Source organism: Cohnella sp. OV330 (assembly GCF_900112065.1).
Taxonomy (GTDB): domain Bacteria; phylum Bacillota; class Bacilli; order Paenibacillales; family Paenibacillaceae; genus Cohnella.
Genome location: NZ_FOKE01000009.1, coordinates 40,672 through 98,342, shown reverse-complemented (window position 1 = coordinate 98,342; position 57,671 = coordinate 40,672). Strand labels below are relative to the sequence as shown.

General features: G+C 60.9%; 50 protein-coding genes, 1 pseudogene and 1 riboswitch (1 of these 52 running past the window's edge). Of the genes and pseudogenes, 22 read left to right on the top strand and 29 right to left on the bottom strand.

Translation table 11 applies throughout. The features are described 5' to 3' along the window. Together BM235_RS20690 and BM235_RS20685 are read right to left on the bottom strand one after the other, a co-directional pair. Positions 1-845: the 5' portion of an MFS transporter gene (locus BM235_RS20690; protein WP_090116140.1), read on the bottom strand. 400 nt of this gene lie to the left of the window's left edge; only the first 845 of its 1,245 coding nucleotides appear in the window; its start codon is at positions 843-845; its stop codon lies off the left edge, out of view. Between the two features lie 50 nt (positions 846-895). After that, positions 896-1,351 (bottom strand): CBS domain-containing protein, encoded by a 456-nt coding sequence (locus BM235_RS20685; RefSeq protein ID WP_090116139.1) that lies wholly within the window; start codon positions 1,349-1,351, stop codon positions 896-898. A gap of 158 nt (positions 1,352-1,509) precedes the next feature. Here BM235_RS20685 and BM235_RS20680 point away from each other — a divergent pair, with 158 nt between their 5' ends. Then, positions 1,510-1,938, top strand: a complete 429-nt coding sequence (locus BM235_RS20680) for a MarR family winged helix-turn-helix transcriptional regulator (protein WP_090116138.1) — start codon at positions 1,510-1,512, stop codon at positions 1,936-1,938. Positions 1,939-2,276: 338 nt separating this feature from the next. On the opposite strand, the gene ychF is transcribed toward BM235_RS20680, so the two are convergent. Next, entirely contained in the window at positions 2,277-3,377 is a 1,101-nt protein-coding gene (gene ychF, locus BM235_RS20675; RefSeq protein ID WP_090116137.1) for a redox-regulated ATPase YchF, read from the bottom strand. Positions 3,378-3,532: 155 nt separating this feature from the next. Then, positions 3,533-4,510, bottom strand: a complete 978-nt coding sequence (locus tag BM235_RS20670) for a DUF6612 family protein (RefSeq protein WP_090116136.1) — start codon at positions 4,508-4,510, stop codon at positions 3,533-3,535. A 113-nt stretch (positions 4,511-4,623) separates the two neighbouring features. Between BM235_RS20670 and BM235_RS32135 the strand changes: the two genes are divergently transcribed. The 4 genes from BM235_RS32135 to BM235_RS20655 all read left to right on the top strand — a co-directional run bounded on the left by BM235_RS32135 (position 4,624) and on the right by BM235_RS20655 (position 8,613). Further along, a complete protein-coding gene (locus tag BM235_RS32135) occupies positions 4,624-4,767 on the top strand; it encodes a hypothetical protein (protein ID WP_177244262.1) in 144 nt (47 codons plus the stop codon). A gap of 317 nt (positions 4,768-5,084) precedes the next feature. Further along, positions 5,085-5,651 carry an RNA polymerase sigma factor gene (locus BM235_RS20665; RefSeq protein WP_090116135.1) on the top strand — a complete coding sequence of 189 codons (567 nt, stop codon included), beginning with the start codon at positions 5,085-5,087 and terminating at the stop codon, positions 5,649-5,651. Further along, positions 5,648-7,207 (top strand): ABC transporter substrate-binding protein, encoded by a 1,560-nt coding sequence (locus tag BM235_RS20660; RefSeq protein ID WP_090116134.1) that lies wholly within the window; start codon positions 5,648-5,650, stop codon positions 7,205-7,207. The genes BM235_RS20665 and BM235_RS20660 overlap by 4 nt, the downstream gene beginning before the upstream one ends. After that, positions 7,204-8,613 carry an ABC transporter substrate-binding protein gene (locus BM235_RS20655; protein WP_090116133.1) on the top strand — a complete coding sequence of 470 codons (1,410 nt, stop codon included), beginning with the start codon at positions 7,204-7,206 and terminating at the stop codon, positions 8,611-8,613. Before BM235_RS20660 ends, BM235_RS20655 begins: the two co-directional genes overlap by 4 nt. A gap of 29 nt (positions 8,614-8,642) precedes the next feature. Here BM235_RS20655 and BM235_RS20650 read toward each other — a convergent pair whose 3' ends face one another. The 4 genes and pseudogenes from BM235_RS20650 to BM235_RS20635 all read right to left on the bottom strand — a co-directional run bounded on the left by BM235_RS20650 (position 8,643) and on the right by BM235_RS20635 (position 12,199). Then, the gene (locus tag BM235_RS20650) at positions 8,643-9,914 is read right to left on the bottom strand and encodes a molybdopterin-dependent oxidoreductase (protein ID WP_090116132.1); all 1,272 of its coding nucleotides are present in this window, start codon (positions 9,912-9,914) and stop codon (positions 8,643-8,645) included. Then, positions 9,901-11,004 carry a sensor histidine kinase gene (locus BM235_RS20645; protein ID WP_090116131.1) on the bottom strand — a complete coding sequence of 368 codons (1,104 nt, stop codon included), beginning with the start codon at positions 11,002-11,004 and terminating at the stop codon, positions 9,901-9,903. The genes BM235_RS20650 and BM235_RS20645 overlap by 14 nt, the downstream gene beginning before the upstream one ends. Then, positions 11,001-11,722, bottom strand: a pseudogene (locus BM235_RS20640) (response regulator transcription factor). The gene BM235_RS20645 and the pseudogene BM235_RS20640 overlap by 4 nt, the downstream one beginning before the upstream one ends. 63 nt (positions 11,723-11,785) lie before the next feature. After that, on the bottom strand, positions 11,786-12,199 hold the full coding sequence (locus BM235_RS20635; RefSeq protein ID WP_090116130.1) for a hypothetical protein: 414 nt from the start codon (positions 12,197-12,199) through the stop codon (positions 11,786-11,788). Positions 12,200-12,470: 271 nt separating this feature from the next. Here BM235_RS20635 and BM235_RS20630 point away from each other — a divergent pair, with 271 nt between their 5' ends. Continuing rightward, on the top strand, positions 12,471-13,172 hold the full coding sequence (locus BM235_RS20630; RefSeq protein WP_090116129.1) for a hypothetical protein: 702 nt from the start codon (positions 12,471-12,473) through the stop codon (positions 13,170-13,172). Positions 13,173-13,525: 353 nt separating this feature from the next. On the opposite strand, the gene trxA is transcribed toward BM235_RS20630, so the two are convergent. The 3 genes from trxA to BM235_RS20615 all read right to left on the bottom strand — a co-directional run bounded on the left by trxA (position 13,526) and on the right by BM235_RS20615 (position 15,371). Continuing rightward, entirely contained in the window at positions 13,526-13,837 is a 312-nt protein-coding gene (gene trxA, locus BM235_RS20625; RefSeq protein WP_090116128.1) for a thioredoxin, read from the bottom strand. A 146-nt stretch (positions 13,838-13,983) separates the two neighbouring features. After that, positions 13,984-14,409 carry an RrF2 family transcriptional regulator gene (locus BM235_RS20620; RefSeq protein ID WP_090116127.1) on the bottom strand — a complete coding sequence of 142 codons (426 nt, stop codon included), beginning with the start codon at positions 14,407-14,409 and terminating at the stop codon, positions 13,984-13,986. Between the two features lie 131 nt (positions 14,410-14,540). Then, on the bottom strand, positions 14,541-15,371 hold the full coding sequence (locus BM235_RS20615) for an aldo/keto reductase (RefSeq protein WP_090116126.1): 831 nt from the start codon (positions 15,369-15,371) through the stop codon (positions 14,541-14,543). Positions 15,372-15,527: 156 nt separating this feature from the next. Here BM235_RS20615 and BM235_RS20610 point away from each other — a divergent pair, with 156 nt between their 5' ends. Continuing rightward, positions 15,528-16,169, top strand: coding sequence for a DsbA family oxidoreductase (locus BM235_RS20610; protein ID WP_090116125.1), 642 nt, complete (start codon positions 15,528-15,530; stop codon positions 16,167-16,169). Between the two features lie 86 nt (positions 16,170-16,255). On the opposite strand, the gene BM235_RS20605 is transcribed toward BM235_RS20610, so the two are convergent. The 4 genes from BM235_RS20605 to BM235_RS20590 form a co-directional block, all read right to left on the bottom strand. Then, positions 16,256-17,740: an NAD(P)/FAD-dependent oxidoreductase gene (locus tag BM235_RS20605; RefSeq protein ID WP_090116124.1), complete on the bottom strand. Its 1,485-nt coding sequence runs from the start codon at positions 17,738-17,740 to the stop codon at positions 16,256-16,258. A 50-nt stretch (positions 17,741-17,790) separates the two neighbouring features. Further along, positions 17,791-17,890: riboswitch (purine riboswitch) on the bottom strand. 646 nt (positions 17,891-18,536) lie between these two features. Further along, entirely contained in the window at positions 18,537-19,403 is an 867-nt protein-coding gene (locus BM235_RS20600; protein ID WP_090116123.1) for a transglutaminase family protein, read from the bottom strand. After that, positions 19,400-20,353, bottom strand: a complete 954-nt coding sequence (locus BM235_RS20595) for an alpha-E domain-containing protein (RefSeq protein WP_090116122.1) — start codon at positions 20,351-20,353, stop codon at positions 19,400-19,402. The genes BM235_RS20600 and BM235_RS20595 overlap by 4 nt, the downstream gene beginning before the upstream one ends. Positions 20,354-20,374: 21 nt before the next feature. Beyond that, positions 20,375-21,829, bottom strand: coding sequence for a circularly permuted type 2 ATP-grasp protein (locus BM235_RS20590; protein WP_090116121.1), 1,455 nt, complete (start codon positions 21,827-21,829; stop codon positions 20,375-20,377). Between the two features lie 397 nt (positions 21,830-22,226). Between BM235_RS20590 and BM235_RS20585 the strand changes: the two genes are divergently transcribed. Continuing rightward, positions 22,227-23,120: a cation diffusion facilitator family transporter gene (locus BM235_RS20585; protein ID WP_255374498.1), complete on the top strand. Its 894-nt coding sequence runs from the start codon at positions 22,227-22,229 to the stop codon at positions 23,118-23,120. A gap of 128 nt (positions 23,121-23,248) precedes the next feature. Here the strand turns inward: BM235_RS20585 and cyoD are convergent, their stop codons facing one another. The 5 genes from cyoD to BM235_RS20560 form a co-directional block, all read right to left on the bottom strand. Next, complete coding sequence (gene cyoD / locus BM235_RS20580; RefSeq protein ID WP_090116119.1) at positions 23,249-23,590, bottom strand: cytochrome o ubiquinol oxidase subunit IV; 342 nt, start codon at positions 23,588-23,590, stop codon at positions 23,249-23,251. 1 nt (position 23,591) lies between these two features. Next, positions 23,592-24,212, bottom strand: coding sequence for a cytochrome o ubiquinol oxidase subunit III (cyoC, locus tag BM235_RS20575; protein WP_090116118.1), 621 nt, complete (start codon positions 24,210-24,212; stop codon positions 23,592-23,594). Next, positions 24,212-26,170 carry a cbb3-type cytochrome c oxidase subunit I gene (locus tag BM235_RS20570; protein WP_177244261.1) on the bottom strand — a complete coding sequence of 653 codons (1,959 nt, stop codon included), beginning with the start codon at positions 26,168-26,170 and terminating at the stop codon, positions 24,212-24,214. Before BM235_RS20570 ends, cyoC begins: the two co-directional genes overlap by 1 nt. A 13-nt stretch (positions 26,171-26,183) precedes the next feature. Beyond that, positions 26,184-27,191 carry a ubiquinol oxidase subunit II gene (gene cyoA, locus BM235_RS20565; RefSeq protein ID WP_090116117.1) on the bottom strand — a complete coding sequence of 336 codons (1,008 nt, stop codon included), beginning with the start codon at positions 27,189-27,191 and terminating at the stop codon, positions 26,184-26,186. Positions 27,192-27,456: 265 nt separating this feature from the next. Next, a complete protein-coding gene (locus BM235_RS20560) occupies positions 27,457-27,696 on the bottom strand; it encodes a hypothetical protein (protein WP_090116116.1) in 240 nt (79 codons plus the stop codon). A 342-nt stretch (positions 27,697-28,038) separates the two neighbouring features. Here BM235_RS20560 and BM235_RS20555 point away from each other — a divergent pair, with 342 nt between their 5' ends. After that, positions 28,039-28,368 (top strand): hypothetical protein, encoded by a 330-nt coding sequence (locus BM235_RS20555; protein ID WP_090116115.1) that lies wholly within the window; start codon positions 28,039-28,041, stop codon positions 28,366-28,368. After that, entirely contained in the window at positions 28,368-29,279 is a 912-nt protein-coding gene (locus tag BM235_RS20550) for a DUF4097 family beta strand repeat-containing protein (protein WP_090116114.1), read from the top strand. Before BM235_RS20555 ends, BM235_RS20550 begins: the two co-directional genes overlap by 1 nt. Positions 29,280-29,394: 115 nt before the next feature. Here the strand turns inward: BM235_RS20550 and BM235_RS20545 are convergent, their stop codons facing one another. Together BM235_RS20545 and BM235_RS20540 are read right to left on the bottom strand one after the other, a co-directional pair. Continuing rightward, a complete protein-coding gene (locus BM235_RS20545) occupies positions 29,395-30,048 on the bottom strand; it encodes a YfbR-like 5'-deoxynucleotidase (protein ID WP_090116113.1) in 654 nt (217 codons plus the stop codon). A 253-nt stretch (positions 30,049-30,301) separates the two neighbouring features. Continuing rightward, complete coding sequence (locus tag BM235_RS20540) at positions 30,302-30,643, bottom strand: winged helix-turn-helix transcriptional regulator (RefSeq protein WP_090116112.1); 342 nt, start codon at positions 30,641-30,643, stop codon at positions 30,302-30,304. A gap of 153 nt (positions 30,644-30,796) precedes the next feature. On the opposite strand from BM235_RS20540, the gene BM235_RS20535 reads away from it, so the two are divergent. The 4 genes from BM235_RS20535 to BM235_RS20525 are packed head-to-tail and all read left to right on the top strand — an operon-like array spanning position 30,797 to position 34,934. Further along, positions 30,797-32,359 (top strand): spore germination protein, encoded by a 1,563-nt coding sequence (locus BM235_RS20535; RefSeq protein WP_090116111.1) that lies wholly within the window; start codon positions 30,797-30,799, stop codon positions 32,357-32,359. Beyond that, positions 32,352-33,542, top strand: a complete 1,191-nt coding sequence (locus tag BM235_RS20530) for a Ger(x)C family spore germination protein (protein WP_090116110.1) — start codon at positions 32,352-32,354, stop codon at positions 33,540-33,542. Before BM235_RS20535 ends, BM235_RS20530 begins: the two co-directional genes overlap by 8 nt. Beyond that, positions 33,539-33,748, top strand: coding sequence for a hypothetical protein (locus BM235_RS32130; protein ID WP_146242240.1), 210 nt, complete (start codon positions 33,539-33,541; stop codon positions 33,746-33,748). Before BM235_RS20530 ends, BM235_RS32130 begins: the two co-directional genes overlap by 4 nt. A 28-nt stretch (positions 33,749-33,776) precedes the next feature. Next, positions 33,777-34,934, top strand: coding sequence for a GerAB/ArcD/ProY family transporter (locus tag BM235_RS20525; RefSeq protein WP_158543777.1), 1,158 nt, complete (start codon positions 33,777-33,779; stop codon positions 34,932-34,934). 81 nt (positions 34,935-35,015) lie between these two features. Here BM235_RS20525 and purT read toward each other — a convergent pair whose 3' ends face one another. Both purT and fabF read right to left on the bottom strand, forming a co-directional pair. After that, the gene (gene purT, locus BM235_RS20520; protein WP_090116337.1) at positions 35,016-36,176 is read right to left on the bottom strand and encodes a formate-dependent phosphoribosylglycinamide formyltransferase; all 1,161 of its coding nucleotides are present in this window, start codon (positions 36,174-36,176) and stop codon (positions 35,016-35,018) included. Between the two features lie 185 nt (positions 36,177-36,361). Beyond that, positions 36,362-37,606: a beta-ketoacyl-ACP synthase II gene (fabF, locus tag BM235_RS20515; RefSeq protein WP_090116336.1), complete on the bottom strand. Its 1,245-nt coding sequence runs from the start codon at positions 37,604-37,606 to the stop codon at positions 36,362-36,364. A gap of 132 nt (positions 37,607-37,738) precedes the next feature. Between fabF and BM235_RS20510 the strand changes: the two genes are divergently transcribed. Continuing rightward, positions 37,739-38,581 carry a helix-turn-helix transcriptional regulator gene (locus BM235_RS20510; RefSeq protein WP_090116108.1) on the top strand — a complete coding sequence of 281 codons (843 nt, stop codon included), beginning with the start codon at positions 37,739-37,741 and terminating at the stop codon, positions 38,579-38,581. 453 nt (positions 38,582-39,034) lie between these two features. Here BM235_RS20510 and BM235_RS20505 read toward each other — a convergent pair whose 3' ends face one another. Both BM235_RS20505 and BM235_RS20500 read right to left on the bottom strand, forming a co-directional pair. Further along, on the bottom strand, positions 39,035-40,048 hold the full coding sequence (locus BM235_RS20505; RefSeq protein ID WP_090116107.1) for an aldose 1-epimerase: 1,014 nt from the start codon (positions 40,046-40,048) through the stop codon (positions 39,035-39,037). Positions 40,049-40,284: 236 nt separating this feature from the next. Continuing rightward, positions 40,285-41,403: a glycosyltransferase gene (locus tag BM235_RS20500; RefSeq protein WP_090116106.1), complete on the bottom strand. Its 1,119-nt coding sequence runs from the start codon at positions 41,401-41,403 to the stop codon at positions 40,285-40,287. 302 nt (positions 41,404-41,705) lie between these two features. Here BM235_RS20500 and fumC point away from each other — a divergent pair, with 302 nt between their 5' ends. Beyond that, positions 41,706-43,097 (top strand): class II fumarate hydratase, encoded by a 1,392-nt coding sequence (gene fumC / locus BM235_RS20495; RefSeq protein WP_090116105.1) that lies wholly within the window; start codon positions 41,706-41,708, stop codon positions 43,095-43,097. A 556-nt stretch (positions 43,098-43,653) separates the two neighbouring features. On the opposite strand, the gene BM235_RS20490 is transcribed toward fumC, so the two are convergent. Both BM235_RS20490 and BM235_RS20485 read right to left on the bottom strand, forming a co-directional pair. Then, positions 43,654-46,854 (bottom strand): MMPL family transporter, encoded by a 3,201-nt coding sequence (locus BM235_RS20490; protein WP_090116104.1) that lies wholly within the window; start codon positions 46,852-46,854, stop codon positions 43,654-43,656. After that, positions 46,851-47,342 carry a MarR family winged helix-turn-helix transcriptional regulator gene (locus BM235_RS20485; RefSeq protein ID WP_369803533.1) on the bottom strand — a complete coding sequence of 164 codons (492 nt, stop codon included), beginning with the start codon at positions 47,340-47,342 and terminating at the stop codon, positions 46,851-46,853. Before BM235_RS20485 ends, BM235_RS20490 begins: the two co-directional genes overlap by 4 nt. 405 nt (positions 47,343-47,747) lie before the next feature. On the opposite strand from BM235_RS20485, the gene BM235_RS20480 reads away from it, so the two are divergent. From BM235_RS20480 to BM235_RS20455, 6 genes are read left to right on the top strand one after another with little or no spacing between them, the layout of a single operon-like run. Next, entirely contained in the window at positions 47,748-48,872 is a 1,125-nt protein-coding gene (locus tag BM235_RS20480; protein ID WP_090116103.1) for a hypothetical protein, read from the top strand. 32 nt (positions 48,873-48,904) lie between these two features. Further along, the gene (locus BM235_RS20475) at positions 48,905-50,443 is read left to right on the top strand and encodes a glycan biosynthesis hexose transferase WsfD (RefSeq protein WP_090116102.1); all 1,539 of its coding nucleotides are present in this window, start codon (positions 48,905-48,907) and stop codon (positions 50,441-50,443) included. 29 nt (positions 50,444-50,472) lie between these two features. Continuing rightward, positions 50,473-52,065: a hypothetical protein gene (locus BM235_RS20470; RefSeq protein WP_090116101.1), complete on the top strand. Its 1,593-nt coding sequence runs from the start codon at positions 50,473-50,475 to the stop codon at positions 52,063-52,065. Next, positions 52,062-53,312 (top strand): glycosyltransferase family 2 protein, encoded by a 1,251-nt coding sequence (locus tag BM235_RS20465; RefSeq protein ID WP_090116100.1) that lies wholly within the window; start codon positions 52,062-52,064, stop codon positions 53,310-53,312. The genes BM235_RS20470 and BM235_RS20465 overlap by 4 nt, the downstream gene beginning before the upstream one ends. Positions 53,313-53,328: 16 nt before the next feature. Then, a complete protein-coding gene (locus tag BM235_RS20460) occupies positions 53,329-55,425 on the top strand; it encodes a cellulose biosynthesis cyclic di-GMP-binding regulatory protein BcsB (RefSeq protein WP_090116099.1) in 2,097 nt (698 codons plus the stop codon). Then, the gene (locus BM235_RS20455; RefSeq protein ID WP_090116098.1) at positions 55,422-56,276 is read left to right on the top strand and encodes a diguanylate cyclase domain-containing protein; all 855 of its coding nucleotides are present in this window, start codon (positions 55,422-55,424) and stop codon (positions 56,274-56,276) included. Before BM235_RS20460 ends, BM235_RS20455 begins: the two co-directional genes overlap by 4 nt. Here BM235_RS20455 and BM235_RS20450 read toward each other — a convergent pair. Beyond that, the gene (locus BM235_RS20450) at positions 56,273-57,250 is read right to left on the bottom strand and encodes an alpha/beta hydrolase (protein ID WP_090116097.1); all 978 of its coding nucleotides are present in this window, start codon (positions 57,248-57,250) and stop codon (positions 56,273-56,275) included. The two genes, BM235_RS20455 and BM235_RS20450, sit on opposite strands and share 4 nt — an antisense overlap. Positions 57,251-57,671: the final 421 nt, after the last annotated feature.

The following is a 57,671-nucleotide window of genomic DNA, read 5'->3' as shown; positions in this document are numbered from 1 at the left end:
GCCATGAATACCGAAGTAACGGCAAGCAGGACGCCCCAGCCGAGGAAGATATAACCGAGACCGTGCGCGTCATAGCCGAAGTAGTGATCCAGCACGAGCGGCGCATAGGCCAGCAAGGTGAAGAAGCCGAAGTTGTAGAGACATGCGCCCAGGCCGAACACGAGCAGCGAGCGATGCTTCAGCGCGCGAAACGGATCGGCTAGGGACGCCTTGGGACGACCAGCCGCAGCCGCAGGCTTCTTCGCCTTAGGCATCGTAAGCGCAAGCGAGACGAAGGCGACGACCATGAGCACGGCGACTCCGAAGAACGGGCCCCGCCAGGAGATCGATCCGAGCTCGCCGCCGATGAGCGGCCCGACCGAGATGCCGAGGCCGATGGCCGCTTCGTACAGAATGATCGCCCGGGCGACGCTGCCCGTCGACAGCGTGACGATGGCGGTCAACGAGGTCGCGACGAACAGCGAGTTGCCGAGACCCCAGCCGCCGCGCAAACCGATCAGCGCCCAGATTCCGTTGGAAGCGCCGCCCAAAGCGGCGAATATCGCGATAATGACGATACCGGCCAACAGCGTCCCTTTCATGCCGAGACGGGATTGAATGACGCCGGTGATGAGCATCATGACGGCCATGACGGCATTATAGCTGGTGAACAGCAACGAAACCTCGCTCGGCGAAGCTTCCAGTTGTTTGGCGATGGCGGGCAGGATCGGGTCGACGAGACCGATGCCCATGAACGCGATAACGCAGGCGAAGCCGACCGCCCATACGGCGCGCGGCTGCTTGAGCAAGCTTCCCTCCGGCGCCAACGGGGACGCGGCAGGGGCAGCTTTTGATGTGGATGACATGAGGCGATAGCTCCTTTAGATATGAAGTGTGAACAGTGCGGCGATTCGTCTTACAGCAAGTTCTCGAACGCATGGCGAACGACGTTGCCGCGGCTGATGATGCCGACCAGCACGCCGTCCCGTTCCACCGGCACCTTTTTGATCTGTTTTTTGCCCAGCATGGCCGCGATATTCTCGACCTCGTCGTCCCACATGGCCTTGACCACCTTGGTCTTGGCGATGGACATGACGTTCAGGTCCAGCAGCCTGCGAGCGCGTTCTTCGAACTGCTCGTTATCCCCTTGGATCAGGATGGATGCGTAAAAAAAGTCGACGTACCGGTCCTCGTGCTTGCCGATGTACCGCATGACGTCGCCGTCGCTGACATAGCCGACGATCTCGTTGCGATCGTTGACGACGGGCAGCCCGCTGATCCCGTGCTCGATGAACCTTTCGATCACGCGGCGTACGGTGTCGCTCTCTTTGACCTTGTACACTTGCTTGATCATAATGTCTTGAGCTAGCATGCGAAGCCCCTCCATTTAGTTGTATTGCAAAACTAAACATTTAAGTGTATTATACAACTACTTTGCGAAAAGTCAATCCCTATGCCACGGCTCGAGCTTGAAATGCGCGCGGCTTATGGTACGATGAGGAACAGAAAAGCAGCAAGGTGGTGAGATCCGTGAGTCACGAAACGAATACCAGCATCGAGCTAGAGATCGCCCTTCTGATTCGCCGTCTCACTTCGATCTCGACCAGCCGTAAGTTCGGAACGCTCGATCGTTCCGCCTATTTGCTGCTCGGCCAGATCGAATCGCACGGCTCCGCCGGCGTCAAGGCGCTCGCGGAGGAATTCCGCCTCGACATCTCCACCGTCAGCAGGCAGACGTCCGCGCTCGAGCAAAAAGGCTACGTCTACAAAATGCCCGATCCGGAAGACGGCAGGGCCTACTTTTACCAGCTCACGGACGAAGGACGCCGCATGCTGGAGGAGACGCGCCAGCAGCGCACCGAGCGAATCGACGAGCTGCTGAAGGACTGGTCCGAGGACGAGCGAACCCGCTTCGGCGAGCTGCTCGCCAAGTTCAATCGGACCTATCTGGACGATTAGCGCTGCTCCTATTGTATTCAAAAGCTTCGCAAGTTATTGGGCGGCATGCCCGATACGGGGCGGCGTAGCCGAGAGGATGCTCGGTTGGCGAGTTTGCGAGGCTTAGTTGTGCGGTAAAACCGCGTAACTCGCGGCGGTTGCCGATCCTGAGGGGGAGTTGCGCGGCAAAACCGTGTAACTCTCAGCGGTTGCCGGTCCAAGGGCGCAGTTGCGCGGCAAAACCGCGTAACTCGCTTTCCCTCCCGCACTGCCTGCAGCATCAACCGCCCCATCCTCTTTACGCGAAAAAGCCCGGGCATCCCGCCCGGGCTTCTTCATGCGCTGTGCAGCGCCAACTACTATACGTTAAACCGGAAATGCATGACGTCGCCGTCGGCGACGACGTATTCCTTGCCTTCGAGGCGAAGCTGGCCCTTTTCCTTGGCGGCGTTCATGGAGCCCGCGCCTACCAGGTCTTCGTACGACACGACCTCGGCGCGGATGAAGCCGCGTTCGAAGTCGGTGTGTATAACGGCGGCCGCCTGCGGCGCCTTGGTGCCCTTGCGGATCGTCCAGGCGCGCACTTCCTGCACGCCGGCCGTGAAGTACGTGTACAGGCCGAGCAGCTTGTAGGCCGCCCGAATGAGACGATCGAGGCCGGACTCGCTCAAGCCGAGCTCCTCGAGGAACATCTCGCGGTCCTCGCCCTCGAGCTCGGCGATCTCGGACTCGACGCGCGCGCTGATCGGCACGACCTCGGAGCCCTCGGCCGCCGCGAATTCGCGTACGCGCTGCACGTACTCGTTGCCGTCGGCGTTCGCCGCTTCTCCCTCGCTCACGTTGGCCGCGTACAGTACCGGCTTGATCGTCAACAAGTGCAGGTCGCGCACGAGCAGGCGCTCTTCGTCCGACAGCTCGACGCTGCGGACGGGCTTCTCTTCGAGCAGCGCGGCGTGGATGCGCTCGAGCACCTCGACCTCTTGGGCGTACTTCTTGTCGCCGCCCTTCATGTTCTTGCGGGAGCGATCCATGCGCTTCTCGACGGAGTCGATGTCCGCCAGGATCAGCTCCAGGTTGATGACCTCGATATCGTTGATCGGATCGATCTTGCCCGATACGTGGGTGATATTCTCGTCGACGAAGCAGCGCACGACGTGCACGATGGCGTCGACTTCGCGGATGTTGGCCAAGAACTTGTTGCCAAGGCCCTCGCCGCGGCTCGCGCCCTTGACCAGGCCGGCGATATCGACGAATTCGAACGCGGTCGGCACGATCCGGTTAGGCGTAACGATATCGGCGAGCTTCTGCAGGCGCTCGTCCGGAACTTCGACGACGCCGACGTTCGGGTCGATCGTACAGAACGGATAGTTGGCCATCTCGGCACCCGCTTGGGTGATGGCATTGAATAAAGTCGACTTGCCGACGTTGGGCAGGCCGACGATACCACAGGACAGTGGCATTCGCTATACACTCCTGACTTCGCGCGGCCCTCGCGGAGTAGCGCCGGACGGCCGTTCACGGTTCAATTATACTTCAGACATTATAACGGAAGGCCGGGACCTGCGTCCACCTAACCGGCAACCTCGGCCTTCAAACCAACGTCCTCCGCCGATTCTCAATACGAGTCCAGTCCCTCCAGCCCGTCCAAATCGTCCAGCGTCCCCAGATCCCCCTCCGTTGCCGCCGGATCGTCGATCGGCGGATCGAGCTCCGGCGCCTCGAGCGCCGCCTTCGGCACCGCGATCGCCTCGGTCGCCCCGTGTTTCGCATAGGTGCCTTCAAATAATTGGCTCAGCTCGGACGGCAAGCCCGGCTCGTATTCGATCGTCATCTCCGATTCGACGCGGTAGGCGAGCGGCAAGTGCGTGGCGGCGTCTAACGTAAAACTGGCGGACAGCGACTTCAGCCGAATGCTGCGCTGCACCTCTTCGTCCAAACTGTCCAGGTCGAGCGTCCCCTCCAAAATGTGCTTGAGAAACGCCAGCGCCTCCGGCCCTTTCCCTTCATATCGGACAACGTCGCGCCCCGCCTCGCTAACGGAAGAAAGACCGGCGCCGAGCGAAGAGGCGGAAGCTAACGCCGCCGCGGGATCGGACTGATAATCGGACAGCGTCCGCGCGATATCCGCGGCCTGCTCGCTGGACAGCTTGCCCCATTCTTCCAAAGAAGGGTCGTACACATAGTAGGCGTTCGGCACGAGGATCGCGCGCAGCGTGGACTTATCCCCGTCCTGGACGCTGTCGATCGTCTGGTCGAGCTTGAGCGGGGAACGCTCGACCTTGCCCGCATTGGTCACCTCGAACACCGAGTCGGCCGCGGCTCCTCCGCCCAGCTTTTGAACGAGATGAAGCGTAAATGCATAGCGCCCGACGTCCGACATAGCCGCGCGGGCTTGCTCGATCAAAGCCGCAGCGTCGCCGGCGACAGTCGTGCCCGATAATGGCGCATCTCCGTTTTCCCTTTGCTCCGCGACCCCAGATGGAGCGGCGACCGGCTCGGCGGGCCCCGCGCCGCCGCAGGCAGTCAGCGCGAGCGCCGCCGCGAAGACGATGATAACTACGACGAACGACAGTCGCTTGGATCGGCGTGACATGATGGATAACAGCCCCTTTAATTCGGTTAACCTATGCTGCGCGAGGCGCTGCGGCCTTTGCCGGCGGTCGCCGCTTCGCCTACATTTTCGAACGAGCCCAAGGAGGGATTCGCATGGAGAACGACAGCCATAAAGGCAATTACAAGGGAACGAAGGCGATGGCGGCCAAAAATCAAGACATGGCGTTCGTAAACGACACGCTGGAGAACACGAAGTCCGTGGCCCCGACGCCGCAGAAGAAGAAAAAGACCGACTGACGCTGCCCGGTCCATTCGATACGAATCCCGCAGAGCGGCTTCTATGCCGCTCTGTTTGCCGTTCCCGCCAAAAGTCTCTCTACCCTACCATACCCCCGCCTCCTCCACAACGATCAAACCGACAAAAAAATTCGACAAGTCGAATAGGGAACTTTTACCGGCGCCCGTCGTTCCTTAGATGTGCCGGCCGCACGATCATCGGGCAAAGGAGAATGCGAAGCGGTCTTCCCCGGACGGCGCCGGAAGGCTACTATGAAAAATAGAATGCACAGGGGCTCCGGAACGGCTGCGGCCGTCGAGGAGAAGAGGTGGATGCGTTGGATCACGATTATTTGAAGCATATGACCGGAGGCGTCGACCGCGACGCCGTGCTGGAGGAGCTCATGCTCACTTACGGCCGCGACGTGTGGAATTACGCCTTTTTCATGACCGGCAAACGGGAGACGGCCGAAGATATCGCGCAGGACGTATTTATCAAGGCGTATCAGAGCTTGCATACGCTACGCGGCGAATCGGGCGCCCGCGCCTGGCTGCTGAAGATCACGCGCAACACGGCGCTGGATCACTTCAAGTCGGCCTGGTATCGCCGCATTCGCCTGCCGGCGGTCATGCCGGTGCGCGAGTCGCAGATGTCCGCGGAGAACGAATGGCTCGGCTCCTATCGACAGCGGGAAATCTGGCGAACGGTCATGGAGTTGCCGCGCAAGCTGCGGGAGAGCCTGCTGCTCCAGGCGCACCACGGCCTGAGCATGGCCGAGATCGCCGAGCTGCTCCAGGTGTCGGAAGGAACGGTCAAGTCGCGCATTCACAGGGCGCGGGCCGCGATGAACAAGAAGTTCGAACACGGGCGCGAAGACGACGAAGAAGGGAGCGGGCGAGCATGAAGGACGATCGCGACCGCTGGGAACGCACGCTGTCGGACCTGCCGCTCGGCTCCGGGGGCTTCGGCACCCCGACGATAAAAAAAGTGAAGGAGCGCATCAAGATGCTGGAACGACGCGCCAGGCGTAGACGACGCGCCGCCGCGGCCTCCGTCGTCGCGCTGCTGATCGCGGGAGCCGTAGTCTTCCGGGGCGAGCTGACAGAGCTATTTACGCACGAAGAAGCGGCAAAGCCGGTCATCAGCGACGCGGAGACGACGACGCTGAACATTATGTATTGGGACAACGGCGGCTTCATGTCTTTGTACGGTCAGCCCTTTATTATCCGGCATCCGTCGGTCAGATTCGAATATTCCGAATACCCGGGCAAGAGCGCCAATCTGCTCAACCTGACGCCGGGCATCGACACATTCAAGGCGCAGCTGCAAAAGAGCCAGGCCGACCTGGTGCAGGTCCCGCTCGCCTACTTGCCGGAGTTGTCGGCCGCGGGTCTGCTGAAGCCGCTGGATACATGGATGAAGCGGGATAACGTATCGGATGACAGCTGGCAGACTGCCGTCAAGAATACCGTGCGCGAAGCCGGCGGCGGCGGACTGTACGGGTTCGCCCCCGAATTCACGGGATTCGCGCTGTACTACAACCGCAAGCTGTTCCGGGAAAACGGCGTACCCGAGCCGACGGACGGCATGACGTGGGCAGAAGTCATGAACTTGGCGGCGAGGTTCGAGGGCTTGAAAAAAAACGAGAAGCCGGTCTACGGCGTCAGCTTCGGCTACAATTCGGCGATCTGGTTCGAAGCCAATCTGATCGGAAGCAGCCAGGGGCTGCGCCTCGCCGACGCCAAACTCAAGGAGGCAACGGTCGACACGCCCGCGTGGACGACGCTGTGGACGAAGCTGGCGGCGGGCCATCGGGAGGGCTGGATCAGCAACGAGCCGGCGCTCAAGTGGGAGGGCAGCGTCGAGATGAAGGAGCTGTACGCGCACGATCCGTTTCTGAACGGCCGTTCGGCGATGACCTACGCCTCGAGTTCCTATCTCAACAACATCTCCCAAGCCGGATCCGCTATGGGCCTCGGCGAGCAAGACTGGGGCGTCTTGTCCCCGCCCACTGACGAAGGGGCGCGCGGAACGGACGGCGCTTTCGAGGTCCCGTTCGTGTTCGCCATTCCAGAAAAATCCCCGCATGCGGACGCCGCTTGGGAGCTGCTGAAATATATCATGAGTCCGTCGCAGGCGAACCGGTTGGTTCGGTTCCCGCACGGGGACTCCCTGCCGACCGTAGCGGCGGACGCGGCGGCAGACGACGCGCGGTCCTCCGTATTCTACCGCGCCGCCGTCGATCCTTCGCGCGCGCTTGACGCCGCCGCGCGGAATTCGGATCCGGCATACAAAAGCGTTGCCGGCGTCGTCTGGACCGAGGCCAACGACAGGACGCAGAACCTGGACGACGGCGAGCTCGACGTGCCCGCGCTGCTCAAGGCGCTGCAGGCCAAAGCCGAGCAGGCGATCCGCGCCGCCTCCGCGGGCGGTCAAGCCAAGACGGAGGCAACGCCATGAGGCGGCTTGCCGCGCTGATGGCGCTCTCCGTCCTGCTTGCAATCGCCGCAGGGTGCACGAAGAGCGCGCAAACCCAAGACCTGCCGAAGACGCTCACCGTCGCCTGCTGCCAGAACTACACGTACGACATGCAATTCAGGGACTTTATCGAAGCCGGCTTCCCCGACTGGGACGTCCGCTTCGTACCGATGCAGGCGGACAACGATTATAAAGCCTACGACGAAAAGACGCTGGCCGCCTTTATGGACAAAGAAAAGCCGGACCTGCTCATTTTGAACGTCCCGGACTACAGCCTGATGCGCAAAGCGGATAAACTCCAGAACCTGGAGGAATGGGCCGCGCAGAAGAAAACGAAGCTGAACGATGCCGTGACGCCGGGCGTGCTGGATTTCCTTCGCGGCGAGGAAGGCGGCCCGCTCTACGGGATCGGCCCGGGCTTCCACGCCAGCGCGATGTATTACAACAAGAATATATTCGATCGCCTCGGCATTCCCTACCCGACGGACGGCATGAACTGGGAGCAGACGATCGCGCTGGCCGACCGCGTCATGCAGGACAAGCGGCTTGAAAAAGGCGAGGTCGGACTGCATATCCCTTGGCTCCGCGGCCCGTTCGACCTGCTGCAGCGTATCGCCGGCAACGAAGGGTTGACCTACGCGAACGCCAAGACCGGCGCGGTCACCTTTGATTCGCAGGGCTGGGAGCGTCTGTTCAAGCAGGTCGCCGCCGCCTACAAGCGCGGCACGTTCGTCGCCACTTGGCCCGAGGCGAGGGAGTCGGACGGCCGGACCTACTATGATCAGGCGGCGATGGAGGCGGTCGATCTCTTCAAGCAAGGCAAAGCGGCGATTACGATCGACGACGACAATCTGATGACGAATCTCAAGTCAGGCAAGCCGAAGTTCGATTGGGGCGTCGTCACGGCGCCCGCCCGCAGCTCCGACCCCGCCTTCGGCGGAGAGCTGCAGATGTACGAGGTGTTCGCCATCCCCGTCTCCGCGTCGCACGCCGAGGAAGCTTGGGAGGTACTCTCCTATTTCATGTCGGCGCACGTCGGTCAAGCCAAAGCCGCGCTCGGCGGCACGCTCGGCGGCATGGACTTGTCCGTTCAGGCAGACTATCCCGAGTGGAAGCAAGACCCGGACTACAAGCCGTTCTACGCGCTGCGGCCGACGAATACGATCGATCGTTATTATTATGGCGAGCCGCAAGGGCCCGGCAGCTTCGACACCTCGTTCGCCGAGCTCGTGAACGGGCATATCCGAAACGTGGTGGAGAACAAGGAAACGGAAGACAAGGCGTTCGGGGCGATCCAGTCCGGGGCGGAGGCGCTCATGAAAAAAGCGCTGTCGGAGGTTCAAGCCGACGGCGCGGACGAGACGGACAAGGCAGGCAAATCCGAATAAACGGAGCGGGAGCGAAAGGGTGAAGGCGATTAGGCCTTCACCCATGCGTCGTTGTCGTAGCCCCGTTCTTCCCAATATCCGATATGGGGCCGGTCGATCAGCTCGATGCGGTCCAGCCACTTCACCGATTTGTACGCGTACATGCCCGGCACGATAAGGCGGACGGGACCGCCGTAATCCCGGTGAATCGGCTTGCCGTCGTGGAGCACGGCGACCAGGACGTCCTTCATTCGCGCTTGCTCGAGGGAAAGGGCGTCCGTATATTCGCCGTCTCCGGAGTAGAACTTCACGTACTGCGCGCTCGCTTGCACGCCTGCCGCGTCCAGGATCTGCGAGAGCGGGATGCCTTCCCAAGTATTGCCGTACACCGACCAGCCGGTGACGCAGTGAAAGTCGCTGACCTGTACCTTGCGCTTGATCGCAAGAAATTGTTCCCATGTCCACGTCGCGGGCTTGTCGACCAGGCCGTCGACCGTGAAGCGCCAAGTATCCGAGTCGAAATGCGGGAGCGGCGTCACCGTGTAGAGGCGGAAGCTGCCCTTCGCGCCGCCGCCGATGACGTTCGCCGAGTCCGGCAGCGGCTGCGGCGCAGGAAGCATACGGTTCGCATCCGTCTCGTCCGCGGCGATGCTGCCCGAGCCGGAGGTCAGACTCAGGCTGCCGCCCATCCAGCGGAAAAAGGACGGCAGCACCGCGGCGGCCAGCGCCACGCCGACCGCGCTCCGGATGAACTGGCGGCGCGTCATCCACGGCTGCGGGCTCGCGGCCGGATGCAGACCGCCGGCATACGGACGCTTCGTGTCCGAGCCTGCCGCTGCCGCAGCCCCCTCATCCGTTCGAACGGCGCGCCGCTGCGGCTTTTTCGCCCAACGCATTCGGGTGATCGAGTGATACGCCGCGTACGGCAAGCCCACCCACGTCAACAGATCGTGGACGACAAGCGCGTTCGTCGCCCAGCGGGGCGGCAGGTGGCGCAGCTGCCAGAGCACGATGCCCGACGCCAGCCAGCCGAGCAGCAGGAAGACGACGAACGCCAGATTGCCTCGCTGCCCTTGCCTGCCCCGAAGCTGCTTCAGATGTCGCTTGAGCAGCGGCGCGTAAAGGACGAGCACGATGCCCGTGATGAGACCGATGTAGATGTGGAGCTGCTTGATCCAGACGCGCCCCTCGCCCAGCCATCCCCTCGCCGCGCCCCACGACAGGATCAATCCGCTGATCGCCAGCACGACGACCAGCCATGCATTCCAGCGGTGCAGCTCCGCCAGCTGCTTGCCGAAGCCCGCCCGTTTACGCTCCTTCATCTTCGTCCCTCCTCCGTCCGAGGGCCGCACCGCTTCCGGCGTCGGCCAGCTTCAGCGTAAATCGAAATTCGCTTCCTCCGTCGCCCGCAGGCGCCACGCCGATCTCGCCGCCGTGCCGCTCCGTCAGCGACCTGGCGATCGAGAGACCGAGACCGGCGCCCCCGCTCTCGCGTCGCCTGCTTCGATCCGAACGGTAAAAGCGCTCGAAGATTCGCTCCCGCTCCTCCTCCGGCACGCCGTCCCCTTCGTCCCTGAGTGCGACCGCGACCATGCCGCTGTCCCCGATCGTCGCCCGCCATTCGATGCATCCTCCGTTCGGGGAATGCCGAATCGCGTTGTCGAGCAGATTGGCCGCGATCCGACGCAGCTCGCTCTCGACGCCCCACACGACCGGAGACGGTTCGGGGAGCCTTACGACGACCTCCAGATTTTTCTCCTCCAGCTTGGGCCTGTAGACGTTCAACGTATCGATCAGCACGTCTTCGAGCGCCGCGGGCCGAGGCTCAAAAGGGTCTGCGCCGGCGTCCAGCTTCGACAGATCGAACAGATCCTGGACGAGACGCCCGAGCCGTACCGATTCTTTTCGGATCACCTGAAGGTAATCGCCACGCGCGTCCTCGTCGTCGACGACGCCGTCCAGCAGCGCCTCGGAGTGGGACTGCAGCAGCGCGAGCGGCGTGCGCAGATCGTGCGCGACGTTCGCCACGAGCTCCCTGCGCGATGCCTCGGACTTAGTCAGCCGGTCGAAGCTGGCTTTAAGCTGCCGGCTCATCGCGTTGAACCGTTCCGCCAGCAGTCGGAATTCGGCTGGTCCTACGATCGGCACCTCCGTGCCGAGCTCGCCGGAAGCGATTCTGCCGGACGCTTCGCCGATCCGGTTCGCCGCGCGGGCAAGCGGCATGACCAGCACGAAGTGGAGGATGAACGACAAGCCTCCGGCCAGCAGCGTGGCCCCGCCCAGCCAGATGAACGTCGGCGCGCTGAGCAGCATGCGGCTGTAGCAATAGAACAATACGGCTAAAATAGCGCCCAAACTGACGGCATTGGATATCAGAAGATAGGTGCGCAGCCTTACCGTCCGGCCCTTCATTCGGCGGGCTGCCCTTCGAACCGGTAGCCGATGCCCCATACCGTTTTCAGCCATGCCGGCTTGGACGGGTTCGGCTCGATCTTCTCCCTCAGCCTGCGCATGTGCACGGTGACCGTGGTCGAATCGCCTTCGAACGCGATGTCCCACACCCGGCTCAGCAGCTGACTTCTTGAAAAGACCTGTCCCGGATGGCGCGCGAACCATTCGAGGAGATCGAACTCGATAGCCGTGAGCTCCACGACCCGGTCGCCCGCCTTCACCTTGCGCTGTGCCGGATAAAGGGAAAGGCCTTCGAAGTGAAGGCCTTCTTCCCTTGGCGCCGGCTTGTCGGCGGGTTCCGCGGGAGGCGCCGCGCGGCGCAAAATGTTGCGTACGCGCAGCACAAGCTCCCGTGGACTGAACGGCTTGGTCAAGTAATCGTCCGCGCCAAGCGTCAAGCCGAGCAGCCGAGCAGCCGATCGCTCTCCTCTCCCCTTGCGGTCAGCATGATGATCGGCACGTCCTCTTCGTCGCGAACGGCGGTGCAGACGTCCCAACCAGACATGCCCGGCATCATGAGGTCGAGCACGAGCAGATCCGGGCGTCTCGACCGCCAGAGCCGCAGCGCCTGATCGCCGTCGTCCGCGACGAGCACCTCGAACCCTTCGCGTTCCAGATATCTGCGGCAGACGTCGGTAATATCCCGCTCGTCGTCCGCGACCAGCACCGTTGCTGCCATCCAGATCTCTCCTTCATTCGATTAACCAGATTATAGCACAGCCGCCAGCGCGAATTGTTACGCTTACTTTTCGCCCATGCCGCCTTCTTTCATGCTCGCCTGCGGCGACATCATGCCGTCGTCCTTCATGCTCGCCTCCAGCGACATCATGCCGTCACTCTTCTTGCTCGCCTCCGGCGACATCATGCCGTCACTCTTCTTGCTCGCCTCCGGCGACATCATGCCGTCGTCCTTCATGCTCGCTTCCGGCGACATCATGCCGTCGTCCTTCATGCTCGCTTCCGGCGACATCATGCCGTCGTCCTTCATGCTCGCTTCCGGCGACATCATGCCGTCATTCTTCATGCTTGCCGACGGCATCGGCGGATTGTCATTCGCCTTGTCCGTTCCGCATCCCGCCAGCGCAGCCGCCAGCGCAGCGGTCGCCAGCAGCAGGCAGAGCGGCTTGCCCGATTTTTCCACCCTTGTTCTGTTCATGATGATGCTCCTCCCCGATCCGTTATGATCTCAGGGTACCGCTTAGGCCTAACGAACCGCTAACCGATTTTCAACGAAAGGCTTAAAAGAATCTTACGAAAGCATTACGACCGGAAAAGCCGTGGTTACCTAGGATTCCCAACGCCTCGCGCGCTTTATTTATCCCAATATTCGTGCCCCCGCACCGGAACATCCGGCGACATTTTGCGTCTAAGATATACGAATTTAAAAAAGAGCTAAATTCCGTATCTCTTCTAGGAGGTTATACATCATGAAACCCAGGATGCTCCCATACTTCGCCATGCTGCTCGCCGTGGCGCTGCTGGCCGGATGCGGCGGAGGCAACGACGATCGCAATGCCGCTCCGTCGGCGACTTCGGGCACTCCCGTCGCTTCGCAAACCGATTCAACGCCATCCGAAGGCTCCGCCGCGACGGCCTCATCCTCATCCTCGGCTTCCGCCGCTCCGTCCGATTCCCAAAAGGCGCTGTCCGCCGCGGCCAAGGATGTCGTGGAGGCGCTCCGCGACCGCGATTTGAAGCGCCTTTCCTCGTGGATCGATCCGAAGCTCGGGCTTCGCTTTTCGCCCTACGCCGCGATGACGGAGACGGATCGAATATTCAAGCCCGAAGCGCTGCCTTCCTTCAAGAGCCAGGACAAGATCAAATGGGGCACGGCGGACGGCAGCGGCGATCCGATCGAGCTGTCCTTCCGCGATTACTTCGACAAGTTCGTGTACGACAAGGACTTCGATACCGCCCCGTCGATCTCCGCGAACAAGCTCGTCGGCAAAGGCAATTCCGTCTACAACGGACAAGATACGTATCCCGGCTCGGCCTTCGTGGAATTCCACTTCCCGGGCTTCGACGACTCCGCCGACGGCATGGATTGGGAGAGCTTGATCCTTACGTTCGTGCAGAACGGCAGCGATTGGCGGCTGGTCGCCCTGACGCATGCGCAGTGGACAATTTAGTACGGCAGCATGGGCGTATTCTTATGCCTCGCCCCCGTTGATCCTTCGCCGTAATAAATGCAAAAATGCACCTAATTTAACCGAACTCGACCCTTTTAGAAGGGATAGATGCAAAAACGCATCTAAATCCCCAATTAAGCCTGATTATCGTGCATTCTTTGAATTTAACTGCACTTTTGCATTTATTTCATAAAGCGTCGCTATACGGTAAAAAAATAAGTGTAAAAACGCAGTTATTCGACCCGCAACATCATCCGGGAAGCTCCAGCCCTTCTAACGCATATGCTCTGATCCGCTCAAAAAAACAAGCACCGCGTCCTTGGACGGGGTGCTTGTTCGCGTAGCAGGCTCGATTAGAGCTGGTTTTGAATCTTGGCCTTCAGGGAATCCTTGCTTTGCAGACCGACCAGCTTGTCGACCGGTTGGCCATCCTTGAACAGGATCAGCGTCGGGATGCTCATGACGCCGAATTGGGAAGCCAGCTCAGGCTGCTCGTCGACGTTCACCTTGGCGATCGTCGCCGTGCCTTGAAGCTCGGACGACAGTTCTTCGACGATCGGGAGCTGCATTTTGCAAGGTCCGCACCACGGCGCCCAGAAATCAAGCAGAGACACGCCTTCGCTAACGGTCTCGTTAAAGTTGTCCTTCGTTACGACTACGGCCATCGTAATCCACTCCTTCAGAGGTTTAATGAATTCTGTATATCGTTCCTATATGATGATCGGACGACGAAGCGCCATGGCTCCGGTCCGCTCCATCCTGCGACTGCTGCCATCCCGCGCGCGGAGCGCACAACGAACCTTACCCGCGGCTAAGTCTTCTGACACGCTTTGATGCGCGACAGCATCTGACCGATCGTAATCCCCTGGAAATAGCTCTCGAGCTGCTTCTCGGCGCCGCAGAACACGGAATTCATCACTTCCTGCATATTGGAACCGACCATGCAGTCCATATCCGGATTGCCGCTGCACCAGTTCGGCGTGATCGCGCCGGCCGCCATCGTCCGGTAAATATCCGCCAGCGTCATGTCCGAAGGATCGATGCAGAGCCTGTATCCGCCGCCCGAGCCTTCGCGCGTCGTCACGTAGCCGTTTTTTCGCAAGAAACCGAGTACCTTCCGCACCCGCGCCGGATGCGTGCAGACATTGGCCGCGATCTCTTCGCTCGACGCCATGCCGTCCGGCTTGTGCGCGAGCAGGACCAGACTGTGTACGGCAATAATAAATTCGCTGTTCATATGCGGCGCCCCCTTTCCCGGCGGGTTACTGTAATATTAACAGTTACAGTTGCAGCTGTCAAGGGGAGATACGACACGGTTAAAGCTTAGCATGCCGCCCGCGCTCCCGCCCTATTCCAAGGCGCGCACGCTCAATCGCCCCGGACCAGATCCGGATCCATGCCGAAGCGGCGATCCTCGTTCAGCCCGTCGATCCGGGCCATGTCCGCATCGGAGAGCGCGAAGTCGAACACGTCCGCGTTCTCCTCGATGCGCCGCGCTTGCACTGATTTGGGAATGACGACGATCTCCTGTTGCAGATGCCAACGGAGCACGACCTGCGCCGGCGTCTTGCCGTATTTGTCCGCCAGCTCGGCCAGCAGCGGCAGGTCCAGCCGTCCCTGCATGAGCGGGCGCCACGCCTCCGGCTGGATGCCTTCGCGCCGCAGGAATTCAAGCAAGGGCTTCTGCGTCAGCAGCGGATGCAGCTCCACCTGATTGACCATCGGCTTGATTCGGCAGACGCCCATCAAGTCCTCCAAGTGATGGATCTTGAAGTTGCTGACGCCGATGGCGCGCACTTCGCCTTCGTCGTACAGGCGTTCCAGCGCCCGGTATGTATCCTTGTACTTGCCCGGCACGGGCCAGTGCACCAAATAAAGATCGACCGCGCCGATGCCGAGCCGCTCCTTGCTCCTGTAAAAGGCGCGCAGCGTCTCGTCGTAGCCCTGCTCGTCGTTCCATACCTTGGACGTGACGAACAGCTTGTCTCTCGCGATGCCGGAATCGCGGATCGCCCGGCCTACGTCCGCTTCGTTGCCGTACAGCGACGCGGTATCGATCGCGCGGTAACCCGCCGCCAGCGCGGCCCTCACCGCATTCTCCGTTTCCGCGCCCGACTTGGCCCGCCATACGCCCAGCCCTAGCCGGGGCATCCATTCGCCGTTCAGCAGTTCCACGGCCGATGCCTTCGTCCACCGCATCCCGTCCACTCCTTTTCGCGACGATCTTAGGCCATGTTACCACGGATACGCAAGGTCCGCACGTTGATCGCGACCGCTCGTTCTGGCATACTCAAGGTGTCGGCGAAGCCTAGCGCCCCGCCGCCCCAACTTCAAAAAGACGAGGAGCTAACGCTCATGCATATCGACATTTACTCCGACATGGTCTGCCCTTGGTGCAGAATCGGCAAAAAGAACGTGATCGACGCGATCGAACAATGGGTTTCGGAATCCGGAGAGGACGTCACCGTGAGCTATCATGCCTTTCTGCTGGATCATTCGCTGCCCCCCGAAGGGTTGCCCTTCCGCGCTTCGATGGCGCACAAAATGGGCGGCGAACACCGCATCGAGGAGATGCTGCAGCGCGTGACCGATGCCGGCGCGGCCGTCGGCGTGCCGTTCCGGTTCGACCGCGTGACGCGGATGCCGAATACGGTGCTGGCGCATCGCCTGACCGCGATCCTGCCCGCAGATCGGCAGGAGGCTTGGATCGACGCCGTCATGATGGCATATTTTGAGTACGGCAGAGATATCGCGAAGCGCGACGTGCTGCTCGAGATCGCGGCGGACCTTGGCCTTGAGACCTTCCCGCTCGAGACGGCGCTGGACGAAGGCCGCGGAGCCGAGGAGGTGCAGGAGGATCTGGAGCGCGCTTCGGCCATGGGCATCTCGGGCGTTCCCTTTTTCGTGCTGAACGGCAAGTACGGCTTGTCCGGCGCCTATCCGGCCGCCGAATTCGTCAAGGCGTTCGGGAAGATCGCGGAGCAGGGCGGCGCATAAAAATAAAGGGAGGCAGCGCGATACGCTGCCTCCCCTTATTTTTATAGCTTCGAGAAGCGCCGGACAGACAAACTGTTGACCGTGGTTTATACGGAGACGATATCCGATGATGCCGCGCCCAAGCTGTCGGTCTTCCCCTTCATGCGCTCTGCGACGGCGCGCGCGATCCATACCCCTGCCGCGCCGGCTTGCGCGAGTCCCCGCGTGATGCCCGCGCCGTCGCCGCCGCAGTACAATCCGGCGATCTCGGTCTCAAGCCGGTCCGTCAGCTGCGGACGCGCGGAGTAGAACTTCGCCTCGACGCCGTAAAACAGCGTATGCTCGGACGCAAGGCCTGGCGTTACCTTGTCCAGCGCTTCGACCATCTCGATCAGGCTCTTCATCGTGTTGTACGGCAGGACCAGGCCCAGATCTCCAGGCACGGCTTCTTTTAACGTCGGCTCCAGGAAACCTTCCTTGATCCGCGCTGCGGTCGAACGGCGTCCCCGCAGGATATCGCCGTACTTCTGCACGATGACGCCGCCGCCGGACAGGTCGTTCGCGCGCTCGCAAATTTCCCGCGCGTATTCGTTCGGCTTGTCGAACGGCTCGGTGAACTTGTGCGACACGAGCAGCGCGAAGTTCGTATTGGACGAGCCGAGCGCCGGATCCTTGAACGCATGGCCGTTCGCGGCCATGACGCCGCTGTGGTTTTCGACGACCACGTGTCCGGACGGATTGCTGCAAAACGTGCGGACGCGCGTGCCCACCGACGTGTTGAACACGAACTTTCCCTCGTATAAATGCTCGTTGATCTCGCGCATGACCACATCCGACGTCTCGACCCGTACGCCGATATCGACCTGGTTGCTGTGCATTTTGATGCGGCGCTTCTTCAGCACCTCCGTCAGCCAAGCCGATCCGTCCCGTCCCGGCGCGACCACGACCGTGTCCGCGAACAGCTCCTCGCCGCCCTTCAGGACGACGCCCGTCGCCCGGTGCCCGCCGCCTTCCTTTACGGTCAGCAGGTCCGCGACCTCCGTCTTGAACCGCATCTCGATCTTGTCCGCCAGGTAGGCGGCGATCGACTTCAGAATCTCCAGGTTCTGCTCCGTGCCGAGGTGCCGCACCTGCGCGCGCAGCAGCTTCAGACCGGCGGCATAAGCACGCTGTTCGATGCTCTTGACGACGTCGGTCGTCGGGTCGGTAATGGTATGCGTCGCGCCGTGGGAGAGGTTGACCTCGTCTACGTACTTAATGAGGCCCAGCACCTGCGAGGCCGGCAGATAATCCGTCAGCCAACCGCCGAACTCGGTCGTAATGTTGAACTTCCCGTCGCTGTACGCGCCCGCCCCGCCGAAGCCCGCCGTGATCGAGCAGGCCGGCAGGCAGCCGGCGAATTCTTTTTTCCCGGCAGCCGGGGGACAGAGCTGAATCTTCTCTTCGAGGATCGGGCACCGGCGGCGGTGGATCTCATGGCCCTTGTCCAGCAGCAGCACCTTAAGACGCGGGGACTTGCGATAGAGCTCGTAGCACGCGAAAATACCCGCCGGCCCGGCGCCGACGACGATGACGTCATAAGCATTCGTCATTTTGTTCTGCCTCCCGAAAATGAAAAATTCCCGACCGCCAAAAGATACGGAGATGCCCTCCGCTCCTTCGTAGTCGGGAATTCACGGTTCCCGGTAGAGACCACCGGCCCTTATCGCCGGAGATATACGAATGCGCGTATAGTCGATGCCTGATGGCGGTTAGGTAAATTGTTGTCTTGCGATACGGTAAAGCAGCTGCAGCTGGGTTAGCCGCTCAAATGTTGTGTTCACTGCTTCCCGACAGTTAGTTTACGCGCGTCAGGCGTACGTGTCAATGATAATTGCGCGAATCGTACGTAAAAGGCGACGATTTTTAACATTATCAATAAGAAGCACGTTTTACTTAGACCAGAATCCGAACATTCATCATTGAAAACGAGGTGTCTCTGATCCATCCCCTGCTATTCAGCAGGCGATCCGACCCCACAGCTCGTTCTTGGCCTCATCGCCTACTATTCAGCAGGCGATCCGGCTCCCCAGCTCGCTTCCGGCCTCATCCCCTGCTATTCAGCATGCGATCCGACCCCACAGCTCGTTCTTGGCCCCATCGCCTACTATTCAGCAGGCGATCCGGCTCCCCAGCTCGCTTCCGGCCTCATCCCCTGCTATTCAGCATGCGATCCGACTCCCCAGCCCGCTTCCGGCTCCATCGCTTACTAGTCAGCAGGCTTCGCCTCCCGCAACAAAAAAAGCCGCCCGCCGCCGCATTTCCGCGACTCCCGGACAACTTTTCATACGCACCCTGCCGGCAGCAAATATATAATTCTCCCGCTACCTGCATCCAACCTCGCCCGCGTTATCCCGCCAGCTGCACATCCACGTTCACCGTCAGCGTCTGCTCGCCGGTCCCCCGATACACGCCCTTGACCGGCACGATGTCCAGGTAGTCCCGGCCATGCGCCAGCTTGACGTACCGCCAGTCCACGAGCCCGTTGTTAGTGGGATCGAAGCCCTGCCAGCCCATGCCGGGCACGTACACCTCGACCCATGCGTGGGAAGCCTGCTCGAAGTCCGCATTCCGCCCCTGCAGGTCGCCGACGAAGTGGTACCCGCTCACGTACCGCGCGGGCACGCCGCGCATGCGGCAGATCGCGAGCAGCAGATGCGCGAAGTCCTGGCAGACGCCCGAGCCGATGGCGATCATCTCGTCGGCCGTCGTGTGGACCGCCGTCGACAGCGGCTTGTACTCGAAGTCGCCGAAGATGCGGCCGGACGCGCATTGGACAAAGTCGAATACGCCTACCCGCTCGGCTCCGCATGCCGCATCCTCGGCGTACCCCGCAACCGTCGGATGAAAGGTCGCGAAGGGCGTCGGCAGCAGATACTCCGCATTGGCGTCGCGAAACGCGTCGGTGCGCAGCCGCGACCACGACTCGAACGGCTCGGTCTCGGACTTGCGCTTCATCTCCGAGTCGCGGGTGACGACCGTCGACCGGGAAGTGATGACGAGCTCCCGATGCGGATGGTTGGCCGTAAAGGCATGCACGCGATTGCCGAAGTAATCTTCGTAAGACATCAAGGAAACGTTGGGCTCGATGATCAGACGGTGCTGGTAGCAGGCTTGGCGCTCGTCAGTCCGAGGGGCGAGCCGCAGCTCATTGACACTGTCCGTCACCGGCGCGCCGTACCTGTAGGTCGTGACGTGGGTAATATCCAGCTTCATGCCGTGACCTCCCGTCCGGGGGAAAAAAAAGCCTTCGCCATCGCCTCGCCGAGCTGACTGTTCGTCGCGAGCAGTTGCTGCAGGACGGCGTCCAGCGAATCGGCGTTGATGTCCGGGCGCTCCAGCCACCCCAGTTCGGAGCGGGCTTTGTCGGCGGTCCGAATGATCCGGTCGAGCCCCGAGCCCGACCGGCTCGCCCCGGCTCGCAGCGCCTTGAGGTGGTCCGAGAAGCTCGCGAGCGCATAGTGGACGGACCGCGGGAATTGCTCTTGCGCCAGCAGAAACGACGACACCTCCTCCGTGCTCAGCTCCTCGATGCCGAGCCTGCGAAAGGCCTCGTACCCGCCGACCGACTTGAGCACGGCCATCAGGTAGGCGTAGGAAGAGCTTCCCGTCTCCGCCGTATATCGCAGCACGGATTGAAGCAGCCGCACGATATTTTCGGAACGCTCGAGATACCGTCCGCTCTCCATCATGCTGTACGCATCGTCGCGCAGCGCGATCGACACCGCCGTCCCTTGGAACGCCGCCAGGCCTTCCTTGATACGCTGATAAAACCGATGAGGCGAGTCTCCGAGCACCTCGGCCGTATCGCAGCTTTTCAGCCATAGATAGAAGCCGTTCAGCAGATTCCATAGCTCGGAAGGGAGCCGATCCCGAATCTTCCTCAGATTATCCCGCGCCTGGGAGACGCAGACGACCAGCGAGTTGGCCTGCGTCGCGTCCAGCGTCAGAAAGTGGATGACCTCGCGTTCGCCGTAGGCGGCATGCTTCTCCTCGTAAGCCGAGAGATCGCCGATCGCGCCTACGATGCGGCGCCACACCTGTTCATCCGGCCCCTGCTCATCCTCCCGGAGGTGGTAGTACACGTCAATGAGCCGCGCGTGGTTTTCCGCCCTCTCCGTATAGCGTCCGATCCAGAACAACGATTCCGCGATGCGGTCCAGCATAGCGTCTCCTCCTCGTCACGATCATGCTAATACCCATGTATCCTTGCAGCCGCCCCCTTGGGACGAATTGACGACCAGCGAACCTTCCTTCATGGCGACGCGCGTGAGCCCGCCGGGCAGCACATGCACCCGACTGCCGTTCATGAGCGCGAACACGCGAAGATCGATATGCCGCGATACGAGCCGTCCGTCCATGCAGACGGGGGCGGTGGACAGCTTGATCGTCGGCTGCGCGATATAATTGTCGGGATCGGCCATGATCTTCTGAGCGAAGGCCGCGCGCTCTCCCTCGGTCGACGAAGGACCGATCAGCATGCCGTAGCCGCCCGACAGCGACGTTTCCTTGACGACCATCTCATCCAGCCGCTGCAGCACGTATTCCCTTTCTTCCGGACGACTCATCAGATAAGTGGGCACATTGGAAAGAATCGGCGTTTCGTTCAGATAGTAGCGGATCATGTCCGGTACGAAGGTGTATATCGCTTTGTCGTCGGCCACGCCCGTGCCCGGCGCATTCGCGATCGCGATATTGCCGAAGCGGTAAGCGTTCATCAGCCCGGCGACGCCGAGCATCGAATCCGGCCGGAAGGCGAGCGGGTCGAGGAAGTCGTCGTCGATCCGCCTGTACAGCACGTCGACCCGCCGTTTGCCGCGGGTGCCGCGCATGTAGATCTTGTGGTCCTCGCAGACGAGATCGCGTCCTTCTACCAACTCGATGCCCATCTGCTGCGCCAGAAACGCATGCTCGAAATACGCCGAGTTGAAGCTGCCGGGCGTCAGCAGCGCGATGACGGGATCGCTCTTGTCCGTCTGGGCCATGGCGCGCAGGGAGGATCGAAAAGCATCCAGCGTACGGTCGATGCCGCGGATGGCGTGGGAGAAGTATAATTCCGGAAAATCGTGGGTCATGGTGGACCTGCTTTTGAAAATGTACGAGAACCCCGAAGGAGAGCGCAAATTGTCCTCCAGCACGAAGTAGTCGCCCTTCTCGTCGCGGATCAGGTCGATGCCCGATGCCGTCACGTAAGCGCCGCCCGGCACGGAGAGACGCATCATCTCGCCTCTGAAGTAGCGGTTGCCAAGCACCATGCGCCTGGGGATTAGCCCATCCTGGAAAATATGCTGCTCGTGGTAGACGTCCTTTAGAAATGCGTTCAAAGCGCGCACGCGCTGCGAGACGCCGCGCTCGATCTTCTCCCATTCGGCGCCTGGAATGATGCGGGGTACCAAGTCGAACGGAATCGTACGCTCAAGCGCCTCGGATTGGCCGGGCTGCGACAAGGTGAAGGTGATGCCCTCCTCCATCAGCCGGCGGTTCATCTGACGCTGCCTGGCTGCGCGCTCGTCGATGCTGAGACGCGAGAGGATGGCTTGCACCTTTTCGTAATGACCCCTGACCTGCGTCCCTTCGAACATCTCGTCGTAAAACTTCGAGGCAGGAGGCGACAGCGAGGTGATTGCGTTCCATAATTCCATGACTGCGGCTCCTCTCCGATCCGATACTCGGAGGACAAGAGCCATTCCTCCCTTCGGGCGGGGATCCGGCGATAGGCGTCTGCCTGACGGCAACCGTTTGTTAAATGAATCATATTCTCCCGTGAATTACATGTCAATAAATTTTACATATAATAAACAATTTTAACGACGTATATCACCCAATCATAACTTCACGCGTCAGAAATGAAGAGAATTTCAACAAATCTCGTCATCTTTACTACTCGGCAAGCGACCATCGACGCTCATCATGCCGAGGATAACCGGCACGCAGCATCCAACCATTCGCCCCTTCCCTCCGACCGCCTCCGAATTAGGCATCCCGCGCGGCGCTATGATAAAATATCGAAACAATGATTGGCAAAAGGAGCCACCGCCGTTGACCTCAAAAGCAAACGCAGGGCTGCTGTCCATCTGGATCAGCCTTGTGAGCAACATCGCGCTCACCATCCTCAAGATCGTCGTCGGCCTGCTCTTCGCGAGTCCCGTGCTCGTGGCCGACGGCATTCACAACGCCGGCGACATCATTGCGACCGTGGCGGCATTGACGTCCTCCATGGTGTCTAAGAAACCCGCGGACGAAGAACACCCATACGGCCATGGCAAGGCGGAAGTCGTCGCCTCCGCGCTCGTCGCCATCATTCTGGCGATCGCCGCGCTCTGGATTGGCTATCATGCCATCCTGACCCTTCGCGAGCCGCCGGAGAGCGAGAGCCTGCTGCCGCTCGCCGCAGCCGTCGTTTCTCTTGTCTGGAAGCAAGCCCTGTACCTGTACACAATCCGGGTCGGACGCGCCGTCAACAGCAAGAGCGTGCTCGCCACCGCTTACGACCACCTCGCCGACGTGTATGCCTCGCTGGCGGCCGTGATCGGGATCGGTCTGGCCTATATCGGCGAACGGCTCGATTGGTCTTGGGCCGCATACGGCGATCCCGTAGCCGGCATCGTCGTGTCGCTGCTCGTGCTCAAGCTCGCCCACGAGATGGGCACCGACGCCATCGACATCCTGATGGAGCGCAACGTATCGCCGGCCAAGCTCGCGCAGTACGAAAAGTTGATCGCCAGCGAACCCGAGATCAAGCGCATCGACCGCGTCCGCGCCCGCGAGCACGGCCACTATATCATCGTAGACGTGCGCGTCGGCATTCCGAGCCACTATACGATCCAGCAAGGCCACGATATCGGCCGCGCGCTCAAACGCTGCATCATGGACAGCGATCCGGACGTGGTCGAGGTGCTCGTCCATATGAACCCGTGGAACGAGGGAGAATAGCCAAGCTATCGCGCACGTTTGCAGGATACGCATGCTCCGTATGCGACTCGCGCCCGAGCATACAAAAAAGGCGACCCTTAGCCGGATCATCCGCTAAGGGTCGCCTTCTTATATAGAACCTTAATTCCTCAATGCGCCACCATGTTGTACTTCATGATCCAGATGGAGCCGGCGACGATCGTCAGGACGATGACGAGGCCGAGCAGGAGCACCATCAGGTTGTAGCGCGGCTTCTTCTCTTCCTTCAAGTGCATGAAGAAGAACAGCTGCACGACGAATTGCAGGACGGCCGTCGCGAGCAGGACGACGTCGGCGGCGTTGCCGGTGACGATGTCGTTCAGCACGAGGATCAGCGGGATCGCCGTCAGAATGAGCGACAGGACGAAGCCGAGCACGTAGGACTTGAGCGAGCCGTGGGACTCGTGCGCGTCGGCGCCGTGCGAGGCGTGCGTGTCATGATGCTGCGCCATCTTACCTCACCCCCATCATGTACACGATCGTGAAGACGAAGATCCAGACGACGTCGAGAAAGTGCCAGTACAAGCTGATGTTGCCGATCTTGCGCTTGGTCACCGGCGTGATGCCGCGCTTCGCCACCTGCAGCATCAGCGCGACCATCCAGATGAGACCGATGGAGACGTGAAGACCGTGCGTGCCGACGAGCGTGTAGAAGGCGGACAGGAAAGCGCTGGTCGAGATCTTGGCGCCCTCGTCGACCATCTTCAGGAACTCGGTCACTTCGAGCGTGATAAAGGACGCGCCCAGCAACGCCGTAACGATGAGCCAGCCGATCAGGCCCTTCTTGTCGCCCCGGTTCATGGACAATACGGCCAGACCGCTGGTGAAGCTGCTGGTCAACAGGATAAACGTCTCTGCGATGACGCCCGGCATCTCGAACAGCTCGGAGGCGGTAGGCCCGCCCGCCGTGCTGTTCATGAGGACGGCATACGTGGCGAACAACGTGCCGAATATAATACAGTCGGTAATGATGAAAATCCAGAAGCCCATCGTCCGAAGCGCTTCGAGGTCGTGATGGCCGTCATGGCCGTGATCGTGGTCGTGCGATGATTGGTTAGCCGCGACATGCGCCATTAGACAACCCTCCCCGCTTTAGCTTCGGTCTTTCTAACCTCTTCAGCCGTTACGTAGTAATCCGTGTCGTAGTTAAACGAGTGATACAGCATGGTGGCCGCGATCCCGATCGCGCCCGGTACGATCAGCCACAGCCAGTCGAATACGAAGCCGAAGCCGAGGATGAACCAGAACACGGACATGACGATTGGCGTCCCCGAGTTTTTCGGCATGTGGATCGGTTCGTACTTGGGCGGCGGATCCTGGACGCCCTGTGCGGCCAGCTCCTTGCGGCGCCACCAGTCGTCTCTGCCTTCGACCTTCGGCGTGATCGTGAAGTTGTAGAACGGCGCAGGCGAAGGAATCGACCACTCCAGCGTGCGTCCGCCCCATGGATCGCCCTTGACGCGCTCCATGAACTTGATGCTGTGCAGAATCTGCCACACTTGGAACAGGAAGCCGATCCCCATCAGGAAGCCGCCGATCGTGGAGACGAAGTTCCAGCTCCACCAGCCGGTGTCCCAGCTGTACGAGCTGACGCGGCGCGTCATGCCCATGAGGCCGAGCACGTATTGCGGCATGAAGCAGACGTAGAAGCCGATGTTCCACAGCCAGAACGCCCAGCGGCCGAGCTTCTCGTTGAGCTTGAAGCCGAACACCTTCGGCCACCAGTAGTACAGACCTGCGAAGTAACCGAACACGACGCCCCCGATGAGCACTTGGTGGAAGTGAGCGATCAGGAAGTAGCTGTTGTGGAACTGGAAGTCGGCCGGCGCGACGGACAGCATAACGCCGGTCATGCCGCCGACGATGAAGCATGGAATAAATGCCATCGTCCAGAGCATCGGCAGCTCGAACGTAATTTTCCCCTTGTACATCGTAAACAGCCAGTTGAATATTTTGACCCCTGTCGGGATCGCGATGATCATCGTAGTGACGGCGAAAAAGGCGTTGACGTTCGCGCCCGAACCCATCGTGAAGAAGTGGTGGGCCCATGTGAAGAACGAAAATATGCTGATGCTCATCAGCGCGAACACCATGGAGCCGTAGCCGAACAGCCTCTTCTTGGAGAAGGTGGCCACGATCTCCGAGAATATGCCGAACGCCGGCAGTACGACGATATACACTTCAGGGTGACCCCACATCCAGATGAGGTTGATATACATCATCGGATTGCCGCCCATATCGAGCGTGAAGAAGTGGGCGCCGAAGTAACGGTCGATGAAGAGCAGCGCCAACGTCACCGTCAGAATCGGAAACGCCAGGATGATCGTCAAGCAGCTCGAGAGCACCGACCAGGTGAACATCGGCATCTTCATGAGCTTCATTCCCGGCGCGCGCATCTTCAGAATCGTGACGATAAAGTTGATACCGGTCATCAAGGAGCCGATACCCGAGATTTGAATGCCCCAGATATAGAAGTCCTGCCCCACGCCCGGACTGAACATCTTCTCGGAGAGCGGCGGATAAGCGAGCCATCCCGCCTCCGGCGAACCGCCGATGACGAACGAGACGTTGAACAGCATCGCGCCCATGAAGAACAGCCAGAAGCTCAGGGAGTTCAGCAGCGGGAACGCGACGTCGCGCGCGCCGATCTGCAGCGGTACGGTTAGGTTAAACAAACCGAACATGAGCGGCATCGCCATGAACAAAATCATGATGACGCCGTGCGTCGTGAAAATATCGTTATAGTGATCGGGCTTCAGGAACTCCATGCTGTCTGGCAGCGCCAGTTGGGTCCGCATGAGCAAGGCATCGACGCCCCCGCGGAACAGCATGAGCAGCGAAGCGATGACGTACATGATGCCGATCCGCTTGTGATCGACGGTCGTCAGCCACTCGCGCCACAGCCAACCCCAGCGCTTGAACGCGGTGAGCGCGACAACGATGGCGACCATCGTCAGTCCGATCGCGACGTCGGCGCCGTAGATGAGCGGGTCCCCAGTCACGAAGAAATCGGATAGCTTGGTAATCTTCAATCGGGTCCCCTCCTTAATGTTGATGCGCGGCGCCGCTATCGCCCGCGTCGGACATGTCCATTTCGCTCATGTCCATCTCGCTCATATCGTGGCCGGCTTGACCGTCCGCGACGTCCGCGCCTTCGTTGGACGAAGCCGCATCTCCGCCGTGATGATGGCCGGATTGGCCTGCCACGACGTACTTGTTGACGATATTGTCGAACATCCCGTTCGGGAATGCGGAGAACGAACGCACCAGCGAAGTCGCCGGCTGCGCGAGCTCGTTATAGCCTTCCTGGCTCATCGCCGGATACGATTGCTTGACGTCTTGCACCCACTTGTCGAAGTCGGCCCGCGACGTCGCCTTGGCGTTAAAGGTCATCTTGCCGAAGTATTCGCCGCTGAAGTTCGCGCCCGTGCCGAAGTAATCGCCCGGCTCGTCGGCGATCAGATGGAGCTTCATCGCCATGCCGGACATCGTGTAGATCTGGCCGCCGAGCTGCGGGATCCAGAACGAGTTCATCGGCGCGTCCGCGGTCAGTTGAAACTGAACGGGAACCTTCTCAGGGAACTGTACGTAGTTAACCGTAGCGATGCCTTGCTCCGGATAGAGGAACAGCCACTTCCAGTCCAACGCTACGACCTGGATCGTGATCGGCTTCTCGTCGGAAGCGAGCGCCTTGGAAGGCTCCAGCTTATAGCTGTATTGCACCGTGACGATCGCGATCAGCAGAATGATCAGGATCGGAATGCCCCACCAGACGGCTTCCAGCTTCGTACTGTGATCCCACTCGGGCTGGTACGCTTCTTTCTTTTTGCTCTTCGCCCGATACTTCCAAGCGATCCAGAACGTCAATATGAGGACGGGCACGATAATGATGAGACACAGTCCCGTCGTGATATAGATGAGATCAAGCTGATGCTTGGCGATCTCCCCTTTGGGATTAAGGACGACTACGTCCGCGCATCCCGACAGCAGGAACGTCATCAGCGCCAGCGGCAGGAACGCCGCCGCCCGCATGAACCACCCTTTGTACTTCATTTGCTCACACTCCTTGATTGCGGCTTGGCGCCGGGCCCGCGGCTGCTCTCGTCAGAACTCCGCGCTATGTCATTAACATATCAAAAACCGAAGGCCGCGGCGCTGCTGTTAACAAATGCGTCAATGTTTGTTTGATATTTAGCAATAAATTGTTCACCAATTCGACCTTTGTTCAAACAAACGCAACAAAAAAACTGCCTTGCGCGGAGAAGTCTCTCTGCGCAGGCAGTCTTTGGCTGAATGGATCCTTCCGGCGGGCGCCGGATCAGGCGAGGTCTTCGACCTTGTCGAGACCTTCGGGCTCGAGATCCGACTTCTTCATCATCAATGGCGCGGCTACGCCGAACAGCAGAATCTGCAGGCCGCCTACGAGGAAGCCGATGCCGATCATCAGTCCGAGGTTGCCGTCGTTGAATTCGTTCATATTCAATGCGCTGCAAATGACGCCGAATGCAATAATAACCGCCGCCGTCCATTTCAACGCGATCGTCATGTCTTTTCTCATGTGAACAGCTCCCTTCAGTGGAAACGCTATCTGTGAACATTCTATCACAGAAATGTGACAAAATATAGTCTAAATCGGCCTAGATTCGAAATTTCACCTGCGCAGGACGGCTTCGATTCAACTTTCAAGCTGCGTCACGCTCGCATTTCCTCTTACCCGGCCGAAAAGGCTTCCAAACGAAACGCCCTTCATATAACCCGCGGATGCCGTCCCTTCCCTGGACCTGAGGCGGAGCGGCGGTCCAACCGGCGTCTGTTCCCCGGAAGCATGCGTTCATTCTATAATGAAGCGGCAGGCTTGGAATTATGCAGGCCGCCTAACGTACAGAAATGGGGAACAAACGTGAACGACAACAGATCGGCTAGTCCGGCGGCCGTCGCGCTGCTCTGGCTACTCGGCATCTTCGCCATCCCGCTGGGGCTCGCGCTGTGGGCCGTATTATCCGCCCTGGCCGCAGCCAATATCGCGCTCATCGCCGCTCCGGTTGCGGTACTGCTGGACTGGACGCTGAGCGGAGAACGCTACCCGGCAGCCCTGTTCGTCAGCTTCGCGGTAACAGGCTTCGGCATGCTCGCCGCGCTCGGCACGATCGCAGCATTCAAAGCCGGCATTCGTTGTACGGCCGGCGGACTCGCCTTATCGGCCCGCATTCGGAAAGGAAGGGCATTATAATGAAAAAAGTATCCTGGGTAACGATCGCGATCGGCCTCATTCTCATCGGCTTGGGGGGCGCAGCATATTACAAATTCCACTTTGCGGAACCGCTAACGGCGCATTCGCAGGCGTGGACGTTCGACGAGGGAACGCTTCGGTCACTCGAGATCGACGGTGAAGCGAAGAGCCTGGATGTACGCTTCGTCGCGAGCGCGGACGGCAAGAACACCGTCACGCTGAACGGCGAAGAAGAGCAAGAGGTCATCGACCGGCTGTCGGACGTGACCGTGCAGGACGGCAAGCTGAAGCTCGATCTGGATGCCAAGGACAGATGGTTCAACATGGACTTCGACTTCGGCAGCCACAAGCAGACGATCGTCGTCGCGCTGAGCGGGACCGGTCGGCTGGACGACGTCACGATCAAGTCGGACTCCGGCTCCGTGACCGTGGACGGCCCCAGAGCGCAGCAAGTGGCGATCGGCTCTGATTCCGGCTCGCTGCGGGCTTCGAATATCGATGCGGGAACGGTCGAATTCAAATCCGACTCCGGTTCGGTCAAGCTCGGCGCCGTTCGCGCAGAACAACTCAAGGTGAAGACGGACTCCGGCAGCATCGAGGCAGACGGCGTGACGGCCGACGCGACGGCCTCGTCGGACTCCGGCTCGGTCCGGATCTCGTCTTTGACCGGCACGGCTTCGATCAAGACCGATTCCGGCAGCGTACGGCTGTCCAAGACCGACACGTCCTCCGCCGACGTCTCCAGCGACTCCGGCAGCGTACGCGTCGAAGTGCCGGCGGCCTTCGCCGGTCACTATGACCTCCGCTCGGACTCCGGCTCGATCCACTCGCCGGATTCGCCGGGTCAGACGAACGACACGATTAAAGTGCGTACGGACAGCGGCAGCATACGGGTATCGACGGCGGAATAAAGCACTAAAATAAGAAGGGCTGTTCTCCGGTCATGAAGATGACGGGAAGAACAGCCTCTTTTTATGCGTATAAGGGTTTGGTTTGGGCGATCGCGCGAAAAGCGGATGCGCGCCATCATGCCGGATACGGCTGCGACGGCGCGGACGCCAGCGCTTCCTCGGTAATCTTGCGGATGTCGACGGGCGACATCGACTCCTCGCTCACGAGATCCGGCAAGATGCTGTCGAAGAAGTAATCCACGCACTTGAGCGGTATGCTGCGAATCTTGAGGAGCGCGTGCCGGTACATCGAGACGAATTCTTTTTCCGTGTTGCCCCGCTGAAGCTCGGAGAACGCCTCGTATACTTGGTCGAGCTTGTCGGCCGCTTCGAGGATCAGCCCCTCGATCGACTGGTCCTTCCCCTCGCGCAGTTGCTCTTGGAAAATCGCCTTGAACTCGCGCGGGATATGCTCCTCGATAAAATTATGGATCATGCCCTCCTCGACGCGCTGAAGAAGCGTGCGCAGCTGCATGGAGGAATGCTTGACGGGCGTCTTGATATCCCCGATAAAAATTTCTCCGTAATCATGGCTGCTCGTGATCCGGTAAAGCTTTTTCCAGTCGATGACCGCGCCCTGCTGCTCTTCGATATCCGCGAAGGTCTTGGCATACTGAACGACCTTCCAAGAGTGCGCGGCGACGCTATGCTCCTCGAACTTGAATTTGCCCGGGCAGCGAATGATCCGGTCGAGCACGTCCAGCGATCTGAAGTAGGCATGAATTCCCATGGCGGGTTCTCCTTTTTTGACCGGCGATTGTCAAGCTTTGCGTAAAATGATGTCGGGCCGCAACTCTATTGTAGCCGGACGTTGTAAAGCCGGAATTATCGGAGTATTAAAACACCGGCTCGTTTATAGGCGCGGGATGCGCTGCGCTTGCCGAAAAACAAAAAAAACCGCGCTGCGGCATCGCATTCGCGGTAAGCATGGTCGGTCATGGGGTGTCGCCCCCGTCAACGGGACGGGAGACACGCTCTTTATGTCAATGCATGGTTGACTGGTGGCTCTCGCCCCATTCCTTCAGCATCAGGATGACGGGTACCAGCGTACGGCCGTAATCGGTGAGCCGATAGCCGATCTTCGGCGGCGTCTCCTGGTAGACGATGCGCTGCACGAGGCCTTCGCGCTCAAGATCGCGCAGCTGCAGCACCAGCATGCGCTGCGTAATGCCGGGAATCATCCGGCGAAGCTGATTGAAGCGGGCTTCCTGCTGGATGAGCTGATAGAGAATGACGCCCTTCCACTTGCCTCCGATGACGCTCATTGCCGTACCGACGGGATTGGTTGCCGTTTCGTTCGCTTCGAATTTGATCGTTTGCAGCATGATGGTGCCTCCTTGTTTTGGTGCTCGGCCGTTTACATACTCTTTTTATATCACTTGTTACTGAACAAATTCTGAAAAAGCGGGCGGATGCGAAGATTGGGTTTGTTGCATACTATTGTCAACGACCGCGGACAAGGAGGAGGCGACACCGGCATGCTCAAACGTCTGATTCGGGCTTGGCTCCGGCATTCGCTCCAGGGACGTCCGTCCGGGCCCGCGTCGGGCGGCTTCGGCGCGCGGTTCGCCGCGAAGGGCGGTTCGCGCCCCGCTTCGGGAGACCCGCAGTCCGCCATCTTGAGAGCATTCCAACATACCGAGGACCTGGTATGCCAACCGATCTCCGCAGGCGGGGTAGCCTGCACGCTCGTGTACTTCGAGACGATCGTGGACAAAACCACGCTGTTCGCGCATTTGATCCGGCCGCTCCGCGAGCAGCCGTCCCTCGAAGCGAAGGAGCTGCTGGACGGTCTGCTTGAAGGCGCGCTCGTCTCCATTCCGGCCACCCGCGTACGGGACGTCGATCAGGCCGTATCGTCGATCTTGGAGGGACAGGCCGCACTGCTCATCGAAGCAGGCGGGAAAGGCATTTGCCTGTTCCCCGTCACGCAATACAACGACCGCGCCGTCACGGAATCCCAGCACGAGACCGTCATCGTCGGACCGCAGGAAGCGTTCGTGGAGAACATCCGCACCAATCTCGCCCTCGTTCGCCATAAGCTGAAGCATCCCGATTTCAAAGTCGAGAAGTATACGTTCGGACGGTTCACCAAGACGGAAACTTACCTCGTCTACATCCAAGGCGTCTGCAACGAGGACGTGCTGGGCGAGGTAAAGAAAAAACTCGCCGCCACGGACGTGAGCAGCGTGCTCGGCGCCAGCTATATCGCGGAGCGGATGCAAGATATGCCGTTCTCCCCCTTTCCTACGGTTCAGTATTCCGAGCGCCCGGACACGCTGGCCGCCGCGCTGATGGAGGGACGCATCGGCATGATGATGGACGGCACGCCGCAATCGTTGATCGTGCCTGTCACCTTTTTCTCGCTCATGCAGTCGGCGGAAGACTACTACCAGAACTTCATGGCATCGACCTGGATCCGGTGGATCCGCCTGTTTTTCGTCGCCATGTCCTTTCTCGTGCCTTCGGTGTACGTGGCGGTCACGACCTTCCATCCGGAGATCGTTCCCGCCAACCTGCTGCAGACGATCACGGCCGCCAGAGAAAACATTCCGTTCCCCGCGCTGGCGGAAGTGCTCATCATGGAGCTGATCTTCGAAGGTCTCCGGGAGGCCGGCATCCGTATTCCGAGACCCCTCGGGCAAACCGTATCGATCATCGGCGCGATCGTCATCGGACAAGCCACCGTGCAGGCCGGCATCGTATCCGCGCCGACCGTCATCGTCGTGTCGATCACGGGCATCGCTTCCTTCGTCATTCCGCACTTCGAGCTGGGCCTCGCGTTCCGCCTGCTGCGGTTTCCGTTGCTGCTCCTGGGCGGACTGCTCGGCATGGCCGGTCTCGTGACCGGGCTGTTCATCCTTTTCTGGCATCTGGTATCGCTTTCCTCGTTCGGCGTGCCATATATGCATCCCCTCGCGCCGCTGTCCGTGCGGGATTGGAAGGATACGTTCATCCGCATCAATTGGACGCGGATGAACTCGCGCCCAGAAGCTTACCGCAAGTTGGATCCCGCGGAAAGGCTGCCCGGCCATGAATAGATTTTCTCGAACGACGCTCGTCGCCGCGTCGCTCGTCCTGCCGCTCTCCGGCTGCTGGTCGAAGTTAGAGCTGAATGACCGCAGTTTCATCACGAGCGCATACATCGACCTGGGCGAAAATCCCGGCGAGGTCATGCTGACGGTCGGTTCGCCGCTGCCTAACCGGATGGGAGCGATCGGCAATGCCGACTCGGCTCCCCAGCAGGGCAAGTCCTACACTTCCAACACCGCGTCCGGATCCACGATTCCGGAGGCGCTTGACAAGATCCAGAACGACCTGACGCGCAAGCTCACCTGGGGGCAGACACGCGCCGTCGTCGTCAGCGCGGACTTCGCCGCGCAAAGGGGCCTTAAGGAAGTGCTGGAATGGACCGCGCGCAACCCTTTCTTCCCGCTACGGACGTTCGTGTTCGTGTCCGATGGGCTCGCCAAGGAAGTCGTGGAGCTGACGCCCGTCTACGAGAGAGCCCCGGGCGAAGTGCTGCGCAAGTTCGGCAGCCGCAAGTTCGTCGGGCAAGCGACGATCAAAGACTTGGCCGTCGCCAGCGCGGCCGGCGTCGGCACGTCCGTTCCGCTGCTGCGGACCGGACATAAACCGCTGATCAGCGAAGGCAACAAGGTCAGCCCCTGGACCGGCATCGCGGGCACCGCGATGATCCAGGACATGCGCATGAAGGGCAGGCTCAATATCGAGGAAGCCAAAGCGGCCAGCTGGGCGGAGGGCAATCTCTCCGAACCGATGTATGACGTGCTGTCGGGCAAAGGGAAATTCGACTATAGGCTGAACCATCTAAAATCCAAAATTTACCCTATCGTCTCTCCGGCAGGCGATATCGTGTGCCGGGTCCGGCTCAGCGCGGAGGCCTCGCTTGAATCCGCGCTAAGCGGCGAGGACGTCTCCTCTTCCGGCACGCTCCACAAGCTGGAGCGGCAAATGAACGAGGCAATCTCCTCCGATCTGCAAAGCGCGCTGGAAAAGTCTCAAGCGGCAGGCGCGGATATTCTGGAGCTTGGCCGGCGCCTGGAGTGGCGCCATCCCCGCTTGTGGACGCGCGTGAAGGATAAATGGACGCAAGTATACGCCGAGGAAGTTCGGTTTAAGGTGGAGACCCGCATACGCGTGACCCATTTGGACTCGGAACACAAGCCGCTATGGACAATCCAGAAGGCAATATCCAAATGAAGGCGGCATGGCTGATCATGGCAGGGGTCGCAGTCTTCGAGCTGTACCGGCTTCGCTCGGGGAGCAGACGGGCTCGCTTTACGACGATGGCCGCATGGCTGCTGAGTATCGGCTATGCGGGAACCGCGGTATTCGCCGATTGGCTCCCGCTGCCGGTCTGGATCATTCGGGGACTGTTCGGGTGGGCCGACGCTATCTTGCGGTAAAGCTGAGGAGTTGGGAGTTGAACGAAGCATGAAACCTCTTAAATTCGTTCATCTATGGCGGATATTCGCGCTGCATCTGATCGCTGCGCCGATCGTTTTCATGCTAAGCCCCATGTATGCGCTGGGCGGGTACTTGGGCTTGCTCGCCATTCCCTGCGCCGGCCTCGCGAGCATGATCTTCGCCTTCTTCTCCATCCGCATCGCCTACGCCTTCAAGGGACGGGAGTGGGCCGAATACGGCGGCGGCATCGTCGGCCGCTTGCCTCACCTCTTCTTTTCCGCGATCGTGCTCCTGTATTGCCTGATGGTCGCTTCGATCTGCGCGTCCGCCTATTCCGACCTGTTCATCTCGGTCTATCTGGAGGGGACGCCCACGCCGATGATGCTAGGCTGCTTCCTGCTGTGCGCCGCGCTTGCCGCCCGCTCCGGCATCCGCTCGATCGCGCTGCTCAGCGACGGCTTTTTCCTTTCCGTATTCGCGACGATGTTACCCGTCCTGTTCGTGCTTCTGTTTAAAATGAAATACAACATGACGATCGCGCTTATTACGCATTGGTCGGCATCCAAGCTGGCAGCTTCAACGTTTTTTGCGGTCGGCTGGCTGAACGATTTGTCCCTGCTGTTCCTGCTGGCGCCCTTCTTCGAATCCGCGCCCAATCCCCTTCGCAAGCTCGCTTCCATGCAGACGCTCATCGTCGTCGTCTTGGTCGCCTACTGGCTATCCAGCCTACTGCTGTTCGGTCCTGAACTCGCAGGGAACATGTCCTATCCCTTGCTCGAGGCCGTCCGCTTCATCTCCTTCGGCGAGGTCTTGGAAAATCTCGATCCGCTCCTGATCGGCATCTGGTCCGCGACTCTCCTCATCAAGACGGCCGTCCTGCTGTTCATGGCGAGCCGTATCGCCATGCGGTACGCGGGCATCCAGTCCCATCGGCCGCTGACGTTCGCCTTGACGGCTTTCGTATTCGCTTGCGCCTACCAGTTTTCCCGCTTCCCGGCGGAATTCCGGGAGTTGACGATGGTGCCGTCGTTCGTGATCTTCACCTGGCTCGTCTTTCTGACGCCAGCGATCTATTGGACGGTCGCCAAGCTCAGAGGGATGCTCCGCGCGGGACGAACGGCGGGGAGCGGGACTGGCGGAGGGCGGCGCGAGGACGGACGGCCGAGCAGGGACGCTGACGGGTGAAAAAGCCCCTGCCGGCCGCTGACTTGCGGCTTGGCAGGGGCTTTGTCGGGCGGCTCGGGCGGTCGGAATGGTTAAAGCGGGTTAGACGCTCTCGAGCCCGAGTTTGCCGAGCGCCTCGGTCGCCCGCGAACGCGCCTCGAGCACGGTGTCCGCGGCGGCCAGCGCCACGGCCATGCGGCGGCCGGGCTTGGTCACGGGCTTGCCGAAGACGCGCAGCTGCGTGTCCGGCACGGCGAGCGCCTCTGCGGCGCCCGTGAGACGATATCCGTCCCATGCCTCCAGCGCCTTGAGCGGCCGGCTTGCGCCAGGCGACGCCAGCTTGATCTCGGGGATCGGCAGGCCGAGGATCGCCCGCACGTGCAGCGCGAACTCCGACAGATTCTGGCTGACAAGCGTGACGAGTCCCGTGTCGTGCGGACGCGGGGACACTTCGCTGAAGTAGACTTTGTCCTCGGCCAGGAACAGCTCGACGCCGAACAGGCCGACGCCGCCGAGCGCGTCCGTGATCGCGAGCGCGATGCGCCGCGAGTCTTCGAGCTGCGCTGCGGTCATCTCATGCGGCTGCCAAGACTCGATATAGTCGCCGCCCTGTTGGACGTGGCCGATCGGCGGGCAGAACTGCGTCCCTTGGGCGGTGCGGACGGTCAGCAGCGTGATCTCCGATTCGAACCGGATGAATTCCTCTACGATGACCCGTCCATGCTGAACCCGGCCGCCCTCCATGGCGATCCGCCAGCTCTCCGCCAGCTCCGCCTCGGAGCGGCAGACGCTCTGGCCTTTGCCCGAGGAGCTCATGAGCGGCTTGACCACGCAGGGGAAGCCCATCGCGCGCGCGGCTTCGGCGAATTCGTCGTAGGTATCCGCGAAGCGGTACTTCGCCGTCGGCAGGCCCAGCGTCTCCGCGGCCAGCCGGCGGATGCCCTCGCGGTCCATCGTCAGTTGGGCGGCTCGCGCGGTCGGGATGACCGTGAAGCCTTCCTCCTCCAGCTTCACGAGCTCGGCCGTCGCGATCGCTTCGATCTCCGGCACGATCAGATCGGGCCGCTCGCGCAGGATCAACTCGCGCAGCGCCTGCCTGTCCAGCATGTCGATGACATAGCTGCGGTCGGCCACGTGCATGGCGGGCGCGCCCTCGTACCGATCGACGGCGACCGTCTCGGCGCCGAGGCGCTGCGCCTCCAGTATGACCTCTTTGCCCAGCTCGCCCGAACCGAGCAGCAGCACCTTTTTCGTATGGAACATCTTCTTCATCCAGCTCCTCGCACCCTCAGATGTGCCCATTATACAACAAAATGAAGGGCGGGTTGAACGCACTGGCTGCAGCGCAGGGTGCAGATTGTGGTGCAGGCTGTGATGCAGGCTGTGATGCAGGCTGCCGGCCACCGGCCACCGTCAGGCAGCCTCGTGCCACATTCGCGGCGCAAGCCTCACGCCTCGTCGAACCTGCGCAGCACGATGACCGCGTTGTGACCGCCGAAGCCGAAGGAGTTCGACAGGCCCACCTTCAGGTTCTGGCCCCGGCGCGCCTCGTTCGGCACGTAGTCCAGGTCGCAGGCGGGATCCGCCCGTTCGAGATTGATCGTCGGCGGGATGATCCCCTCGCGCAGCGTCTGGACGAGCGCGATCGCCTGCGCGCCGCCGGAGGCGCCCAGCATGTGCCCGGTCATCGACTTGTTGGCCGTCACGGGCACTTCCCCCGCGCGTTCGCCGAATACCTGCTTGATCGCGAGCGTCTCCGTCGCGTCGCCGAGCTCCGTGCTCGTGGCATGCGCGCTGACGACGTCCACGTCCGCCGGCGAGATGCCCGCGCTGCGGAGCGCCGCGCGCATTGCCAGCACCGCCCCCCGTCCCTCGGGATGGGTGGCGACCTGGTGATAGGCGTCGGAGCTCGCGCCGTAGCCGATCACCTCGGCGAGCGGTTGCGCGCCGCGCGCCAGCGCGTGCTCGAGCGACTCGAGCACGACGATGCCCGCGCCCTCGCCGAGCACGAACCCGTCGCGGTCCGCGTCGAACGGGCGGCTCGCCCGCCCGGGCTCGTCGTTGCGGCGGGACAGCGCCGTCGCGTTGCCGAAGCTCGCGAGCGACAGCTCCGTCACGGCCGCTTCGGCGCCCCCGGCGATGACGACGTCGGCCTCGCCGTCGCGGATGAGCCGGAACGCCTCGCCGATCGCCGTGTTGCCGATCGAGCAGGCCGTCACCGGCGACATCGTCGGCCCGTACGTGCCGTAGCGGATGCTGATCTGCGCCGCGGCCATGTTAGCGATCATCATCGGCACGAGCAGCGGGCTGACCCGCTCGGGACCGCGCTCGCGCAGCAGCGACTCGTTGTCGCTCAGCGTCCTCAAGCCGCCGGTACCCGAGCCGACGTATACCGCGACCCGCTCGCGGTCCGTTTTTTCCATATCCAGTCCCGATTGGGCGATCGCCTGATCCGCCGCCGCGATCGCGAACTGGGTGAAGCGGTCCATGCGCCTCGCTTCCTTGCGACCGAACATCGCCTCCGCATCGAAGTCCTGCACCAGTCCCGCGATCCGCGTCTTGTACCCCGACACATCCATATGTTCGATCGTCCGAACGCCGGAGCGTCCCTCGACGAGCCCTTCCCAAAACGAAGCCACGTCCGTGCCCAGCGGCGACACGACGCCCATACCTGTGATGACCGCTCTTGCCATGCCGATCTCCTCCATCCTGTGTACCTTGCTATAGTCCTATCATTTCACATGCCAATATCCTAGTACAAGTTATAGGTTATACTGGTATAAAGAACACCTGAATAACAGGCTATGCAGGGAAGGACGGGGAGCATGAACAAGCAAACACGATTGCAGGCGCTGTCCGCGTTTTTGAAGGCGCGGCGGGCGAAGCTCTCCCCGGGGGAAGTGGGGCTGCCGGACATCGGCAGACGGCGGACGCCGGGACTGCGTCGGGAAGAGGTGGCGCAGCTGGCGGGCGTGAGCAGCACGTGGTATACCTGGTTGGAGCAGGGACGCGACATCCAAGCTTCGCACGCCGTGCTGGAGTGCGTGGCCGAGGCGCTGCGGCTGACGGCCGACGAGCGCAAATACTTCTATTCGCTGGCCGAGAGCGGCGGCGCGTCGGGCGCTGTCGACTACGAGCGGGAAGCCCCGCCGGTCATGACGCCCTCGCTGTCGCGCGTCGTGGACGAGCTGCGGCAGTGCCCGACGATCGTGTCGGACAGGCGATGCCAGATCGTCGGCTGGAACGAAGCGGCCGCCCGCGTCTTCGCCGACTTCGGCCGGATCGCGCCCGAGGATCGCAATATGATCCGGCTCGTGTTCACGCGCAAGGAGTTCAGAAGGCTGGCCGTCAATTGGGAGTCGTTCGCGAGCGGCTTCCTCGCGATCTTCCGGGCGTACTACGGGCAGTACGTGGAGGACGCGTGGTACGAGGCGTTCCTGGCGGAAATGAAAGGCGCCCATCCCGACTTCGAGCGCCTCTGGAACGACGGCCGCGTGAGCAGCGCGCCCGAGGTCGCCCTCGAATTCAGGCACGCCAAAGCGGGCAAGATGCTCTTCCATCTCACCTCGCTTCAGGCGCACGGCAGCGCCGATCTTCGCTTGAGTGTCTACACGCCCGCCGCCGACTCGCGCACCGAGGAGAAGCTGCGAAAGCTGCTGGATGCCTAGCGGCGATCGCCCTATTCATCCGCCCCGCGCTAGAGCCGCGGAAACCGCGCCTACAGCCAACTTCTGCAAGATAAGATACGCTGCAAGCGCGGTTTCCGCGGCTGCATAAGCTGCGCGTCGCTGCAGCCGCGCTTTTCGCGGCTGCTGGCTCTCTTCGCTCGCTGCGTCATTCAGCAACCGCACAATCCGCGCTTACAGCGGCCGCCATAAGCTGAAGAAGGCTGCAGACGCAGATTCTGCGCCTACAGCCTCTCCAAATGCACTTTGCAGCTCCGCAAGCGCAAATTCTGCGCCAACAGCAGTTCCGCCGCGAATTGCTGCTCTGCACATGCAAATTCTGCGCCTACAGCAGTTCTACCGCACCTTACTGCTCCGCAAGCGCAAATTCCGCGGCTACGGTAGCCGCCCGAACGCGTGCCACGCGCACGTTTCTCAACGCAGCGCCTTGTCTCCTCAGCCGATCGTATACAGCCGGCTCGTCTCTTCCCAGATCTCGCCGGGCGACAGGGCGAACAGTCCCGCCTGCTCCTTCTCCTCCGCCGTCAGCTCGATGTTCGGCGCATTCACGAGGTTGACCTGCGGCTCCGGGCAGAAGTAGCCGCCCTTGGCGCCTTCGTTCCAGATCATCCACTGCTTGTAGCCAGTGCCGACGTCATAGACGAGCTTGACGCCCGTGCGCGTATCGGTCAGCTCCATGCGGTTGCGGCCGTTCTGCGGCACTGCGGTATAGTGGTTGTCCAGCGACTCGAAAAACGGCGACTGCGTCCCGTCGCGCATGCGCGCCTCGGCTTCCGTGAGCGGCAGCCTGCGCTTGGTTGGCAGCATCCGGCCGTCCGCGCCCATTTCCCAGCGTTCGCCGACCGTCAGCTTGAACGTATAATCGTCCGGCGCGCTGCCCGGCACGAACGGCGCATTAACGGCCGTATGGAAGGCCAGCAGGCAAGGCATCGCGCCTTCGCCGTCATTGCGCACGCTGACGCGCTGATGGAGGCCGTCGCTGCCAAGCGTATACTCAAGCCGGACGGTAAACGCGAACGGAAACCGCGCGTACACCCCGTCTCCTTTTGCCACCTTCACGCTGAATACCGCACGGGCGCCGAGCGCATCGGCGCTGAAGCCGTCGACCTGCCAGGGAATGTTATACAGGAAGCCGTGCAGATGGTTGTTGCGATCGGTCTCGTTGACGGGCAGCTCGAGCACGCGGCCTTCCCAAGGGAACTTGCCGTCCTCGAAGCGGTTCGGCGGGAAAAGCACCGGAATGCCGTGCACCATCGGGCGTTCCGTGAACCCCTGCAGTTCATCCGTGGCCGGCTCCCGCAAGAAGGCGTATCCCCGCTCCGTGTCCCGGAACGCGATCAGGTTCGCGCCGATCTCCGGCAGCACCGCCGCCTCGTACGGACCCGCTTTCAGCCATACTGCCTTCAAACCCTGGTACTGACCTTCATAAGCTTGCGCGTTCGCTGTCATCGTATCCTCCTAGGCATCCATCATGACTTGTACGTACATTTATCCTAGCATATCATACACCTCGCAGCGGGGAACAGCGGCAAGAATGGAACGAGTCGTCTCGGCAAACGCCAAAAGCGCCCGCCCGGATTACCGACGAACGCCAGCGCAACCATAACCTTTATGACTACCCTGCCGCGACTGTGCCGTCCGCACGCGAGCAGGAGCCGCCGCAGAGCAAGCCGGTCGCTGCAGGACTATCTTCTTTTCCGCCGCCCCGCGACGTGCCCGATGGCTCTTTTCATAATAGCTCCCGACCTGCCCCAACTGAGACGGGCGGCATCCAGGCGGGCCCGGCGTCCCTTTTGCCGGCACAGCCCCGGATTCAGATAAGCCCTGCGCATCTGCCTCATCAGGCTTCCCTCGTCCGCCTCGGCCCACCGTTGTCCGGGACCGTTGAACAGTTGCCGGAACCGGCGGGCAATCGCGGTCGGCCTGTTCATGCCCTCGGCGGGCGGGCGCAATCGGTAACCGACCTTGAACCCGTTCCGATCCGTCACAAAGTCCATATGGCCGCCCCAGCCGGTCGCGATCACTGGCGTGCCGCTGGCGAGAGACTCCAGGAAGGGCAATCCTACGCCCTCTCCCCTTGTCGGCAGCACGAATGCGTCTCCCAGCGTATAGATTCCCCGCAGCCTGCGTTCGTCCATCCCATGCGCGAGCACCGTGAGGGGCGCCGTGCTTTTGCGCAGACCGAGCCTCCGCTTCAAACCGCGAATCCGCGATTCGATCCACTGCTTGCTTTCATAAGGCGCGTATCCGTTGGTCTTGATAACCAGATGAACCTTGTCGCGAGCCGAGAACGCCTTCCAATACGCCCTGAGCAGCGCTTCCGGATTTTTGCGATGCTGGAAGCCGAACACGGACACGAATACGAACCTGCCGGCCGTACCCGGTATGCGCAAAGGCGGGTTGCCAGGGCGATAGAAGGAGGCATTCACGCCGTGCGGCACGATATAGATGGGCGCCGTCACGCCGCTTGCCCGGAAGGCTGCTTTGTTCTGCCTTGACGGCACGAAAATCGCGTCGAACCGGTTGATGTTGTTCAGCCAACGCCGGGGAATTCGGGTCGTTTCCCAGACCGCGTTCAGGATCACGCGATCATAGCGCCGTTTCTCTTCGCTCAACCGGATTCGGTCGGGCGGATAATGGAAAATGAGCACGCGGCTCGCCGAATCTCGTGATCTGCTATCCCCGCCGATCGATACCCGCACGCCCTGCTTCCTCAAGGCGTCGACATAATGCCTGCTCGCGATGCCAAGACCGCTGCCGCGCCGTATCGGACCCTTCCAGGTTACGTTGTATGACTTCTTCATATCTCCCAAGCCCCCATGCATTGTATTTTCAAAAATGATTGCCATATCGTATTCATCCCGGCCGCAGACGGCACGACTTGAATGCGCGTTCTGCTTCGAACTTCGGGGCGCGGCCTGGCAATTCCATTTGGAACCTCGCGGGCAAGCCATTATAATGGAAGACGTGATGTTAAAAACGGCCTCGCGGTGCGCTCCGGCGAACGCGGCCGCTTTTATCGGAAGACGGTTCGGCCCAAAGCCGCGGAGGTTGTCCCGCCCGGACGGACCGCATAACTCATAAGGGTGCAGGAGGAGAATCAGCAATGGAATTCCGGATTGAACGCGATACGATGGGCGAGATTCAGGTGCCCTCTACCGCTATGTGGGGCGCGCAGACCGAGCGCAGCCGCCAGCACTTCAAGATCGGCACGGAGCGGATGCCAAAGGAATTGATCACGGCGTTCGCCCAACTGAAGAAGGCGGCCGCGCAGGTCAACCACAAGCTGGGCAAGCTCGATGCCGACAAAAAGGACGCGATCGTCGCCGCAGCGGACGAGATCGTCGCCGGCGAATGGGATGCCGAATTCCCGCTCGTCGTCTGGCAGACGGGCAGCGGCACGCAGTCCAACATGAACGTCAACGAAGTTATCGCGCGGCGCGCCAATCAGCTGCTCGAAGCGAAGGGCTCGGATAAGCGCGTCCATCCGAACGACGACGTGAACAAGTCGCAGAGCTCCAACGACACGTTCCCGACCGCGATGCACGTCGCGAGCGTCGTTGCGGTTGACGAAGTGCTCATCCCGGCGCTCGGCGAACTCAAGGAGACGCTGAAGGCGAAGTCCGAAGCGTTCATGGATATCGTCAAAATCGGTCGTACCCACCTGCAGGACGCGACGCCGATCACGCTCGGCCAAGAGATCAGCGGCTGGCACGCGATGCTGGAAAAGACCGAGCAAATGATCCGCAGCAGCGCGCAGACGCTGAAGGAGCTGGCGATCGGCGGCACGGCGGTCGGCACCGGCATCAACGCGCACCCGGCGTTCGGCGACGGCGTCGCCCAGGCTTTGAGCGAAGCGACCGGCGGCAAAGGCTTCGTGAGCGCGCCCAACAAGTTCCACGCGCTGACCAGCCATGACCAATCCGTCTTCGCCCACGGCGCGCTGAAGGCGCTCGCGGCCGACCTGATGAAGATCGCCAACGACGTGCGCTGGCTCGCGAGCGGTCCCCGCAGCGGCATCGGCGAGATCACGATTCCCGAGAACGAGCCCGGCAGCTCCATCATGCCCGGCAAGGTCAACCCGACCCAAGCCGAAGCGATCACGATGATCGCCTGCCAGGTCATGGGCAACGACGCGACGATCGGCTTCGCGGCTTCCCAAGGCAACTTCGAGCTGAACGTGTTCAAGCCGGTCATCCTGAACGCGTTCCTCCAGTCGGTCCGCCTGCTCGCGGACGGCATGCGCTCCTTCAACGAGCACTGCGCCGTCGGTATCGAGCCGAACCGCGAGGTGCTGAGCCGCAATCTGGAGCAGTCGCTCATGCTCGTCACGGCGCTCAACCCGTACATCGGCTACGAGAACGCCGCCAAGATCGCCAAGCTGGCGCACAAGGAAGGCCTCACGCTCCGCGAAGCCGCCCTCAAGACCGGCCTGCTGACGGACGAGCAGTTCACCGAGTACGTGAAGCCGGAAGACATGATTCATCCCAAGGAATAGGACGGACTAGATTGGAACAAGCCGCTCTCGGTCGTCATTTGACGGCCGGGAGCTTTTTTGGTGCCGCCGGATGGCTTCATGCACCTTTTCTATGCATCATCGCGCCTTAGCCGCACGCAGTTGGGCTGCTCGTGCCCTCCATGCACATTTTCTGTGCATGGAGGGCCGTGACCGCAAGCAACCGAACCTCGCTCGCCCTTCAAGCACATTTCCCTTGAACTCTCCGCCCTCGCGCAGCCGTCTCGTCGACCGCTGCGGACACCGCATCCGTTATTTCTCTCTCATTGGCGGCATGTAGTCGGTTCGCGGACTGAGGATCTCTTATTTGCTCCAAAACCCGCGATGAACTCGGCAGCATGGTTGAATAACGGAACTGTAGTCCGCAACCATGTGTAACCACACCCTTTCGGCGAGAATAGCGGATCTCCTGTCCGGAAACGAGCGTCAAGCGAACAAATCGTGCGCATGGCCCGCTCCTCCACATACGAAAAAAGAAGCCCCGTCGCCGGAGCTTCTTTTCCTATACTTAACTGCACGCTTCGCAGCGCTCGCCGCTTTATGCGTCGTGCGATACCCGCCCGAGGGCGCTGTCGCCGCCGGCCGAGGCCGAACGCCGCCCCATGAACGGCCACCAGTTCGCCTCGCCGAACGTGCGCACCATGACCGGCACGAACAGCGGCAGCACGATGACCGCGTACAGGAACAGTCCGCACAGCACCATCGTCGCGATCTGGAGCAGCGACATGACGCCCGACGGCAGCATCGCCGCGAACGTGCCGCCCAGGATGAGCGCGGCGGACAGAATGACGGTGCCCATGTTCCGCATTGCCTTGAGGATCGCCTCCTGCGGCGGCAGGTTCCGGTATTCGCGGAACCGGTCCATCAGGAAGATGCTGTAGTCGACGCCGAGCGCGATCAGCAGCACGAAGCCGAAGAACGGAACGGTCCAACTCGTGCCCGAATGCCCGAGTATGCGCACGAAGATGAGCTCCGTGATCGCGAGCGACGTGTAGTACGTCCCGAGCAGCGAGATGACCAAGTAGATCGGGATTACGATCGACCGGAACATGAAGATCAGAATCAGGCCGATGCCGATCAGCATGAGCATGACCGTCCGCGAGTAGTCCGCGGAGGAGATCTCGTGCAGGTCGTTGTTGGCGCTGGTGACGCCGCCGATCTCATGCGTCGAGCCCGTGTCGTACGCCGTGCCCTTCAAACCGCGGTCGATCGCTTCCTGCAGCGGATCGATGAGCTTCATCGTTTCGAGCTCGTAAGGGTTGCCGGAGAAAATGACGTCGAACGTCGTGATCTTGCGATCCTTCGAGGCGTATACGTCCAGCGCTTGCTGGAAGTCCGCCCGCTGAATGGCGTCGGCCGGGATGAACCAGCCGCTCAGATCGCTGTCCGATGCCGAGGACAGCTCGCCGATGTAGTCTTGGGCAGACTTCAGGCCGCCCGACACCTGGTCAAGGCCGTTTACGCTTTTATTCAGCCCGCTCGTGAGCTGGCCCAACTGGTCGTTCAGCTGCGCAAAACCATCGCCCAGCTGTTGCTGGCCGTCCGCCAGCTTGTCGAGCCTGCCGGTCACGCTCGGCAGCTGCCCGATGATCTGGCCCTGCCCGTCGGCAGCCTGATCCAACCCGCTCTCTAGCTGCGCGATGCCGGAAGCCAGCTTGGCCAGTCCGGCCGATAGCTGCGCCTGGCCGTCCGCCGCTTGCGCTAGGCCCGCGTTCGCCTGCTTCAGCCCCGCCGTCGCGCCGTCCAGCTTGGCGCTGAGCTGCGACAGCCCGCCCGCCAGCTGCGAAGCATTCGACTGCAGTTGGCCGAGCGAGGCCACGGCGCGCTGGTAATCCGCGTCGGACGCCAGCTCCGGATACTTGTCGCCGAGGCCCCCGATGCCCGTGCCCAGGTCGGCGAGGCCGTCCGCCAGCGCCTTCTGCTTGGCGGCGATGTCATCGTAGCCCGCGCCGAGCTGATCGAGCCCCCCCGCCAATTGCTTATAGCTCGCCTCCAGCTTGCGGCTCGCGGCCAGCAGCTGATCGGCGCTCTTCTTCGCTTGCGCCGCGCCCTGCCGAAGCTCGCCGGCGCCCGACGTGCCGCTTTGAAGTCCCTTCTGCACCGCCTTGAGGCCGCTCTCCAGCTGCGCGATCCCGCTCTTCAGCGACTGCGTGCCCGCCACGAGCTCGTCGGCGCCTTCGGCCGCCCCGCTGAGCTTGGATGCGTTGGCGCTAAGCGACTTGCTCGCGTCGGCCAGCCCTTTCGACACCTGACCGATGCCTTCGGCGCCTTGGTCCAGTCCGCTGCCGAGCGTGTCGACCTGCGACGTCACCTGAAAATCCTTCGGCGCCTCGCCCGTCGGACGCGTCGCGCTTCGAACCGCCTTGACGCCGTCGACGCCGGCCAGCTCGCGGCTCACGCGCTCGATCATCGCGAGCCCTTCGGACGTGTCGATCGCCTTGTCGGTCTTGAGCACGACCGTCGTCGTCAGCGATTCGCCCGGCCCGAAGCTGTCCGCGATCACGTTAAAACCCTTGACCGATTCGTAGCGGTCGCCGATCTCGTCGAGCGAGTTGAAGGAGATCGAGCCCTTATAGATGGAAAGGAACGGCGCCAGCACGACCGCCAGCACGAGCAGCGACCAGAGCGGCCGTTTCAGGGAAAAGCTGCCCATGGCGCCCCAGAACCCGCTCGGCTTATGCTCCAGCGATCCGCGCGTCGGCCAGAAGATGGCTTTGCCCAGCACCGCCATAAAAAACGGCACGAGCGTCACCAGCGCGATCAGCAGCACCGCGACGCCGACCGCGACCGCGACCGCCGATTGGTACAGGCTGAACGTGGAAAATCCGATGCAGGCGAAGCCGACGAGCACGGCGAGGCCGGCATACATGACGGTTTTCCCCGCGGTCCTGTAGGTCGCCAGAATGGCCCCGACCTTGTCGCCGCCGTTGTGCGCCAGCTCTTCCTTGAACCGGCTGATCAGCAGGATGCAGTAGTCCGTGCCGATGCCGAACATGACCGCGACCATGAAGATCTGCGTGAAGTTCGACAACGGAAAATCGAGATATTTGACCAAATAGGACACGACCGACTGCGCCGCGACGTAGCTGATCCCGACGGTGAGCAGCGGGATGAACGGCGCGATCGCGGACCTGAACACGAGGAACAGAATCGCCAGAATGAAGGCGACGGTGATGTACTCCGTCTTGTGCAGTCCTTCCTGGGAACTCTGGACGACGTCCTCTTGGATGATCCAGTTACCGGTATAGTAGTGGTCGACCTTGACGTCCGAGATCGCGTCCGCAAGATCCTTGCGAACGTCGGAAAGCTCGCGGCCGCTCGCATCCACCGAGAGCAGCGCCAGCACGGTCTTGCCGTCCTTGGACACCATCTGGTCCTTGAGCTCCGCCGTGTCGAAGTGGGTCGTGACCGAGACGATGCCAAGCTTCTCCTTCTCGGCCTTCAGCTTGTCGATGCCCGCCTTGATCTCCGACATCTGCGCGTCGGTCAGCGCGGCTTCGCCATGGAAGACGAGCACGGTCGAGCTGCCGCTGCCGCCGCCTTCCCCGTCGCCCGCGCGCTGCGCGTCCCGCTCGTGGAGCAGCTCGCCCGCATGGGTCGACGTGTAGCCGTCCGGCACGGTGATTTGCCCTTTCTCCCGAACCAGATCCGCCATGTTCGGCGCCGTGAGCACCAGCCCGGCCACGACGACGAGCCAGAGCGCGAGTACCGCCCACCTGAATTTTACGATGCTTCTCATGAATCCCCGCCGCTCCTCTCCCCGGAAGCCTGGCCGCCGCTCTCCATGACGGCGCGCGCCAGCTTCTCGTAGGTCTCTATGAATTGATCGGCCTCGGCCTCGTCGAACGCCGACACGTACGCGCCGAGCAGCGATCCGATCCGCTCGTTCAGGTCGGCCGCCATCCGCTCGCCCGCCTCCGTCAGCCGCAGGTACATAACCCGCCGATCCTTGTCGTCGGGGCTGCGCACGATCAGGCTTTTGTCCACCAGACGCGACACGATCGCCGTGATCGAGCTCTTGCCCACGCAAAATACGTCGGCCAGCTCGGTCGACGTACAGTTGTCTCGCGTCCCGACGTATTGAATGATCGCGAACTGGTCCAGCGTCAGATCGCCGGGCATCTCGTCCCGCAGCAGCGCGGTCATTCGCCGGTTCACGGTGAACATGGCAGTCTTGTAACGTTCGATCAGACCGTTAAGCTTCGGTCCTGCCAGCAATAGTATCACCCTCTAATCATTCGATCGTTGAATTGTTTTATTATCGAACTATATCACTTGCCTTACACATCGTCAATTCCGCATTCACGACGTTCCGCCTTTACGACCGAATTACCAAATTGTTTAACGTTACGGAATCCAAGGTTTCATCTAAAATAATCTTTATGATAACCGAGTAGGTATAACGGATTATTTTTAAATCTATTTTCTGCACACATAATCTCTTATAACTATTCATTCGACATTTTTATACATAATAAGACTATATTCACGGTTATTTATGATTTCTAAGTTTATATTTGTCGAATCTTGAAAAGATGATTCCGAATGCCGTCGCACAGGCGGGGAGTGCATGGTAATTATTGTACAAAGCCTTGCGACCAATCGTGTCAAGACAGGAGCGATGCCACGAAAATGATGATTCGACTCATCGCCATCCTCGGCGCATGCGCAGCTATACTCGTTGCATGCGGACAGAGCGCGACACCATCGGAAGACGCGGCCAAAAAAGCGCTGCCGCCCAACCGGTACGGCGCCTCGGCGGCTCACGACGAAGGGCGCGCCGCGCTCGAAGCATTCATCGCGAACCGCATGACAGGCAGGGACGGCATCTACACGAACCTCATCGATACGGCGCAAGACGGCACAGCCGCAAGCGGCCACGAGATCCTGAGCGAGTCGTCCGGGCTCTTGATGCGGTACTACGCGCTGAGTGGACGGCGCGCGTCCTTCGAAGCGACGTGGAACCGGGCCCGCGCCGCATTCGACATGAACGCTTCGTTCAGTTACCGCTACAGCCCGCTGTCGGATCGGCGCTATCCCGTCAATGCAGCCGTCGACGACCTGCGCATCATTCGCGCACTCTACGAGGCCGGCGCCGCATTCAAGGACGCCGCTTATACGTCCGAGGCCGACCGTTACGGACAGCGTTTCTACGCCTACAACGTCAAAGAGGGACGGCTCTACGACTTTTACGACGAGACGTACAAGACGACCAACGATTTTCTGACCTTGTGTTATATCGATCTCAAGACGCTCGGGATGCTGAACCTTCCGGAAGGCGACAAGGGGCGGCTGCTCGAAAACGCCCGTCGCACGGCTGAAGGCGGCTACCTCGGCGACGCGTTTCCTTTTTACGAGACGCGCTACGATTACGGCAAGGGGGAATACGCGTCTCCCCAGGACATCCGGACCGTAGAATCGCTAGTGACGATCCTGCACTTGTCCGAGGCCGGACTTGCGCATCCGGAGAGCGTCGCGTACATCAAAAAGCAAGTTGAAGCCGGCAAGCTGTACGGCACCTACAGCCGGAACGGGGAGCCGAAGGACGATGTCCGCTCGACCGCCATCTATGCGCTCGCCGCGATGATCGGTTCAGTCGCGGGCGACAAGGAGATGTATGAACAGGCGATCGCGCGAATGAACGAGCTGCGAACGACGGGAACCGGAGGACCGCTGGACGGCGGCTTCGGCGATCCTGCCACGGGCCAGGCCTACTCGTTCGACAATTTGACGGCACTGCTGGCTTACGCTTATTAGCTTCAACCAGCGGACGGGAAGGAGAGGATCATATGAGTCGATCGGACGCGCCGGGCGCCGGCGGAATCGCCGCCTACTGGAAGCGAATCTTCAAGGCGGCGACCCACTATGCTTCTCCCGCGCTGATCGCGGCCGCCGCCGTGCTCGCCATCTCTGCAGCCGCCTTGTTCGTGAAGCCTTACGTCGGCATGGCCGATAACGGCGACTACTTCCGCATCCTCTATAGCAACGGCATTTATTTTAATGCGACTGATTACGCGGGCCAATATTTCGGCTACTTCATCAAGCACTACGGCATCTTTCAGTATTTCAATGAGAACGGCGCGACGCTATCTTCGTCCCAATCGCTGTTCGTGCGTCTGGCGCTCCGGCTTAACATCTGGTTTTTGGACGCCCGGACGTTCGATATCCGCATCCAAGCCGCGATTTATTTAATTCTTTACACTGTCGCCGTCTATATGCTGGTAGAGGCCCTAACCTGGAAGGCACCCGCGAAGCGAGGATACGCGATCGCCGCGATCGCGGTCTTTATTTTCGGCGACACGGCCTACACGGCATATTTCAACTCTTTTTACAGCGAAGCCTTGATGCTGATTATGTCGCTGTTCGTGCTGGCCTCCGGCCTGCTCATCTATCGTCGAAGATTCAACGATTATGCGATGCTTGCCGTGTTCGTGATCAGCTCGCTGCTGCTCGTCACGAGCAAGCAGCAGAACGCGCCGCTTGGCATTTTGATCGCGCTGTTCGGCATCTTCGTACTGCTGGCGCGCAGCGACCGACGCTATAGGATCAGCGCAGCCGGCGGCTTGACGCTGCTGCTCGCCGTCAGCATCGCTTCCTACGTGCTGATTCCGCAGGAATTCGTCAACATCAACAAATACCACGCCATGACCCGAGGCGTGCTGCCGGATTCGGGCGACCCCGAACAATCGCTCGAGAGCATGGGAATCGACCGCCAATATTCCTTGCTCAGCGGCTCGATCTATTACGAGCCGTATACGACGATCGACGTGAACTCCAATAAGATGCTGACCGAGTTCTACGGTAAATTTGGTTTCGGCAAGGTGCTCGCCTACTATGCGACACATCCCGATCAGGCGATACGGATGCTGAACCTCGCCGCTAAAGGCGCGTTCACGACGCGGCCGGAGACGATGGGCAATTACGAGAAATCGGAAGGTCTGGCTTTCGGCGCGCAGACGCATTTCTTTTCCTTATACAGCGTGCTCAAGAAGGCGCTGACGCCCAAAACCTTCGGCTTCATCTTCCTGTGGACGATCGTCGTCATCGGATTGTACATGCCTTCGTTCGTCTCCGCCGTCAGGACCAAAAATCGCCGGCAAGCGGTCAGGCTGCCTCTGCTGCTCACGATGATCCTTCTCGGTCTTGCGGGGATCGCGATCTCGATCGTAGGCGCGGGGGATGCGGACTTGGCCAAGCACGAGTTCATGTTCACGATCGTCTTCGACCTCGTGACCTTCATGACGGTATCCGACGCCCTGCTGGGACGTCTCTGGCGCAACGTTCCGCTGCGTCCGGACACGGCTCCTGCGGCGACTACCGCCGCCTAACCCGATCAACCAAGCGAGGAGGAAGGCTCATGCGAAAAAGCTTCGGTATCCCCCGGACTACGATGCTGATCGTGTTGGCTTTCGCGCTCGCATGCACGATCGTAACCACCGGACCCGCTTCCGCCGCGAATTCGCCCGCTTCGACTGCCGACCCGGTGCTGCTCCTCTACGACAGCTTGGCTTTATCGACTTCGCGGAAAGGCAATGTCGAGACGCTCGAACGGCTGCTTGCCGCTTATGGCGTCCCTGTCGCCGTTATGGCCTTCGACCGTTATGCCGAAGGGACGCTGAAGTCCTACCGGCGCGTCGCGATCGTACGCAATGCGCCGGACCTCTCCGCTAACGGCGCGCTTGCATCGGAATTGGCGGCTTACGATGGAGACTACCTGCAGATCGGCGGCCAGGAGCTCCCGGACCGCGTGCGAGCCGGCCTGGGTCTGAAGCTGGCCCCCGCGCCGATGGACACGATCCGTCTCGAAGCAGGGGACTACGGCCAGACGCTGTCGACGGTCGCCGACCTGGACTTGATCGCCGGGACTTCGTTCGATGCGAAGAAGTACGGCACGCTGACGTCGATGAGCGACGGAAGGCGCACGCCGTACGCCGTATCCGCCAAAGGATTCGCCTACGCCTGTTGCCTGTCCGCAGACAGCCTGACCGAGCTCGCGCTAGCCTACGTTTTAAAGGATTGGCTAAGCGCCGCCGGAGACTTCGGCGCATACGTCCTGATCAAGGAGATCTATCCCTTCTCCGATCTCGAGCTGCTGAAGACGCTCGCCGACAAGCTCTATGATGCCGGCGTGCCCTTCACGGCCAGCGTGAAGCCCGTATTTTACAATACGAACTACCCTGCGATGCAGCGTTACCTTCAGGCGCTGCAGTACGTGCAAGCCCGCAACGGCAGCATCCTCGTCGACGCGCCGGCCGTCGCCGCCACTTCGACGGTCGGCGACGGCTCGCTTCGCGGCAAGATGAGCGGCTTTATCGAGCTGCTGGCGGCGAACGGCATCGCGCCGCTCGGCATGAGCGCCAGCCTGTTCTGGACCTACGACAAGGTCTATGCCTCGCAGGGCATGACCTTTTTCGATTCGGTCTTCCTTTCGCCGAACGCGGACGGGCAGCACGTCCAGTCCACGAGCACGTCCGCAGCCTTCGCCTTCTCACCCTACGTCATGCCGTTTGCGCAATTCCAGGACTTCGAGCGTCTTAGCGTCGCGCCGCGGACGCCGCTGCCGCTGAATCTCGCCCTCTCCTTCGACCTGTTCCCGGATGCGGCGTCGATGGATGACGCCGTCGACGCGATCTCCCGCAGCTGGATTCCCTTTGCGGATCTGAAAAACGGGACGCACGCTGTACGAACGGATCGGCTGACCGTTCTGTCTTCCGGCGGCAGCCTCCTAATCGACGGCAAGCCGCTGGATATCGGCAAGCACGAGCGGGCGGTAGACGAGCATTATGCTTACACCGCAGCCGCAAAAACCAGTTTTGCCAAGCTGTTCGGCATCCAGAACCGGATTCTGATGGTGATCATCGGCGCCTCCCTGGCCGTGTTCGGCCTCTTCCTGTTCATTGGCTATCGCCGCTATCGACGAAAATTCCAATATCCTGGAGGCAGCCAATGACACCTTTTGACATCCTCATGCTCATATCGGTCATCTGCATCTGGTCGCTGCTGCTCGTGAACGTCGCGCTGATCGTCGCCGGCTATCTCTTCTATTTGCAGACGGACCGCCAGCCCGTCCCGGCGCTCCCGGATACGCCGCCGTTCGTCTCGATCATGGTACCGGCCCACAACGAGGGCGTGGTCATCGTCAAAACGGTGGAATCTCTGCTCGCCTTGAACTACCCGCACGACCGGTACGAGATCATCGTCATCAACGACAATTCCTCGGACAACAGCAGCGAGCTGCTGTCCGGCCTTCAGCGCCGGTATGCAGGCAGGAACTTGATCGTCATCAATACCGACAAAGCGACCGGCGGCAAGGGAAAATCAAACGCGCTGAACATCGGCTTCGCGCAAAGCAAGGGCGAGCTGATCGCCATCTACGATGCCGACAACACGCCCGAGAAGACTGCGCTGACCTACCTCGTCGCCGAGATCATGGCCGATGCCAAACTTGGCGCGGTCATCGGCAAGTTCCGCACCCGCAACCGGAACGCGAGCCTGCTCACGCGCTTCATCAACATCGAGACGCTCTCGTTTCAGTGGATGGCTCAGGCCGGCAGGTGGAAGCTGTTCAAGCTGTGCACGATACCGGGTACAAACTTCATTATGCGAAGGCATATTGTCGAGGACATCGGCGGCTGGGACGTCAAGGCGATCGCCGAGGACACGGAGATCAGCTTCCGGATCTACATGATGGGCTACCGGATCAAGTTCCAGCCCAAATCGGTGACCTGGGAGCAGGAACCGCAGACGGTCAAGGTATGGTTCAAGCAGCGGTCTCGTTGGGCCAAGGGCAACGTGTACGTCATCGTCAAAAATTTCCCGCTGCTTTTCAACCGCAAGGCGGCCCGCATTCGTTTCGATATTCTGTACTTCGTCGCCATCTATTTTCTGCTGGTCAGCTCGCTAATCGTATCCGATCTGCTGCTGGTCCTGCACGCGCTCGGCTACGTCAAGACGACCATCGCCGGCTTCAGCTCGTTTCTGTGGCTGCTGGCGATCACGCTTTTCGTCGTCGGCACTTACATCACGCTCACCACGGAGAAGGGCGAGATGAAGCTGTCGAATCTGTGGCTCATCATGCTGATGTACGTCACGTACTGCCAGCTGTGGATGGTCGTCGCCGCGTACGGGCTCTACAACTACTTCAAGGACCAGATCTTTAAGCGCGAGGTTAAATGGTACAAAACCGAAAGATTCTAAGCGAGGAGGAAGCCGTGTGAAAAAATGCCTCATGCTGTTCATGCTGCTGTGCCTCGCCGCTGCCGCCACCGTCCCCTATGCGGCCATCGCCGCTGAGCCGGGCGCCAATTCCGGCGCCACGTCTTACGCGACGCCGATCTCCGACACGGACACGACGCTGGACGGCAACGTGTCGTACAAGCAACAATTTTTCCAGGTCCCCGCCTATTGGAAGGTCGGGCAAGTCAAGGTCGCCTTGGACTACAAAGCCTCTCCGCTTGCGCAGAACAAGCTGTCCAGCGTCACGATCAGCGTCAACGGAACGATGATTACGTCGTTCCGTCCGGTCGCGAGCGAGAGCGCCAGACAACGAATGGTCGTCGAAGTCCCCGTCTCGGCATTGATCAAGGGTACCAACACGCTCACGATTCAGGGCCATATCGTAGCGGAGGACGGGCAAGTGCAGATTTGTACGCCGGCCTATTACGCGGATAAATGGTTCCAGATTTACAAAAGCTCCAGCATCATCGTGGGCTATTCGCCGCTCCCGCTCGCAAATTCCATCGCCGACTTCGCCGCCAGGTTCACGGGGCTGGACACGTTCGCCCGGCAGGATAACGCGATCGCCGTCCCCAAGGACGCCGATGCGTCGGAACTCGAGGCAGCCGTCTACGCGCTGTCGGGGCTCGCAAAATCCGGCGGCGCCGACTCTAAGGGCGTTCCCCTGATGGCCTACGGAATCGATGAAGACGACATCGCGGACAAGAAGCTGGTCGTAGCCGTCGCCAAGCGCGATCGGCTCCCGGCTTCCCTCCAAAAACTCGTCGCTGATGCCCCGCTCGACAATAAAGCCGTGATCCGCCTGGTAGACGCGAACGGTCGGCCGACGCTCGTCGTGACCTCGGACAATGCCGAATTACTCGTCAAGGCAGGCAGGCTGATCGGCAATGCCGACCTCCTCGCGCAACTCTCCGGCCCCGTCAAAGAAGTGACGGAGAACACGGAGATCGTCTCGCCCGTCCCCGACGTCACGAAAATCGTGAATCTGACCGATGTCGGCGATCAGATCACGGGCGCTTTCCACCGGACCAAGGATTACTACGTTACGCTGCCTGCCAACCGGTCTGTCGCCGAGGCGAGCAAGCTGAGCCTGCAGTTCCGCTATGCCAAAAACCTGGACTTCGACAGGTCGCTAGTCACCGTTCTCGTCAACGACAAGCCGATCGGGAGCAAAAAGCTCACCGATGCGCTGGCGGACGGGGACAGCCTGAACCTGACGATTCCGAAAAACATGAATCTGTCGGGCAACTTCACGATTACGGCGGCGTTCGATCTTGAAGTAAAAAACGCCTCCTGCGTGCTTCCGCAGGATCAGATGCCCTGGGCGTTTATCGATACCGATTCGGTCCTGCAGCTGAATACGAAGGACCGCACAGAACTGCTGTTCAACAACTATCCGTATCCGTTCCTGCGGGACGGCATTTACAATCAGGTCGGCGTCGTTCTGCCGGAGACGCGCGACGGCAATACGTATCGGACGATCGGCAACCTGTTCAACCTGCTGGGACAATACGCGGAGGGCAATGCCGGCGAAGTCCGCTTCTTCGGTCCGGACGCTTCCGCCGACGCGCTGAAGGATCGCAACGTCATCGCGATCGGTTCCTATGCGGACAATCCGGTTATCCGGAGCGCGAACGACAGCCTATATTTTAAGTACAACGTCGCGGGCAGCGGATTCGAATCGAACGAGAAGATGAGCATCGACGAAGATTACGGCAAGCGAATCGGCTCGCTGCAGCTGATCGTCTCTCCTTATGAGTCCGGCCACGGGCTGCTGGCGGTCACCGGCGCAGACTCCCAGTACGTCTATCTGGCCTCCAAGCTCATCGCCAATGAATCGACGATGTGGAAGGTTTACGGAGACGGCGCCGTGACGGACACAGACGGGAATATCCATGCTTACCGCTTCAAGCTGGAGGCGACGCCGGATCATCCCTCGGCGGTGCAGAGCATAATGGATCGCAGGGACGTACTCGTCTTCACGGCAGCCGCGGTCTCCGTCATCCTGCTCGTCCTCCTGTCCCTGATTCTATTGATCCGCAAGCACCGCGGGAAAAGGAGAGGAGAGCGATGAGACGCAAACAGAGCAGCCTTTTGTCGGACGGCGCCTACCTGCTCCTGTTTATTTTCTCCTTCGTCGTCATCGTCTACATGGCGGGCGACCCGGACCGTTATATGTACAATATCATCTTCCTGAACGCGGCTTTTTTGATCGCGATCATCACGTACTTCACCAATGTCACCGCGGGATTGATCCTGAACATTCTGTTCATCTTCGGCTACGGGACGTTCACGTTGTATCGGACGGTCGTCGAGGGCGCGACGGTCAGCGCGCAGAATTATGTCTGGCTGGTGCTGACCCCGCTGCTCACGCTCATCACCTGGATGATCACGGCAGCCAACCGGCGGCTGCAGGAGGACAACGAGCGGCTCCAAAAGCTGAATCAGTCGCTCGCGACCATGGACGAACACACCGATCTGAAAAACAATCTGTCGTTCCAGAAGGACGCGACGGTGTTCATGGCCTTGTCCCAACGTTATAAAATGCCGCTCACCCTGCTGATTGTCAGCGTGAAATACTGGGACGAGATCAAACGGATGATCAGCCGGGAGCAGATGACCCAGACTATCTACAACGTGAGCCAGCTCAGCCAGACCAGCATCCGGACCAACGACTCGCTGTATATGCTCAATGCCGACAATCCGACCTGGGGCATGCTGCTGTTCACGGATCGCGAAGGCGCGAACGTCGTGGTGGACAGGCTCCGGCAGCGCGCCCGGGAACTGAACGAGACGGAGGGCGGGCCTCGCTTTAAAGTAGAGCTGATCCTGAAAATCGGCGCCGTCGAATATAGCCCCGAAGAGACGCCCACCCCGCTCGAGTTCATCGCTCACGCGCGAAAACAGCTCGAATATGACGTCTAGGCTTCCCGGGAGGACATCACGCGCACGGTATCGGGACCCAGATGCCGCGCGAGAAACGCCAGCACCTCCCCCTTATAAACCTCCGGGTCCGTCGTATAAGCGGACCCGTGCTGCGCGCCCGGCACGATGAGCAGCGGCTTGTCCGCCGGCGCGGCGGCTTCGTGCAGCTTGTGGACCATCGCCGTCGGCACGAAGCTGTCGCTTCCCCCGTGGATGAACAGGATCGGCTTCTCCGCTTTGGACACCTGGCGCACGACGGACGCTTCGCCGAAGAAGTAGCCCGCTCTGATCCGGCAAACGAGGCTGGTCAGGGGCAGCAGGGGAAACGGCGGCAGCTTGTACATCCGCTTCAGCTGGTAGGTCAGAATGTCCTTCACCGAGCTGTAGGCGCAATCGGAGACGATGCACCGGACCTGAGGAGGCAGCAGCTCGCCGCTCGCCATCAAGACCGTCGCGCCGCCCATGGAGATGCCGTGCAGCACGATCTGCGCGTCCGGGCCCATCCGGCGCACGAGCTCGTCGATCCAGCGCGCGTAATCCTTGCGCTCATGCCAGCCGAAGCCGATGTAACGGCCTTCGCTGTGCCCGTGACCGCGGGCGTCCGGCATGAGGATATGGTAACCCGCCGAATGATACTCGCGGGCGAAGGCGGCCATGTCTTCGCCTTGGCCGTTGTAGCCGTGCGCCAGGACGACGGCTCGATGAGACGGCATATCCGCAGGCAGATAATGCCCGCGCAGCTTGAGGCCGTCGAACGACGCGATCTCGACCAGCTCGAACGGCTGACTGCCGTACCAAGCCGCCGCCGAATGCCAGCTGGACGCTTCGTTCTCGGGGAGGCTCGGATCGGCGCCAAGGAAAGCTTTGCTGTTCCGCGCGATGGCCACCCTGTAGAGGTATAGACAGACAAGTGCCAGCGCCAGCGCGAGCACGACGCAGACGGCGACGACGCACCAGAGAACGACATGGGTCATGCGGACGCACGGCTCCTTTCCGGTTTCGCATGAAGCGGATGAGATAAAGAGAGCCTCGTCTCCGAAGAGACGAGACTGACGTCTGTGTGGGAATGAGTAGTGCTGGGGCTAGGTGGGGCCGCACCATGCACCGCTATCGCTCGCCGGACAGCCCGGCCATGAGCCGATAGCGGTCTTTTTGACCGCTATTGCTCGCCGGATAGCCCGGCCATGGGCCAATAGCGGTCTTTTTGACCGCTATTGCCTGCCGGACAGCCCAGCCATGAGCCGATAACGGTCTTTTTGACCGCTATTGCTCGCCGGATAGCCCGGCCATGGACCGATAGCGGTCATTAGGACCGCTATTTGCCGCCAGACCGCCCAGCCATGAGCCGATAGCGGTCTTTTTGACCGCTATTGCCCGCCGGACAGCCCGGCCATG

Coding starts and splice junctions, on each gene's coding strand:
- BM235_RS20685 (WP_090116139.1), bottom strand. CDS start 1,351: ATGCTAGCTCAAGACATTATGATCAAGCAAGTGTACAAGGTCAAAGAG.
- ychF (WP_090116137.1), bottom strand. CDS start 3,377: ATGCCACTGTCCTGTGGTATCGTCGGCCTGCCCAACGTCGGCAAGTCG.
- BM235_RS20670 (WP_090116136.1), bottom strand. CDS start 4,510: ATGTCACGCCGATCCAAGCGACTGTCGTTCGTCGTAGTTATCATCGTC.
- BM235_RS32135 (WP_177244262.1), top strand. CDS start 4,624: ATGGAGAACGACAGCCATAAAGGCAATTACAAGGGAACGAAGGCGATG.
- BM235_RS20660 (WP_090116134.1), top strand. CDS start 5,648: ATGAAGGACGATCGCGACCGCTGGGAACGCACGCTGTCGGACCTGCCG.
- BM235_RS20655 (WP_090116133.1), top strand. CDS start 7,204: ATGAGGCGGCTTGCCGCGCTGATGGCGCTCTCCGTCCTGCTTGCAATC.
- BM235_RS20650 (WP_090116132.1), bottom strand. CDS start 9,914: ATGAAGGAGCGTAAACGGGCGGGCTTCGGCAAGCAGCTGGCGGAGCTG.
- BM235_RS20645 (WP_090116131.1), bottom strand. CDS start 11,004: ATGAAGGGCCGGACGGTAAGGCTGCGCACCTATCTTCTGATATCCAAT.
- BM235_RS20635 (WP_090116130.1), bottom strand. CDS start 12,199: ATGAACAGAACAAGGGTGGAAAAATCGGGCAAGCCGCTCTGCCTGCTG.
- BM235_RS20630 (WP_090116129.1), top strand. CDS start 12,471: ATGAAACCCAGGATGCTCCCATACTTCGCCATGCTGCTCGCCGTGGCG.
- trxA (WP_090116128.1), bottom strand. CDS start 13,837: ATGGCCGTAGTCGTAACGAAGGACAACTTTAACGAGACCGTTAGCGAA.
- BM235_RS20620 (WP_090116127.1), bottom strand. CDS start 14,409: ATGAACAGCGAATTTATTATTGCCGTACACAGTCTGGTCCTGCTCGCG.
- BM235_RS20615 (WP_090116126.1), bottom strand. CDS start 15,371: ATGCGGTGGACGAAGGCATCGGCCGTGGAACTGCTGAACGGCGAATGG.
- BM235_RS20610 (WP_090116125.1), top strand. CDS start 15,528: ATGCATATCGACATTTACTCCGACATGGTCTGCCCTTGGTGCAGAATC.
- BM235_RS20605 (WP_090116124.1), bottom strand. CDS start 17,740: ATGACGAATGCTTATGACGTCATCGTCGTCGGCGCCGGGCCGGCGGGT.
- BM235_RS20600 (WP_090116123.1), bottom strand. CDS start 19,403: ATGAAGCTGGATATTACCCACGTCACGACCTACAGGTACGGCGCGCCG.
- BM235_RS20595 (WP_090116122.1), bottom strand. CDS start 20,353: ATGCTGGACCGCATCGCGGAATCGTTGTTCTGGATCGGACGCTATACG.
- BM235_RS20590 (WP_090116121.1), bottom strand. CDS start 21,829: ATGGAATTATGGAACGCAATCACCTCGCTGTCGCCTCCTGCCTCGAAG.
- cyoD (WP_090116119.1), bottom strand. CDS start 23,590: ATGGCGCAGCATCATGACACGCACGCCTCGCACGGCGCCGACGCGCAC.
- cyoC (WP_090116118.1), bottom strand. CDS start 24,212: ATGGCGCATGTCGCGGCTAACCAATCATCGCACGACCACGATCACGGC.
- cyoA (WP_090116117.1), bottom strand. CDS start 27,191: ATGAAGTACAAAGGGTGGTTCATGCGGGCGGCGGCGTTCCTGCCGCTG.
- BM235_RS20560 (WP_090116116.1), bottom strand. CDS start 27,696: ATGAGAAAAGACATGACGATCGCGTTGAAATGGACGGCGGCGGTTATT.
- BM235_RS20550 (WP_090116114.1), top strand. CDS start 28,368: ATGAAAAAAGTATCCTGGGTAACGATCGCGATCGGCCTCATTCTCATC.
- BM235_RS20545 (WP_090116113.1), bottom strand. CDS start 30,048: ATGGGAATTCATGCCTACTTCAGATCGCTGGACGTGCTCGACCGGATC.
- BM235_RS20540 (WP_090116112.1), bottom strand. CDS start 30,643: ATGCTGCAAACGATCAAATTCGAAGCGAACGAAACGGCAACCAATCCC.
- BM235_RS20535 (WP_090116111.1), top strand. CDS start 30,797: ATGCTCAAACGTCTGATTCGGGCTTGGCTCCGGCATTCGCTCCAGGGA.
- BM235_RS20530 (WP_090116110.1), top strand. CDS start 32,352: ATGAATAGATTTTCTCGAACGACGCTCGTCGCCGCGTCGCTCGTCCTG.
- BM235_RS32130 (WP_146242240.1), top strand. CDS start 33,539: ATGAAGGCGGCATGGCTGATCATGGCAGGGGTCGCAGTCTTCGAGCTG.
- BM235_RS20525 (WP_158543777.1), top strand. CDS start 33,777: ATGAAACCTCTTAAATTCGTTCATCTATGGCGGATATTCGCGCTGCAT.
- purT (WP_090116337.1), bottom strand. CDS start 36,176: ATGTTCCATACGAAAAAGGTGCTGCTGCTCGGTTCGGGCGAGCTGGGC.
- fabF (WP_090116336.1), bottom strand. CDS start 37,606: ATGGCAAGAGCGGTCATCACAGGTATGGGCGTCGTGTCGCCGCTGGGC.
- BM235_RS20510 (WP_090116108.1), top strand. CDS start 37,739: ATGAACAAGCAAACACGATTGCAGGCGCTGTCCGCGTTTTTGAAGGCG.
- BM235_RS20505 (WP_090116107.1), bottom strand. CDS start 40,048: ATGACAGCGAACGCGCAAGCTTATGAAGGTCAGTACCAGGGTTTGAAG.
- BM235_RS20500 (WP_090116106.1), bottom strand. CDS start 41,403: ATGAAGAAGTCATACAACGTAACCTGGAAGGGTCCGATACGGCGCGGC.
- fumC (WP_090116105.1), top strand. CDS start 41,706: ATGGAATTCCGGATTGAACGCGATACGATGGGCGAGATTCAGGTGCCC.
- BM235_RS20490 (WP_090116104.1), bottom strand. CDS start 46,854: ATGAGAAGCATCGTAAAATTCAGGTGGGCGGTACTCGCGCTCTGGCTC.
- BM235_RS20480 (WP_090116103.1), top strand. CDS start 47,748: ATGATGATTCGACTCATCGCCATCCTCGGCGCATGCGCAGCTATACTC.
- BM235_RS20475 (WP_090116102.1), top strand. CDS start 48,905: ATGAGTCGATCGGACGCGCCGGGCGCCGGCGGAATCGCCGCCTACTGG.
- BM235_RS20470 (WP_090116101.1), top strand. CDS start 50,473: ATGCGAAAAAGCTTCGGTATCCCCCGGACTACGATGCTGATCGTGTTG.
- BM235_RS20465 (WP_090116100.1), top strand. CDS start 52,062: ATGACACCTTTTGACATCCTCATGCTCATATCGGTCATCTGCATCTGG.
- BM235_RS20455 (WP_090116098.1), top strand. CDS start 55,422: ATGAGACGCAAACAGAGCAGCCTTTTGTCGGACGGCGCCTACCTGCTC.
- BM235_RS20450 (WP_090116097.1), bottom strand. CDS start 57,250: ATGACCCATGTCGTTCTCTGGTGCGTCGTCGCCGTCTGCGTCGTGCTC.